Genomic DNA, 57,671 nt, shown 5'->3' on the forward strand with positions numbered 1-57,671 from the left:
GATCGAAAGTGAATTTCTTCGGAACTAAACCGTTAGCTGGGATAGAACCATTTTGTAGTACTGTGTCCACATAGCTTTGTTTATCAACAGACAATGCCAATGCTTTACGGATATTTTTATTTGCTAATGGTGTTTTCTTACCATTACGTTCTTGGTTAAATTTAATGTAGAATACAGAAGACTCTTCTTCTACAGCGTAGTCATCTTTATTTTTGTTTTGTACAGCATATTCAGCTGATAATAGCGCTTTGTCTAATTTATTCGTGTTGTATAAGTTAACACTAGTTCCAGGATCTTGAACTACTTGCACATTTATTTTATCAAGTTTTACTTTATCTTTGTCCCAATATTTATCGTTTGGTACGAACGCCCAAGTTTTCCCTGTTCCATTCCAATCTGTTAATTTGAATGGTCCGTTATAAAGGATACTATCGCTATCTAAAGCGTATTTGTCGCCTTTACTTTCAACAAACTTCTGGTTAAGTGGGAAGAATGTTGGGAAGGCTAATAATGAATCAAAGTAAGCTGCTGGTTGAACCAGTGTTACTTCTAATGTATTGTCGTCGACTGCTTTAATGCCCAATTCAGAAGGTTTTTTCTCACCTTTGATGATTTCAGAAGCATTTTGAACTAATCCATCAAATAAATAGGAATAAGTTGCTGCTGTTTTTGGATCAACGGCACGTTGCCATGAGTATACATAATCTTTTGCTGTTACTGGATCTCCGTTAGACCATTTTGCGTCATCACGTAGTTTGAATGTATAAACTTTTTTGTCGTCGCTTACTTTTGCTTTCTCAGTAGCGCCTGCAGGTTGTGCTACACCATCTTTATCAAGTGCGTACAGACCTTCATTCGTTTGGTTAATTACGTTTAATCCAACTGCATCATCTGCTTTTGTACTATCCGCTGATGGGATAAGAGCTGACTCCATCAAGTTTAATTCTTGCTTGGAATCACTTGAGCCTCCACTAGATTTGGAATCGCTTCCGCCTCCACATGCTGCCAGTACTAAGCTTAGTACTAATGTTAATCCTAAAACTAAAAACAATTTAGATTTTTTCATTAGTAAACCTCCCTTTTTTATTTTTCAGAAAAATCATTTCGATTACTATTATACTCTAAAAATTTCAGCTTTGTAAATTATTTTTTCGAAATATACGAAAACAAGGATGAAAGTTATAAGTTATTGCAAAATTTCCGCAAGATGACCCAATTAGCCTATTGTAGCACTTTTTTAGTGTGCAAATGGACAAACAAGATTATTTAGCTAAACTATCTTACAATTTACTTTTCCCTTTTATTAAGTTTTCTGAATAAATAAATCGATTGAAATAATATCCCCCAGAGCTTCACTGTTTCAGATACGATATGTACTTGAAAACAATCTTATTTTGAAAGTATAACGATTCGAAAAGCAATCCACTAATATTTAGTAGGATTATATTTATTTATATACTTTTTTTCGTCATCTGTCTACATAAATACACTAAAAAATAAATAAACTTTTAAAAAAACTTTACAAAGCCTTAATATATGCCATTTCTAACATTTTATTCAATGACAGAAAATTTCACTAGCTTTGTTAGATATTCGGGGTATTCAGGGTTTCATTTCCAGTTCTAATATAGAAGAAGCATAAAAACTAATATAACACATCCTACTTTCGTGATTAGGTCAGGCATATACTTCGGCTTTACGCAAAATCGAGCGAAAGCGCTTGTATTCTGCAGATTTGGTGGAACCCGGAAGCGGAGCGTACGATTTGTACGTGAGAACCGGAAGTCCAGCAAATCTGCGGAATACGAGCGCTTGTCGCCGATTTACATTGCTTATGAACTATTTAATATCGATCCATTGATAGGAGTATGGTGCGCCGAATAGATGCGTCACGAAGCCTGTCATTTTTGGATTTTGCAATGCTGCTACACCGTTTTGGTAAAGTGGTGCTACAGCTGTATCTTGCTCAATTAGAATCTTCTCTGCCTGAAGAAGTGTTTTCCAACGTTCTTCTGGTTTTGTTGCTAGCGTTGTTGCTGCTTCTTTTAGCAGTTTGTCGTACTCTGGGTTGGAGTAGCTAGAACGGTTATAGCTGCTTGTTGTTTCGAATACGCCTAGGAATGTGGATGGATCTTGATAATCTGGGCCCCAACGCGCTAGTTGTAATTCATATTGTTGTGTTTCATCCAATTTCAAACGTGATTTGTATGGGACGGTTTTGATATTGATTTTTAGTCCGTCTAGGTTGGTTTCTAGTTCATTTTGGATATATTCGGACATTTTCTTGCTGAACTCTTGATCATCGCCTAAGAATTCAAGTGTGATATTGTCTTGACCTAGTTCTTGTTTCGCTTTCTTCCAGTATTCTTGCGCTTTGGCTTTGTCGTATGTTAGCAAATCGCCATTTTCTTTTCGGAAATCTTCTTTTGTTACTGGATTAAATGTGAATTTCGATGGTACTAGTCCGTCGATTGGTTCGGAACCATTGGCAAGAACAGTGTCTACCATCGTTTCTTTGTTAATCACCGTTGCGATGGCTTTACGAGCATTTTCATTCGCAAAAATAGTTGATTTACCATCTAATTTCTGGTTGAATTTCAAGAAGTACACGAATGCATCTAGACTTGATGTAAAGTCTTTATCAGATTGTTTTTGTTTCGCATAGTCACCAGAAAGTGTTGCGCGGTCTAATTTTCCTGTTGTATATAAGTTAACGGCGCTTCCTGGATCTTTAATTACTTGTAAGTTGATTTTGTCGAGCTTGATATCGCCTTTGTTCCAATACTTGCTATTCTTCTCGTAAGACCATGATTTGCTCGTATTTGTCCAGCCTTTCATCGTGAATGGACCGTTGTAAATCATGTGATCGCTATCTTTTGCGTAGTCGGCACCTTGCTTCTCAACATATTCCTCGTTTTGTGGATAGAATGTTGGGAATGTTAGGAGCGAATGGAAATATGGAACGGGCTGTTCTAGCGTTACTTCAAGCGTTGTATCGTCAATTGCCTTCACGCCGAGTTCTTCCGGTTTCATTTCGCCAGCTGTTATTTTAGCTGCATTTTTTACTACACCGCTAAAAATGACAGCGTACTCTGCAGCCGTTTTTGGATCTACTATTTTTCTCCATGAATATACGAAATCATTGGCTGTCACAGGTGTGCCGTCTGACCATTTGGCATCATCGCGCAGTTTGATTGTGTAAACCGTTTGATCGTCATTGATTTGTGGATCCTCTTTTGCAACACCGGGTTGTACTTGATCGTCTTTATCCAAGTAGTACAAACCTTCGAAAACAGTGTTTTGAGCCGTAAAACTAACACCGTCCGTCCCTTTTTTAGAATCCATCGATGGAATTTCAGCCGATTCCATTAGATTAACCGTCTTCTTGCCTGACGTGCTGACACTGTCTTTCGTGCTATCGCCGCCTCCACACGCCACAAGTACTGCGGACATAATGGTTAGCATCAATAGTAATACCCAACTTTTCTTCAACTTCATAACTTAATCCTCTCCCTCTTTAGAGTGTAGAATCACTATATACTATTTTTTCAGAAAAATAAAGTATTTTTTATAAATTTGATTACTTTTATTTTTTTACATAAATGCAAATACCTTGCGCACGTTGACCTTTTGACGTATTAAAGCAATAGAAATTTTTATTACATAAGCCGATGCTAGATGGTATTTTGAGTGGATTTATGATAGAGTTAGGATAGAATTTTTGATAGGAAGGTGACATATTTGCTCAAGCGTGTAATCATTTTTACGGTTATTCAGGAGATTTTGATATTCTTTCTGATGCTCTCTTTTTACTGGAATATCTCGTTACTTTACTATATAAATGTTTCCTTTATCGTGGCAGCAATTGTATTTGTAGTGGGTCTAATACTTTATGTGATGCAGTCTGGTTTCTTTGATTTAATACATACTGGCATGCGCAAAATTACGAGGAAAATGCGTCGGGAAGAGGAAAGTGAATTTGCGGATGTGCCGTTATCTGAGCTGATGAATGTCGGTTATGTGAGTCTTTTACTTAGTTCGCTGACTGTGCTGGCAACAAGCTTTATTGCGCTCGCGATTTACTATAGTTAAAGCATTGACGCAGTGTTTATTCCTTGGTATTATTGAGTTATATAATTGAAATGTGTTAGCAAAGAGAAGAGTATGGCTGGGTAACGCTTTTTAGAGAGTCTGTGGTTGGTGTGAACAGATAACGACCTTGCTTGAATGGGTTCTTTGGCATCATTTGTGAATATGGAAGTAGCAAATGACGGGTTAGACCGTTAACTCTAGAGATGATTTTTCATTTCGCTAAGTGACTCTGTTTCGGAGTACTTAGGGTGGTACCGCGGATATAACGTTCGTCCCTATTTTTATGTGGGGATGGGCGTTTTTTTGTAGTTAATTGGAGGAGGAAATTAGGATGAAGCAAACAATTTTTTCAGGAATTCAGCCGAGTGGGGATTTAACTTTAGGGAACTATATCGGTGCTTTGAAGCAGTTTGGGCAGTTTCAGGAGGATTATAATTGTTTTTATTGTATCGTGGATGAGCATGCGATTACGGTTCCGCAAGATCGTTTGAAGTTACGCCAGAGCATTCGTAATCTTGCTGCGCTTTATTTGGCGGTTGGGCTTGATCCGGAGAAGTCGACGCTATTTATTCAATCGGAGGTTCCTGCACACGCGCAGGCGGCTTGGATTCTGCAGTGTAACGTGTATATCGGTGAATTGGAGCGGATGACACAGTTTAAGGATAAATCGACTGGTAAGGCTGGTGTGAGCGCTGGGCTATTGACGTACCCGCCTTTGATGGCTGCGGATATTTTGCTGTATCAAACGGATTTGGTGCCTGTTGGCGATGATCAGAAGCAGCATATTGAGCTGACGCGTGATTTGGCAGAGCGTTTTAATAAGAAAAATGAGGATGCGGACGTATTCGTTGTTCCGGATATTTATGTACCTGAGCAAGGTGCGCGCGTGATGGCGCTTCAAGATCCGACGCGTAAAATGAGTAAATCGGATGATAATAAGAAGAATGCGATTTTCTTGTTGGACCCACCAAATGTGATCACGAAAAAAATTAAGAGTGCCGTGACAGATTCTTCTGGTATTGTGCAGTTTGACAAGGAGAACAAGCCTGGAATTTCGAACTTATTGGCGATTTATTCTGCGATGACGGGTGAGTCAGTGAAGGCCCTTGAGGCAAAATATGAGGGCAAAGGTTACGGTGATTTCAAATCGGACCTTGCTGAGGTGGTTGTGAATGAACTTTCGCCGATTCAAGAGCGTTACGAGCATTTCTTGAAATCTCCTGAATTAGATGATATTTTAGACCAAGGTGCTGAAAAAGCGGCTCGCGTGGCTAATAAAACGTTGAAGAAAATGGAAAATGCGATTGGACTCGGTCGTAAACGAAGAAAATAAGTAAAAATCCTGCCATCCCTTTTAGAAAAGGGATGGCAGGATTTTTTGCGTATTAGATAATATTTAACTCTACTTCGATATTTCCACGTGTTGCTTTCGAGTAAGGGCAAACTTGGTGAGCCGTTTCTACTAATTTTTGCGCCGTTTCTGCATCAACGCCTTCGATATGGACAGCTAGGACAACGCCGATTTTGAAGCCGTTATCTTCGGGATCGCTGTATAACGATACGGTTCCTTCTACGGTGCTTGCTGCTTCGATTTTTTGTTTGGACATCACGAGCTCTAACGCACTATTGAAACATGCGGAGTAACCAGCTGCAAATAATTGTTCTGGATTGGAACCTGAACCGCCCTCGCCGCCTAGTTCTTTTGGTGATGCGATGTCTTGGAAGAAAATATTATCTGGAGAATGTACTTCCCCTTTGCGTCCACCGGTATTGATTACTGTTGTTTCATATAATTTTTTCATTTTTCGTTCCTCCATTATTTTCTTGAATTTTGGTCGTCAGTTCTTTTATTCCCTGTAACATCTGTTTATAATCTTGCTCGGTGAATGCGAGCTTGGAAATGCAGTCCGCCACACTTTCTAAAACGGCTGACTTCATTTGCCCTGCTTTTTCGGTGAGCTCGATGTATACTTTTCGTTCGTCTTCCTTGCTGCGTGATCGCTTGACTAGTCCCATACCTTCCATTCGCTTCAACATCGGCGTTAAGGTTCCGCTGTCGAGTGATAGGTGGCTTCCTAGCTCTTTCACTAATTGCTTCGGTTCTTCCCAAAGCGCCAAAAGGACTAAATATTGCGGATAAGTAAGTTGAAAAGGTTCCAATGCTTGCCGATAAAATTTCGTGAATTCGCGTGAGGCGGTATAAATCGAAAAACATAGTTGCTCGTCTAGGATTCGTTTTTGGCTTGCCATCGTTCTTCCTCCTAATTGATTTGTGCACAATTTAATTGTAAGCTACTTTTAAAAGAAATGCTAGTTTGTTGCTCAAAAAAAGAGAGACACCTCAAAATTTGGCATCTCTCTTGCATTTTTTATTGATATTTCTTGAATACTAATGTTGCGTTGTGTCCGCCAAAACCAAAGGAATTGGACATTGCTACGTCAACATTCATTTCACGAGCTACATTTGGAACGTAGTCTAAATCGCAGACTGGGTCTGGATTGTTCAAATGAATCGTTGGTGGCACGACACTATCGCGAATTGCTAGCACGCTGAAAATGGCTTCAATACCGCCGGACGCGCCTAGTGTGTGGCCTGTCATTGATTTCGTAGAGCTGATTGCGAGTTTTTTAGCATTGTCACCGAAAACGGTTTTGATTGCTTGTGTTTCGTAATCATCATTGTACGGTGTGCTCGTACCGTGAGCATTGATATAATCCACGCCATCCACACCGATTTCTGCGTCTTTTAATGCCATTTGCATCGAACGAGCGGCACCTTCTCCACCTGGAGCTGGCGCTGTGATATGGTAAGCATCGCCTGTCGCACCGTAACCAACCACTTCCGCATAAATTTTTGCACCGCGGGCTTTGGCATGTTCTAATTCTTCTAAAATGAAAATACCAGCGCCTTCTCCGATGATAAAACCGTCGCGATCCACGTCGAATGGACGACATGCTGTTTCAGGGTCTGGATTAAGTGATAGGGCTTTATTGGCAACGAAACCAGCCACAGACATTTTCGTGATTGGCGCCTCGGCACCACCTGTAATCATCACGTCTGCATCCCCACGTTGAATGACTTTGAACGCATCACCAATCGAGTTTGTCGCAGTCGCACAAGCCGTTACGGTCGCTGAGTTAATCCCTTTTGCGCCATGGCGAATCGATACTTGACCACTCGCCATATCGGGAATCATCATCGGTACGAAAAACGGGCTAACACGGCGATGTCCGCGATTTAAAAAGGTTTCGTATTGCGTTTCAAACGTTTCCATACCGCCAATTCCCGAACCAATCCAAACACCAACACGCGTTGCATTCGAGTCGTCAATCGTTAAGCCTGCGTCCGCAACCGCCATATCCGAACTTGCAATCGCGTAATGCGTGAAACGGTCCATTTTGCGCGCATCTTTCTTATCAAGGTACTTCTCAATATCAAAATCCTTCAATTCCGCAGCGATTTTAACTGGGAAATCATCCGGGTTAAGTCGTGTAAGTTCTCCAACACCGTTTACACCTTTTTTGGCATTCTCCCAGGCTGTATCGGCGTCATTACCTATTGGCGTAACGGCACCAACACCCGTTACTACCACACGTTTGTTCTCCATTTTTTCATCTCCTCTTCTACAATTATCACACAAAAAATAACTTCCGCTAATTTAGCAGTAGTTGGTCATACAAAAAATGCTATTACTAATAACAAAATATAAAAAGACACCTTCATTATATCATAAATAAAATACGATTTCTCAAAAAGACGTATTTCCTTCCTAATTTGAAAAATAGTCTGGGATTGAATCGTGCGTTATCCCAGACATTGTTGTGTTTTATTTGCCCCACTTAAGAATTAATGCGCCCCATGTTAAACCGCCGCCAAATCCAACTAATAGTAAATTATCGTCGTCTTTCACGCGACCTTCTTCTACAGCGTCAACTAACGCTAATACAATAGAAGATGCCGATGTATTGCCGTATTTGTGAACGGTTTTCATCAGTTTTTCTTCTGGTAAGTCTAAGCGTTCGCGTGATGCTTCCATGATACGGATGTTTGCTTGATGCGGGATAAGCAAGTCCAATTCTTCTTTTGCCATCCCTGCTTTTTCGAGGACGCGTAATGATGCTTCCCCCATTTGACGTACTGCAAAACGGAAAACTTCGCGGCCGTTCATGTACAATTTACGTTTTTCATTGAGGTTGAGGTATTTTCCACCTGATCCGTCTGAACCTAGATCAAAGGATAATAAGCCACGACCATCAGATACTGGTCCCATCACGATTGCACCTGCACCATCGCCGAAAAGAACTGCGGTACTACGATCATCCCAATCTGTAATTTTGGATAGTTTGTCAGCGCCGACAATGACGATATTTTTGTATGCGCCTGTTTGGATGAATTGTGCGGCTGTCACGGTTCCGAATGTGAAACCGGCACACGCTGCTCCTAAATCCATTGCTGCGGCGTTGTTTGCGCCTAAACGGTCTTGAATAATGTTACCCACGGATGGGAAATTGGATTCTTGCGTTACTGTTGCGACGATAATTAAATCGATGTCCGCTGGTGTTAATCCTGCGTTTTCGATCGCTGCTTTGGCTGCTTCATAAGCCATATCATGTACATATTCATCTTCACGCGCGATGTGGCGTTCTTCGATTCCTGTTCTTGAGCGAATCCACTCATCGGATGTATCCATCATTTTTTCTAAATCTGCGTTTGTAAGGACGCGTTCTGGTACATATTTACCTACACCTAAAATACCTGCATTCATTTCGTATTCCTCCAAGAAAAATTAGTTGTGAAGCGCCTTAACTCGCTTCGGGATATAACATATAAAAAAGTATAATTGCTGGTTTTTGCAAATGAGTCGGTGGTAATTTTGGGATTTCTGAGCCTCGCGCATTTTGTTTGGTGAATTGGCGAGGCTTTTGGTTTTGTAGCTGATTCCCAATCTAGCCTTACACGCCATCCCCTCGGAAATAGTGACAAACATAGCAAAAGCCTAAGTGATGGCTTTCACCATGCTTGTCACTATTTCTGTCGGGGATGAGCCGGCGTGTTCGGCTTTTTTTATTACCTGGTCCTAATTTTAACAGACAATCGACTATTTAACAATAGTAATTACCTGATTTAACTTTTACAGTAGCAGAAAATACAACTGAATAAGAAGAGAAGCTAATTCCAATTTTAGCACATTAGAATTAGCTCCTTGTTTCATTTTTATATTGACTAATCGCCAAAAGCGGCTTTCCAATCATTCCAACGTAATAGCTCCCAGCCTTTTTCATTGGATAACCAGCCTTCTACAATCAATTGTTTTCGCATGCCGCTTAAATACTCCCTAGTGCACCCTACGTATTGTGATAGTTCATATTGTGTAAATACATTTGGTAATTCACATATGTTTTCTGCAAGGAAGATATCACCTGCTTCATTCCCTACCTGAAATAACAGCGCCATAAAGCGATTTTTCATGGTCTCTGAACAAAGATCCACACGTGCTATCAGTGCATTTATAATCCTTTTTTGACTTTCCTGCACCGCTGCGATTTTATCAACGGATAGACTCAATGTCAAATCAACAAGCTGCACTTTTTCGCAGGCTTCGTAACGTATTGTCCCATCAAAAAAAGTAGAATCAGAAATAATCAAATCGTCCTCACTAATAAAATGAATCAACTGCTTTGACGTTTTACAAACGAGGCACCCAGACTTAACAAGATAAATTCCTTGACGCGATAAATATTCTCCCTTTTTTAATCGAATAGTAGTCGTACTCACTATTTTTCTCACCTCTCATATCATAGGTTTATAGCTTATCACAAAGCTACTCGTATTGATGTGTCTATTTTTAGAATTTTTTCTTGCTTTCCTAATCTATTTAAAAAGAGCTCTTAATGCCTGTATAAAGCCATTCTCCCAGTTTTATAATAATAAGTGCCCCCTTTCAAACGAACTTTTTCCACCTTTTTTTGTATATATTTGTTATTTATAAAATGATTTATGGTACCGAGTAACATTTCTTATATGGAATAAGATCTCTTAAAAAATAAGAATGATACGAATAACAGCTATATATGTTCCAAATATTATTTTCAAAACAAATAAATATTGGTCAACCTGGCAGTTTTGTGCTAAAATGAGTGCAGGAATCCTTGAACGGAGGTGTTGTGTCATGCGTTATATCATTACATTTTTCTGGGTGTTTATTTTAGCTCAAATGTCTGAGTACGTTGCGGCTTCAGTTATTGCAACAACTTACGATTTCACAATGGGAACAATTATGGCGGTCGCTATCTCCATCGCGATTTTCTTAATTCCTGTATTGATGCCAAAAGAAAGCGAAACCTACGATATCAAATAAAAAAAGTATGTTGACCAGAATTGGCCAACATACTTTTTTTATTTATTCACCTAAGTAGTACTTATTCGTCGGTTTCAAATCGTCATCCAATTCGTATACTAGTGGTACGCCAGTCGGAATTTCGAGTTCCATAATATCATCATCGCTAATGTCTTCAAGGAATTTCACCAAGGCGCGCAAGCTGTTACCGTGCGCTGCAATGACCACGCGTTTACCGCTTTTTATTTCAGGCGCAATCGTGTCCATCCAGTACGGGATTACACGTTCCAATGTTACTTTCAAGTTTTCACCAGTTGGAATTGCGCTCGTATCCAGCAACTGATAACGACGATCATTTTTTGCTTGGCGATCATCATTTTCTTCCAAAAGCGGTGGCAATGTATCGTAGCTGCGGCGCCATAATTGAACTTGATCTGCACCATATTTATCGGCGGTCTCTTGTTTATTCAAGCCTTGGAGCGCGCCGTAATGACGTTCATTTAAGCGCCATGATTTGTATACGGGAATCCATAATTGCTCGGATCCTTCTAACGCATAATCCAGCGTCCTAATCGCGCGGGTTAGGACGGATGTGAAGGCCACGTCAAATTGGAGGCCGGCTTCTTTGATTAGCTCCCCAGCTTTTTTCGCCTCTTCCACACCTTGTTCTGACAAATCAACATCATGCCAGCCAGTAAAAAGGTTCAGCTTATTCCACTCACTTTGTCCATGACGAATCAATACTAATTTCATTTCTTTCATCCTCTCCACGTTTCATTTTCGTATCCACTAAACGTTTTCCCTACTTCTCCAATTATAAAACGCTTGACCCAGATTGCAAGTCTGAGCCAAGCGCCGTTTTATTCCCCAACAATATCAAAATCAAATCGGCCGTCTTGTAGTGTAATCGCGACTTCAGAATGTGGCATGATTTTTCCTGCGACAATTTCACGGGCAAGTGGGGTTTCAATTTGTCTTGTAATATAGCGTTTCAATGGACGCGCGCCGTAGATTGGATCGTAGGCCTCTTCGGCGATAAAGCGTTTCGTGTCGTCAGTCATCGTAATCTTGATTTCCTGACCAGCAAGGCGAACTTGCAATTCGGCGACAACTTTCTCCACGATGCCTTTAATGTTATCCAGCGTCAACGGTTTAAACAGAATAATATCATCCACACGGTTCAAAAATTCAGGCTTAAACGAGGCTTGCAAAACTTCGAGGACATCTTCTTCCAGTTTCTCAGAAATTTCACCGTCTACCGTGCGTTCAAGTAGCATCGTCGAACCAATATTTGATGTCATAATAATCACCGTGTTTTTAAAATCAATCAGGCGTCCTTGGGAATCGGTAATCCGACCATCATCCAGTACTTGAAGTAAAATGTTAAACACATCAGGATGCGCTTTTTCAATTTCGTCTAGCAGAATAATCGAGTACGGATTGCGGCGAACGGCTTCGGTTAACTGACCGCCTTCTTCATAGCCGACATAGCCTGGTGGCGCGCCGACAAGCCTAGATACCGCGTGTTTCTCCATGTATTCCGACATGTCAATCCGAATCATATGATCTTCTGAATCGAAAAGATTGAAGGCCAGCGCTTTGGCAAGTTCGGTTTTTCCGACACCCGTTGGGCCTAGGAAAATAAACGAACCGATTGGGCGCCGCGGATCTTTAATTCCAGCCCGCGCTCGAATCACGGCGTCACTTACGAGTTGCACCGCGTTTTCCTGACCGATGACTTTTTCTTGGAGCGAATCCGCTAATTTCAGCAGTTTTTCACGTTCTCCTTCGACCAATTTCGCCACTGGAATCCCGGTCCATCTGCCAACAATATCCGCGATTTCATTCTCCGTAACCTCTTCTTGCAAAAGTCGATCCTCATTCGCTGTCTTCTCACGGTTCTCCTCTTCCAATCGCGCCAATTCCTTCTCAACCTCAGGAATGCGACCATGACGGAGTTCTGCGGCTTTATTCAAATCATAATTGTTCTCTGCTTCCTCTAATTCATGACGCAAATGATCGATCTGTTCGCGAACTTCACGGATTTGGCTAATTTCATGCTTCTCAGATTCCCATTTTGACTTCATCTTATGGGCTTCTTCTTTGTAATCCGCGAGCTCTTTCTGCAATATTTCCAAACGGCGTTCACTCGCTGGGTCCTTCTCTTCTTTTAGCGCTGCTTCTTCGATTTCCAGCTGCATCACTTTACGCGTCACTTCGTCGAGCTCACTTGGCATGGAGTCAATTTCCACGCGAATCGTAGCGCAGGCCTCATCGACCAAATCAATCGCCTTATCTGGCAAAAACCGATCCGTGATGTAGCGATTAGAAAGACTCGCCGCTGCAACAAGCGCGTTGTCATGAATATTAACCCCATGATGAATTTCAAAACGTTCTTTCAAACCACGCAAAATCGATACGGTATCTTCGACAGTTGGCTCTGGAACAAGGACCTTTTGGAATCGGCGTTCTAGGGCTGGATCTTTTTCGATGTATTGGCGGTATTCATCCAATGTTGTGGCGCCAATACAATGAAGTTCACCGCGGGCAAGCATTGGTTTTAGCATATTTCCGGCATCCATGGCGCCATCCGTTTTTCCAGCGCCGACAATCGTGTGGATTTCATCGATAAATAGCAAAATTTCGCCGTCGCTATCCTTCACTTCTTGTAAAACGGCTTTCAGACGCTCTTCAAATTCACCACGATATTTCGCGCCGGCAATCAAGGAACCGATATCAAGCGAGATAATCGTCTTATCTTTCAGTCCTTCTGGCACATCTTTGCGCACAATCCGCTGCGCCAAACCTTCCACAATCGCGGTTTTACCAACGCCAGGTTCCCCGATTAAGACTGGGTTATTCTTCGTTTTTCGCGATAAAATGCGGATGACATTGCGAATTTCGGCGTCACGACCGATGACTGGATCGATTTTTCCCGTGCGAACTTCGGCGACTAAATCGCGACCATATTTTAATAATGCTTCATATTGCTCTTCTGCATTTTGTGTTGTCACTCGTTTTCCTCCTCTGATTTGTAAAATTGCTTCGTTTAGTTGTTTTTTCGGAATCCCGATCGCTTCTGTGATTGGGCTTTTTTTCTGATCCATTACGGCTAGCAACAAATGCTCCGTGGATACGTAATCATCTTCTAATTTTTGACGTTCTTTTTCGGCGTCGGCAATCAGCTCATATAGCGAAGAACTCATCGCTTGGCCATATTGCACGTTACTTCCCGTCACGCTCGGTAATTTCTCTATTTCGCTTTGTATTGTTATTAATAATTGTTTCGCGTCTACTTCTGCGACTTCATACACTCGCTTCGCAAAATCGCTATGCTCTAAAAGTGCCGCGAATACGTGTAGCGTGTCGATTTGTTGTTGTTTACCTTCAATGGCTAATTGTTGGGCGGACGCGATCGTCTCCTGGACTTGTTGTGTGAATTTCTGCATTTCCATAAGTTTGACGCACCTCGTTTCAAGTAATTATAGTTTCTATTATAAGTGGTCATCTGCGAAAAATCCTCCGCTCTAAGAATGAGTTTTTTCTAATCTGACCTTTACTGACCATATAGTTATTATAGTCTTTTTTATCCTTTTTGTCCAAAGAAAACGGTCGGAATAGGAATACTTTTTATTTCTAATTTCTTTAGTATAATAGAGAATACAGGGGGCGATTTTTGTGGGTAGAAAAGATGATTACATGGTTCAGCTTGAAAACGTAACGTATTTAGCACCTAAGGAACATGCGGGGACAACGATTCTCTTTGTGATTCAGGGCGAGCTGTTGCTTTCACTTTCGGAGCATGATTTTTCGCTTGGTGAGAATGACCTAATTGTTCTGAATCATAATGAAACCTATACTGCGAGCGGGGCGGACGATACGATTGTGATTCGCTTACATATTACGAGCCCTTTCTTCACGTCTTATTACGCTGATTATTTTCAGCTGGCCTTCGATTGTGTGTCGAGCCAGATTGATACTGGGCGGGAAAAAATGATAACGTTATTGCGAAAGTATTTAGCGGAAATGGTGATTGCACAGTCGCATAAAGCGAAAGGTAGTAAATTGGAGACGCAGACCGCGCTTTTTCAGATTATGTTACTTCTGACACGCTTTTTCAAAAAAGAGTTGCCAACGCAGGATAGCCTTAACGTTCATGATACGCGGATTACACGCATTACGCAGCAATTGGAGCAACAATTTGATGAGCCGATTACATTACAGGATATCGCGGAGCAGGAATTTCTGTCTACCTCTTATTTATCTCGTTATTTCAAAAAGGTGACGGGCCTCGGTTTCCTTCAATATTTGACGCAGATTCGGTTGAAGCATAGTTTGGAGGATTTGCGTACGAGCTCGGCTAATATCTCACAAATTGCACAGAAAAACGGTTTTTCCTCGCCTAAAAATTTCACGACATCGTTTAAAGCTCACTACGGAAAAACGCCTGCTACATATCGACAGGAAGTTGTGGCTGGTGGTGTCGTTGAAAAGCCAGAAATTTTGACCACGCAAACGAAACGGGTGGTGCATTCGCCGAGTATTTTAGCGAAACTGGCATCGTACCGCCAAGCTGCGGAGCAAGTTCAGTTTGTAGACGCGGCGCCGTTTGAGAAGAAAACGATTTCGATTACTTCTAGTAAAGCGACTGCGATTCCGGATTCGATGCATATTCTGACAATTGGGGAGCTACGTGAAGTGCTGAAGGAGAATGTGCAGACCCAACTTACGATGGCGAAAGAAGAGCTTTCCGTGCGGTATGTTGGAATTCGACACCTGATTCAGGGTTCGACGCTTTTGCCTGACAAAGAGACGGATGAGAAAGTCCCGACTTCTTCTCCGTATGCGAATGCTGATTTGGCAATTGCTTATTTGAAAAAGCTTGATTTAGGATTGTTTATTCGGATGGAGTATCAGGAGATTTCAGTGGATGAGGAGGCTTTTTTTGAGAAATTGGAGCACTTTCTTCGCCATATGATGCACGTTTTCGGTCGACAATTTGTGAGTCGTTGGTATTTCATGTATTTTGAGCCACATTTGACGGCGGTTTCTAAGAAGGAATTGCAGCGTGTGTACTTGAGATTGCACAGCGTATTAAAGCGTTTTGATGTGCGGATTCAAGTTGGCAGTTATTTGCCATTTTCGGAACGACGCGAGGCACCTCTTTCTAACCATGAATGGATGGCGAAAACGGCGGATCAGATTGATTTTATCGCGTTTAATGCAAATCAGAATGAGGCGGTTGATTTCAGCAAGAGTGCACACTCAGAATTTATTGTGACGCAGGATTATGTGTTGTCGAAAACGCGGAAATTGAAGCAGTATTTGCGGTCGAATCACTTGGATAAGCCGCTTATACTCATTAATTGGAATACGTTGACGGGAAATACGCGTTATACGAATGGGACCTTTTTTCGAGGGGCTTTGATTTTTCAGACGGTGCTTGCTGTGAGTTCGGAAGTTGATGGGCTCGGATTTTGGATTAATACGGAGCTGCATGAGGATGAGTGGAAGGAACGGAATATTCGATTGGACGGCCTGGAGTTGTTTCATTTTTTCAACGGGAAGCGCCCTGCTTTTTATGCGCTAAAATTTAAGGAACGGTTGCGCGGGGAAATTGTCGCTTATGGGGCTGATTTTATTTTGACGGCATTTGAAGATGGGTATCAGTTGGTTTTGCTGAACTGTACGCAATTTAATCCGCTTTATTCGGTGGAGGATTCGCTTTTGCAGGATTATCGGAAGGAGTCGCATATTCGTTTGAAGGGACTTTTGCCGGGACATTATCAGTTGCGGACGTTCCAGTTTGATCGTGATAATGGTGCGCTTTACTCGAAGTATTGGGAGTTGAATAGCCGGCATGGACTGGATCAGGAAGTACTTGATTACGCGTCACAGGCCTCGGTTCCCAAGCTTTCGGTAAGCGATGAAGTGATGACGGATGATTGGTCCTTTTATGCGTATCTGGATGTAAATGCGATTCATTTTTATGAGTTTCGGAGGACGATTTAGAATTGGAAAGGTGCCGGCGAAAATAGGAAGCTCGCCGGCACGTTTTTATGCTTTTTGGGTGGTTTTCATATTTGGTATAAAGACGACGAATACACATGTGACTAACGCGGCTATAGCGATGGCCACGAAAACGGCTTGGTAATTGCCGAATGCGCCTACGAGCTGAGCCACGATCATCGGTGCAAAAACGCCGCCGAGTGTTGCGCCTGTATTGACAACGCCTGTCGCTGTGCCGACGATGGTTTCGTGCAGCCGTTTGAGTGGTAAAGTGAACATGGTTGAGAAAATCATGACGGAGCACATATAGCATAGGAATAACCAGAATGTAAGCACGGCGATGCTTTCGGATTGATACACGAGGAGCGCTGAGCCTGCCGTGATAAGTGCTAAGACAAAGATGACGCGTTTTTCGCGATGTTGGAAAAAGCGCCCAACAATGTAGGCTGTTCCAAAACTACCGAGTAAGCTACCGAGTCCGGCTATCGCTATGATGACTGAAATCATGCCGAGCGATACGCCGCGTTCATCTGCTAAATAAGTCGGTGTCCAGTTGGCGATGGTGTATAGGACGATATTGATGCTGCACATCGCGATGAATAGTAGGACAACGACGGGATTTGTGAGTACTTTCCAAAACGGCATCGCAGCTTTGACCTTTGGCTGGTTGCTCTGTTGTTTTTCTTTATGCGTATTTGGCAGTTTCCAGATGACTAGGATTAAGGCTAGTACGAATAGGAATGCGATGCAAAATACGGCGCCGCGCCAGCCGAATGCTCCAATGACAATAGGGATAAGTAATGGTCCAATGATGGATGCGATGCCTGATGTGGAGATTAGAATTGATTGCGCCCATGTTCTTTTTTCCATTGGATAGGTATCGGTTACGGTTCTGGCCGAGGATGTTGGATAACCTGCGTGACCGATTCCTGCGAAGAAACGGGCGGCTATTAGAGCTATAAGTGTTGATGCTGAGCCAAACACGATCGAAGCCACGGTAATAATCGACAACGAAATAATGAGCACAAATTTGGAACCCAACTTGTCATTTAAGTAGCCGAACGGGATTTGCATAATGGAGTAACCGATAAAAAAAGCTGAAAATATGTAACTCTTCTCGTCGATGCTGAGATTCAATTGTTCTGCGAGCGGGACAGCGATAACACCAATCACCAGTTTATCAATGTAAATCGCAATGTAACCTAGAAATAAAATGGGTAGTATACCTTTTCGTTGTTGCGTTTTCTCCATGTTTCTCTCCTCCGAATATAGCGCTTTCTTTTTATTATAGCACCTTAATTTATCGTAACAAGGAATTATCTAAACATTTGAAAAACAGTAAGAAATAGACGCCCCTTTTTGTTCGTCGTTCCTTTTATAATATGCACGAGGACAAAAATTAGCCGTTTTGATAGCAAAAATTCTCTTATATATTCGCCATGTTGTGTCTATAATGGACGGTGAGGGAACCTTTTTATATAGAAGGAGGAGAAATGATGAAGCAACAGTTATTGGAGAAATTATCAGAAAAACAGGATCGAATCATTGAGATACGACGATTTTTACATGCGCATCCTGAGCTTTCGTTCCAAGAGGAAAACACAGCGGCTTATATCGCGGATTTTTATAAAGGAAAGGATTGCGATGTGCGGACAAACGTTGGTGGACATGGTGTTGTCGTGACGATTGATAGTGGCAAGCCGGGCCCAACACTCGCCATTCGCGCTGATTTTGATGCCCTGCCAATTCAGGAGGAAACCGGCCTTCCCTTCGCCTCAGAGAACCCTGGCGTAATGCATGCTTGTGGGCACGACGGTCATACGGCGTACATGCTTATTTTAGCGGAAACCTTGATTGAAATGAAGGATCAGCTCCACGGCAAAATTGTTGTGTTGCATCAGCCTGCCGAAGAAACGCCTCCTGGTGGTGCGATTGCGATGATTCGAGACGGTTGTTTGGACGGTGTCGATGAGGTGCTCGGCATTCATGTCATGTCCACGATGCCAACTGGTGAAATCGCGTATCGAGAAGGTCCGATTCAAACGGGACGTGCCTCGTTTAAAGTGAAAATTACGGGACGCGGCGGACACGGTTCCTCCCCACATATGGCCAATGACGCGATTGTTGCGGCGAGTGAATTCGTCGTTGCCCTACAAACAATTATTAGTCGTCGGCTCAATCCTTTTGACGTTGGTTCCATCACGATTGGCTCTTTTGATGGGAAAGGTAGTTTTAACGTGATTAAGGACTCGGTGACGCTTGAAGGCGATGTACGTGCGATGACCGAGGCGACACGGACCTTGATTGAAAAGGAAATCCGCCGTATTTTAGATGGGCTAGCCACGATGTTTGGTGTTACGTACGATTTGAATTATGAAAACGATTACCCGGTACTTGTAAACGATATGGCCCTGACTGACTTCGTTGCGAAAACGTTGCAGGAAACAGCGATTGAGGAAGTAACCGAGATTACGCGATGCGAGCCACAGCCACCTTCTGAGGATTTTGCCTATTACGCTCAGGAACGCCCAAGTTGTTTCTTCTATGTAGGTGCAATGCCCGAAAATGGCGTTTTTTATCCCCACCACCATCCTAAATTTGATATCAACGAAGCATCACTACTCATTGCAGCCAAAGCGATGGGAGCGATTGTGGCAGATTATACAAACAAATAAGAAGGAGTGAATACGATGCGTGCAAAATTAATGCAAATGATTGATCAACGAAGTGAGGAAATGATTGAAATTAGGCGTCACCTTCATGCCCACCCAGAGTTATCGTTCCATGAGCAAGCGACAGCCGACTACGTAGCCAAATTTTATGAAGGAAAAGATGTTGCTATCGAACGTGAAGTTGGCAATGGGCACGGTATTATCGTCACGATTACTGGCGGTAAACCAGGGAAAACACTAGGATTGCGTGCGGACTTCGATGCGCTTCCCATCCAAGAAGAAACCGGCCTCCCCTTCGCTTCAGAAAATCCTGGCGTGATGCATGCGTGTGGACATGACGGCCATACCGCTTACTTACTAATCCTGGCCGATTGCCTGATTCAACTAAAAGACGAACTTCCTGGTACGATTAAAATTATTCACCAACATGCCGAAGAAACACCACCTGGAGGCGCTAAAAGCATGATGGAATCAGGGCTTTTAGATGATGTCGATAACATTTACGGTATTCATGTCTTCCCATTTTTCAATGCTGGGGAAATCGGATATCATAGCGGTTTTTCGATGGCTGGTCGTAGCTATTTCAAGCTTGGCATCCAAGGAACTGGCGGACACGGGTCCTCTCCGCACATGGCCAACGACGCGATTGTAGCCGCATCCTATTTCGTCACTGCCATTCAAACCATCGTCAGCCGTCGCCTCAATCCTTTTGACACAGGTGTCGTAACGGTCGGTTCCTTCGATGGAAAAGGCAGTTTTAACGTGATCAAGGACTATGTCAAGCTCGAGGGCGACGTTCGCTACATGACGAGTGAAACCCGCGAACTGATTGACAAAGAAATTCGTCGTATTGTTGCCGGTTTAGAAGCGATGTACGGCATCACCGCGACGCTCACCTACACTCATGATTATCCACCACTTTACAACGATCCCGAAGCAACGAGCGATGCCGTGAACTACTTGCAAAAAGGGCTTGGCGACTATCTCACCGCTGTGTCCGAAGCCGAAATGCTCTCCGGTTCCGAAGATTTCGCCTACTACCTTGAAAAAATCCCAGGCGCGTTCCTCTACGTTGGAGCGAAACCAAAAGGCGTCGAAAAGCCGTATTTCAACCACCATCCAAAATTCGATATTGATGAAGACTCACTGCCAGTTGCGGCGAAATCAGTTGCGGAGATTGTGTTGGGGTATTATGATTTAAGTTAAATAAAAATGGTCTACCACTAAATTTCATGTGGCAGACCATTTTTATTTAGCTACGTCCTGTAAACAACCGCAACAAGAACAAGAATAAATTCAAGAAATCCAAATACAAACTAAGCGCCAATACCGGCACATCTTGCATCGTCACATCACGCTTCATAATCTGGTTGAAATCAAACAGGATATATAGTGAGAACAACAATGTCCCTGCCCCTGCGAAAATCGTTGACATCAGTGAACTTAGCGGGAAAAAGATCGAAATCAGCGAAATAACTACGAAAATCAGTAACGCTGCGAACAACCCTTTTGCCATGAACGATAAATCTGTTTTCATTTTTGCTCCAACAAATCCGAGGACTGTGAAGGTAACCGTTGCCGTCGCGAACGCCATCAAGACTGCGTTCCCAGCTCCCGCATCTAAATAATATTGTAACGTTGGCGCCAATACTAATCCGGTCACAAACGCAAATGCCAATAATAAACCATATCCGATTTTAGATGCGCTCTTACTTTTACGTACGAAAATCATCGCGATTAGTAAAGCGAATTCCAGCACGACAAGCGGGATGTAAAACGCCATCGGAATGCCTCTCCCAATCACCGTTCCAAGTGTTGCCATCACTAAAGATATGACGAACCAGTTCAATACTTTTTGCATAATTTCAGCTTTCGTTGCGCCTGTAACCGCATGCTCGGCGCTTTGATACGTTTCATTCATTGCATTCTCTCCCATCAATCAATTCTTTTGTTAGTATACCATGTTGCATCCTATTTTGAAAATAAATGCCACACCAAATAGCACTCCTTCCAAACCGTTGAAACAGCGCTTCTTTTTTGCTTTCATTTTGATTAGATTAAGGTTGTGCTAAATCACTTCTATCATGCCAAAACCCATACCGCGCATCGAGCCGATACCGCCTTGGACAAAGTGATTCAATAAGTATGGCTGTCCAACGAGCTCGAATTTACCGAGCGAACAGGCCACGTGAAGATTATAACAAATAACGACAGTTTTCTTAATCGCAACTTTGCGAAACTCTAATGCGTCGATGTCTGATTTGACATATTCCCCGAATTTATCTCGTAGTTGAAAATACAAATTCCGCTTTAAAATGGCTTCAAAATCCTCTTCTTCCCACCAATAAAACCAGTCTTTCTTCGTTTCCTTGTTATGATCACGACATACGATTGGCGACAACGTTTTAAACGCCATACGCTCCGAGACGATTTGTTCTTCCTGTACAATCTGGATATTTTTCACTTTGATTTGGTTCATCTGCGAAAATGGAAGCAATTTATCTTTCACATTCACTAATGCATTATAATAATTAATACCAAGTTCGGCATCGGCCGTCGCAAAATTAATCACGATTTTTTTCTGTTCTAACTCAATGATTTCCCCATTAAACTTTGGTTTTGGAAGGTATACAGAGAACGTGAAATTTTTTTGTTTATTCCCACTGTACATTTCTTTGTATTTTGCCTCGTTCGATTTTGAGAGCCCTGCCTTCATCACGCTGACAACTTTGCGCCGGTAGTCTGCGGGAATCTTATTGGAACTAAGCTCGCAACTTATTTTTAGTCTCATCCCAATCCTCCTCTTGATTGTTTCCACCCGATACTAATATATCACTTTTTGCCATATACATCCAATGAAAACATTCCCTTTCTTTATCAAAGTTTCTTTAGTACAATAAAAACAGATGCTGTTTAAACAAATCAGCCAAATCGGAGGGAAAGACATGGGTAAAGCAGTGTATCATGATATCTATTTAGAATTGAAAAAAGAAATTGATGAGGATCACTACGCGTTCAAAGAAATGTTACCTACAGAACATGTTCTTGTCGAACGCTTTCATTGTAGTCGCAACACAGTTCGACGCGCGATTTCAGAACTTGTCAAAGATGGCTACGTCCAAAGTGTGCGCGGTAAAGGCGTCATGGTTATTCACCAACACGAGTCAATCGAGTTCATGTTTGGCGGTGTGGAAAGCATGAAAGAATCCCTTACTCGTAACCACAAAACTTTTCAGACAAAAGTCGTTCATTTTGAGGAATTAACGGTAGATGCGGTCTTATCGGAGAAAACAAGGCTGCCCATCGGAACCGACGTTTACTATATTAAGCGCCTGCGTTTGGTGGAGGACGAAGCGCTCATTCTTGATGTGAATTATTTTGACCGCGAAGTCGTACGTGATTTGACACCAGAAAAAGCCGCGCAGTCCATCTATGAATATATTGAAGAAGAGCTCCGCGTAAAGATCGTGACTTCCAAACGCTACATTGTCGTGGAAAAAGCGCTCACCGATGACAAAGAATATCTCGATTTAGCCGGCTATGATTGTTTAGCGGTCGTTAAAAACTACGCATACGACGCGGATGGAACGATGTTCGAATACACCGAATCACGCCATCGCCCCGACCGCTTCGTCTTCTTTGATTCTGCGCAACGTCTAAAATAAGCAGTTTTCCATGATTATCCGCCCAGCTCCACCGTAACTCCACTTTTGTACGCTATAATGAGGTGAGTCGTGTTTTCAAGGAGGTTTACATGAAGAAAATATTAGTTGTAGAAGACGATCCGAATATTCTAGAAGTCACCCGTGCATTCCTGATGGCAGAGGGATACGAGGTCCTTACATCAGAAAATGGGATGGAGGCTTTCGGAATTTTCGAATCGCAGACGTTTGACCTGATTATCATGGATATTATGATGCCAAAAATGGACGGCTACACGCTTTGTGAGCTCATTCGGACAAAATCGGACACCCCTATTTTAATGCTCACCGCGCTTGGCGAAGAAGATTCTGAGCTGAGAGGTTTCGAACTGGGTGCCGATGATTACATTCAAAAACCGTTTTCCTATAAAGTATTGCTAAAACGCGTGGGAGCCTTACTTCGCCGTACTTCTTTTAATCAAGCGGATGAAGATACACCTATTTTGAAGCTGGCTGAAATCGAGTTAAATACGGAGACATTCCAAGTCACATCCCATGATCAACTTATTGAATTAACCCGCAAAGAGTTCGATATTTTGCGATTGCTCATGAAAAATCCAGGCCGTGTCTTCACCCGCGAAATGTTGTTGGAACAGGCTTGGGATTACGAATACATTGTCGACACGAAAATCATCAACACCCACATCAAGAATCTGCGCAAAAAGCTCACCACCGACAAAATCCAAACAGTGAGGGGTGCTGGCTATAAAATGGATCACTAAAATTCGCGCGAAAATCAGTGCGAAAATTTTTTTCATCACATTGGCGCTCTTACTCGTATTTACTGCTTTGATTTACGCGATGTTGCTTTTATTCCTGCCAAATTTCTACCTTGACTATAAAAAACAGAAATTAGAAAATGGCGCGGATCTGGTCGTGTCGATATCTAAAACTGGCTCATTAGAAGATGTCGAATCCGCAATCGATGACTTTGCGTCCACTAATAACATGTCGCCGTTCTTATTAAATAATATGAATCAAATTATTTATATTCCTTTTACCGAAATCAGCACGACGGGGAGGGCGACAACTGCCATTACCACGGATATTCCTGTCGCTACTTATTCAGCTACGGGCGATACGAGTGTTGAGAAAAATTTGACTATCGATGGTGCGCCTTACACTTTACGCTATTTTATTAATATTCAGCCATTAACGGATATTTCTTCTGTTTTAATGCTTTTTGCCCCCTACTTCTTGGTTTTCGTGCTGATTCTTAGTTTTATATCAGCTTACTTTTTCTCAAAAAGGACGGTGAAGCCGCTCTTGCACATGAATGATGTAGCAAATAAAATGGCGCGACTTGATTTTTCTGAAAATTTACCGGTCAATTCAACAGATGAAATCGGCCAATTATCGCATCACCTCAATGACATGGCGCATGAGTTAGAAGGAACGCTGATTGATTTACAACGGGTCAACGTTCAACTCGAGGCTGAAATTGCGAAAGAACGCGCACAGGAGGAGACTCGAAAGCAGTTTATTACCGCTGTATCGCATGAACTGAAATCGCCCATTGCGTCCGTGATGGGACAACTTGAAGCAATGATTCACCGCGTTGGTCCATACAGCGATCGCGACACATACCTAAAACTTTCCTATGAAACAATGGAACAAATGTCCGCGCTCGTGCAAGACATGTTGGAAATATCGCGCGTGGATAGTGCTGATTTTGAAACGAGTAAAACAACGTTCAACCTCTCCACTTTTATCACCGATTGCATCCAGCAAGAACAGTGGCATCCTGAAGCCGCGAATCGTCGCCTTAGTACGCAAATCGCGCCAGATATACACATTCATGCCAACCAAAAACTCGTCGAAAAAGCGATAGCGAACGTCATTCACAACGCCTTTCAATACTCCCACAATGATGATACAGTTGCCATTACGCTAAACACGACAACAGACGGCTGGCTTTTTTCTATCTATAATGACGCACCAAAAATTCCTGACGAAGAACTTGCAAAACTTTTCGATGCTTTCTATCGCCTCGAGAAATCCGGCAATAAAACAACAGGAGGAAGTGGCATTGGTCTATTCATCACTGCAACATTCCTTGAAAAGTCAAAACTCGCCTATAAGATAGAAAATCAAGATCAAGGCGTCAAATTCCGTATTTGGGAAGCCAAATCCACTAAATCTACACATTAGGTCCACCATATCTCCATTTTCTTTCGGTAAAGTTAGTCTTATCAAAGAAATTGGAGGTTTTTTTATATGGATTTTATCAGAAGAGCATGCATCAGCATTTGGGCAAAGAAAGGGAAGTCGCTTCTTATGCTCATCCTACTATTTGTACTATGTAGCCTTGTATTCGCAGGTTTCGCGATTCAATCAGCTACCGAAAAAAGCGCAGACATCGCCCGCAAGAAACTTGGTGGTGACGTCACGCTAAACCTAAACATGGACAAGCTAATGAAAGATATGGAGTCTGGAAAACAACCCGGCGAAATACCCCCACTTAAACTCGAGAGCATTGAAAAAGTAAAAGACTTAGAACAAGTCGCCAGTTATCAATATCTCGTGGATGCCTCCGCTGCCAAAATCGACAAAGGCCCCGTCAAATCCGAGAAAAAAGATGACGCGGGTAGTGGCGGACATGGAATGACAGTAGCCGGTGGCGCAGATGGCCAAGCCAAAATGCCCGACTTCATGTTAAGCGGCACGAATAACACAGACGGCCTCTCCACTTTTAAAAATGGCAAAGAAAAAATCGTCTCTGGAAAAGGAATTACGAACAAAGATGAAGGCAATCTCGCTGTTATCGAAAAACGCTTTGCTGATCAGAATAAACTCAAAGTCGGCGATACATTCAAGCTAAAAGAAATGGCGACCGACAAGCCAATCGAATTTACCGTTCAAGGCATTTATACGAGCAATCAAGCTACCGGTTCCCAACAGTTTCCTGTAGATTTCATGGAACCCGCAAACAAAATATATATGCCAGTCGATGCCGCTATGCCATTTTCACATAACGGTTCCCTGACCTCTGCCACTTACACCATGACCGATCCACAGCTCATCAATGCCTTCAAAAAAGCAGCTTCTAAGGTAAGCGAGGTCGACAAAGACTTCTACAAATGGGATGCCAATGATGAGGCCTATAAAAAAATGATGACACCTATCCAGAATGTCGCTTCCTTCGCGAATATTATCGTTGTCATCACGGCGCTTGCAGGCGGACTTATTTTAGCCCTACTCGTTCTACTGTCCATTCGCGAACGACGCTTTGAAATGGGGGTCCTGCTATCCCTCGGCGAAAATAAAGCCAAACTTATCGGGCAATTCCTTGTCGAAGTTATCATTATCGGCATGATCGCCTTCTCCGTCGCCTGCTTCACGAGCCAACCAATCGGCCAAGCGGTGACGAACCAAATGCTCGCAAAAGAAGTCCAACAAGCCAAAGATGATGAAGCAAACGAACCACAATCAGGCGGAATGATCACATCATTCGGTGGTGCAGATGAAGCCAATAAACCAAAAGGAGAAGCCATCGATTCTGTTAACGTCGAAATCTCAAGACAAGATATGGTCGAAGTTGGTGGTATCGGCATGCTCGTTATTATCATCGCAACCTTACTCCCATGCCTATTCATCATCAGACTACAACCAAAAATGATCTTATCAAAAAACGATTAAAGGACAGGTGAACCACTATGGAAAACATTCTTAGTTTAAATAATATCTCATACAAATACCAATCTGGCGGCAAAAGCCAAACCATTTTACTAGACACATCCTACTCCTTTGATGCTGGAAAATTCTATACCATTCTAGGTCCCTCAGGCTCAGGAAAAACAACGATACTCTCCATCGCATCTGGTCTCGACATCCCAAGCGCCGGACAAGTTTTATTCCAAAAACAAAGCATCAACAAATCACTCAGCTTGCAAAAGTACCGCAAAAACCATTGTGCCATCATTTTTCAAGCGTACAATCTCATTCCCTACATGACCGCGCTGCAAAATGTCATCACAGCCATTGGTATCCAGCATCCTGGCATGAAAAATAAGCGTGCTCATGCCATCAAAGTCTTAACCGAAGTCGGACTCACCGAAGATCAAATCAAGCGCCCCGTCCTACAGCTCAGCGGTGGACAACAACAGCGCGTCACCATCGCCCGCGCCCTCTCAGGTAGCGCCCAAATCATCTTCGCCGACGAACCAACTGGAAATCTAGATGGCGAAACTGCAGAGAAAATCATCTACTTGTTCAAAGCGCTCGCACATCAAAAAGGCAAATGTATCGTCATGGTTACGCATGATAAATCGATTGCCAGACAATCTGATATCGCATTAACGCTGAAAGAAAAGCAATTAATTCAAACATCATAAGCCCGAAACCTCGCCTTGGCGGGGTTTCTTTAAATTTGTTTAAACAAATTTAAAGAAAAGGCTTGCATAAGTTGTTTAAACAACTTATAATAAATCTAATGAAATCGATTACATTCTATAGTTAGCTCAGAAAGAGGGGAATTTAAGATGGCAAAGGTTACAAAAAAGAATGTTGCAGCGATTATTGCGGCAATTGGTGGCGAAGATAATATCAATATGGCGACGCACTGTATCTCTCGTCTCCGTTTTCAGCTCAAAGACGAATCAATCGTGGATGAAGAAGCGCTAAAAGAAATCGATATTGTGCGCGGTAATTTCAGTTCCAACGGGCAGTATCAAGTCGTTATCGGCCAAGGAACCGTTGATAAAGCCTACGAAGAACTCGTTCGTCAGACAAATGTCAAAGAAGTCACAACCGCAGAATTGAAAGAAGAAAACGCAAAAAAATTGAATCCACTTCAAAAAATCGTGAAAATGCTTGCCGATGTTTTCATTCCAATTTTGCCAGCGATTGTTGCTAGTGGTCTTTTACTTGGTATTAATAATGTGCTCGTTGGTGTTGGAATTTTTGTCGAGGGTAAATCGCTTGTTGATATGTACCCGAACTTGGCTAGTATTGCTGGGATGATAAGTATGATTGCCGGGACTGCCTTTGCTTTCTTACCGGCGCTTGTTGGTTGGTCGGCGGTGAAATATTTCGGTGGAAACCCGCTGATGGGGATTGTGCTCGGTCTTGTGCTTGTTAACCCCGCGTTGATGAGTGCGTATGAGATCGGCGTGAAGGAACCGCACTACTGGAATTTCTTCGGGCTTGAAGTCGCGCAAATTGGCTATCAGGGTCAAGTATTGCCAGTTCTCGTGGCCGCTTGGGTATACGCTTCTATTGAAAAAGCGTTGCGTCGTGTGGTCGCCGATGCCTTTCAGTTGCTTGTTGTCGCTCCTGTGACGCTACTTGTGACGAGTGCCCTTTCACTGATTGCGATTGGTCCGATTACATTATGGATTTCCAACTGGATTACAGATGGGATTGTCAGTCTCTCTAACATTTCGCCGATGGTTACTGGGGTTCTATTCGGTGCCTGTTTCGCCCTACTCGTTATTACAGGGATGCATCACGCGTTCCTTGCCGTCAATTTGCAACTTATTTCAACGACCGGCAGAACGATGTTTTGGCCAATCCAAGCGCTTTCCGATACCGCACAAGGTTCGGCAGCTCTCGCCATGGCTTTCGTGACACAAGATAAAAAGAACCGTAGCATCGCGCTCACCTCTGCGCTTTCCGCCTATCTAGGTATTACAGAACCCGCCATGTTCGGGGTCAATTTACGCGCCAAGTACGCCTTCGTCTGTTCGATGATTGGCGCAGGGCTCGCAGGTGGATTCATCGCCTACAACGGCGTTATCTCCCAATCCATCGGTGTCAGCGGCTTATTCTCGATTCTATCGATTACACGAGCTGGTTGGGGCGCCTACGCAATTGGCATGCTGATCGCGATTGGCGTACCATTTGTACTTACATTTATTATCGGAATGGCAAGACGAAAACAAGGAAATGCAGGATTTTAGGAGGATTTTTACGATGAATAACGAATGGTGGCAAAAAGGAACGGTATACCAGATTTACCCGCGCAGTTTTAACGATACGAATGGTGATGGCATCGGGGATATCCGCGGTATTATTGAAAAATTAGATTACCTTGCAAAACTCGGCATCGATTTGCTCTGGTTAACGCCCATGTATGTCTCGCCACAACGCGATAACGGCTATGATATTGCGGATTATTTCGCGATTGATCCACAGTACGGAACGATGGCTGATTTTGAGGAACTTTTAGAAGAAGCACACCGTCGTGGGTTGAAAATTATGATGGATATGGTCGTCAATCACACGTCTTACCAGCATCGTTGGTTCCAGGAAGCGCTAAAAGGCAAAGATAATCCGTATCGTGATTACTATATTTGGAAAGATCCCGCGGCAGATGGCGGAGCTCCGAATAACTGGCTTTCGAAATTCAGTGGTTCGGCTTGGGAACTCGACGAAGCGTCTGGCCAGTATTACTTGCATCTTTATGAAGTTAGTATGCCTGATTTAAACTGGGAAAACCCAAAACTCCAAGAAGAAATCTATCAAATGATGGCTTGGTGGGGTGAAAAAGGCATCGACGGTTTCCGTTTAGACGTCATTAATAATATCTCGAAAAGCCCTGATTTCCCAAATGATTCGTTGGCAACCGCGCAGGAGGATGGCCGCAAATTCTATGTCGATGGGCCACATGTCCATGAGTATTTACATCAAATGAACCGTCGCATTTTTGATAAATATGATCTCGTGACGGTTGGCGAAATGTCCTCGACGACGCCAGAACAGTGCATCAAATATACGAATCCCAATCGTCAAGAACTTTCGATGGCCTTTAATTTCCATCATATGAAGGTGGACTATCCTGGCGGGAAAAAATGGGCTAGCGCAAAGTATCGTTTGACAGACTTGAAACGTGTCATGGCAGAATGGCAATTGAAAATCGCAGCAGGCGGTGGTTGGAACGCCCTATTCTGGACGAATCACGATCAACCGCGGGCGTTGGCGCGTTTTGCCGATGATCACGTGTACCGGGAACAGAGCGCGAAACTCTTAGCTATTATCCTGTTTGGCTTGCAAGGCACGACGTATATCTATCAAGGTGAGGAAATCGCGATGACCGATGCGAATTTCACAGATATTTCGCAGTATGATGACGCGGAGTCACGGAATGCGTACAAACAAATGCTGACAGATGGCGTCTCCGAAACCGATGCCTTACACATTTTGCGTGAAAAATCGCGTGAGAACGCACGGATTCCGATGCAGTGGAATGACGAGACACATCAGGGCTTCACAGACGGCACACCTTGGCTAGCGCCAATTCACGAAGATAACTGGACCGCGGAGAAAGCCCTCGCAAATCCTGACTCCATTTTTTACACGTATCAGCGTTTAATCGCCTTGCGTCGCGGTCATGCCATTTTTGCGAACGGTGATTTCACGTTACTAGATGCCGCTAGCGAAACCATTTACGACTACGAACGCCAATGGAACGGCGAAACGTTGCTCGTCGTCGGTAATTTTAGCGCGGAGGAACAAGTTTGGAATCTTCCAGAACGACATCACGATAAAAAATGCCAAATTCTCGAATCCAACTATCCACATGAAGCGATGACAAATAAGATTGTGTTGCAGCCATATGAAGCCTTGATGCTCCACATAAAAATCTAGAAAAACTGCTCGTTTATGATTTCACGAATTATATTAAAGACTACCAACTCACTTTGTTCCTTTGCATATTGAGGTTCTAATTCGCTTTGCTTCAAAGAACCACAACAAATAAACCTTTACATTCCACCTAACGCGTGGTAAGATTACTTCATGCGATGAGCCTACAAGCAGTGTGAAGATTCCACTGCCAACCTCTTAAACATCAATGCTTTGTGGAAGGCAGTTTAAGAGCGCTAGAAAAAACCAGATGAGTAATCATCTGGTTTTTTCATGTCTTCTTTTAAAGCAAACCACACAATCGCAGTCCTTTTTCAATCCCATCACTATTATTATCCGCCGTCACAAATTCCGCTTTTTCCTTAAGCGCCGGCACCGCATTCTCCATCGCAATCGCATGATCTACAGCGCAAAACATCTCCAAATCGTTCATGCCATCGCCAAACGCGTAGGTCGGAACATCCTCAAAACCCATCACTTCTAGCAACTTAGCAATACCCTCCGCTTTCGATCCACCCTTTGGCACCACATCATTACTAAACGGCGTATTCCTAACAAATTGGAAATAAGGAAAGCGTTCCGGGAAATAATCATCTCCCTTTTCCAATAATAACAGCAACATATAAATCGGTTCCTGCAAATAAAGCTCCGCATCCACATCCGGCGATTCCTCACCCAAATAACGATAGTGCTTCTCCATAACCTCATTTTGAGCCGTTCCACGAATTTTTGCCTCCGTATAAAAAGCCATTTCCACATTTTGCGACTGTGCACCTTGGTGAAGCGCCTTAATCTCCTCCACATCAATCGGATTCGTGTAAACCGCTTTCCCATCATACAAAACGTACTGCCCATTCATCGCAATCACAGACGTCATCTCCGTCACCGCGAGTACATGCTCAATCTCACATAACGTTCGCCCCGTCGCAATAATCGGCATAATATTTTTCGCCCGCAATGCCTCGAGCGCCCTCACCGAACTCTCCGCCACAACAGAATCACTCGTCAATAACGTCCCATCCAAATCAAAAAAACAAATCGCTGCTGGTTTCAACTCATCAAATCCCTTCTCCAAACAATGTATCCTCTCACAATACCATAAGTTTGATATTCATGCACAGATCCATTTTTTTCAATCAAAAAAAACCGATTCGCGTCCTATTTGGACACCAACCGGTTCTCACTTACAAATTACTATAATAGACATCGCCAATTTTTAGCATTGCGCTAATCGTATTGTACTTCTCGTCACCAATATGAATCTTATCTTCTTCCTCTTGATAATGAATTGGCATGGACAAGAGAGCTTCCTTATCCTGTTTAAAATAATGAGCATCCAAACCTAGTGTTTCCGTTATATTCACTATGTATTTATTGAATTTCGCATTACTTATGACCTTGCCATTCAAAATCGCTTCCGCCGTACTTTGAGAAAAATTAGTAGCCTTCGCAAAAGAGCGTTTCGTAAAGCCGTTCAATCTTATATATAAATTGACATTCTCTGCAATTCTTTTCTTTTCTAATCTATTCATTATTTTTTCCTCCCGTAGTGGGTTTGTCTATAATGCTAGTATGCCCGAAGAAAATGAGAATATGATTAAAACTAGATAGTATTATGATGACAATTTTGAAAGCGCTCTATTTCATTGCACCCCAAGCTTTTCTAAGTATCCCAAAACCGCTTCCATCCCGTCTTTTCCCTGCCGTACACATTCGGACAACTCGACACCGTCAAACGATGCACCACCAGCAAAAACACCCGGATAGGCTTTCCTGAATTCTTCAAAAATCGCTTCTTTTCGCTGCCCATGTCCCACCGTATATTGCGGTATACTATTCCGCCACCGCGTAACCATTGTATATTCCGGCGCCTGATTTAGCGTCATAATCCGGTTCAAATCACTCAAAACCGTCTCCTCAATCGCTTTATCCGCCAGCTCAACAATCGATTCCTCTTTCCTGCGACCAACAAACGCACGAAGCAAAATTTTATCATCAGGAACTGTATGCGGCCATTTCCGGTGAATCCAAGAACACGCCGTCATTGAAAAATCCTCATTTCGCGACACGACAAAACCGCTTCCCTTAATATCCTTTTTAATCGCATCTTTTGGAAAAATCATCCCGACCGTCGCCACACTTGCAGCCGGAATCTCACCAATTTCTTCAAAAATCGCATCATCTCGAAACATTGGCATAATCTCATGATACGGCAGCGCGATAAAAATACTATCTGCCTGAAGCTTCTCCTGATTTGTTACCGTCAACTCATAACCACGCGCCTGTTTCGAAATTTTATGCACACGTTTGCCTTTTTTAATAATTTTAGCAGAAAGCTCTTTTTCCAGCGCCTCAACAACTGTCGCCAAACCTTGACGCAGCGTCAAAAACGTCGATTCCGTACTCTGTTTCGCCGTCGTTTCATTATACATCGCGCGAATCCCTTTAATCAGACTCCCATGCTCCCGCTCCAATTTTAAAAATTTCTCACCGGTCGCCTCAGCACTCATCTCATCCAGGTCCCCCGCATAAATTCCCGACATCAGCGGCTCTAAAACATTGTCGACCATCTCGTCACCAACACGCGCACGCAAAAACGTCCCCAACGACATATCTGCGCCATCCACTTGCTGCTTTCCCAAAAATAAATCACCCATCACGCGCAGTTTTCCACTCGCAGATAGTAACCCAGTCTTGAAAAACGGACGGTATCGCGCTGGAATCCCCATAATTGAACCACGAGGAATCGCATGAAGCCCCTGTTTTGCGAGCACATAATTATCCCCCGTCGCGTTCTCCACCAACTCGTCCGCAAGTCCAAGATCCCGAACCAAATTCTGCATCTCCGGTTTCCGCCGCAAAAACGAATCAGGGCCACGCTCAATCACGTAGCCATCACGCCTCACCGTTTCAATCTTCCCCCCGACTCGCGTTCCAGCCTCCAACAAGACTAATTCATAATCTAAGCCTTGCTTTTCAAGCTCCCTTTTCAAGTAAAATGTACTGGATAATCCTGTAATACCTCCACCAATCACAACAATCTTTTTCTTAGCCACAGGAAACACGCACCTTTTTATTCAAATTTCTCTCTATTTACTCCAATTTTTCCAAACAACCGTCGCCAGTACATCTAGAAACTCTTTATCATCATTCGGCATCGGCGGGCGGTGATACGTCGCTCCAATTTCGTCCGTCACAACTTTACACTCATAATCATTATCGTACAGCACTTCCAAATGCTCCGCCACGAATCCAACCGGCGTATAAATGAAATGCTTATAACCATGCTCCTCAAACAACGCACGCGTCAAATCCTGCACATCAGGCCCAAGCCAAGGCGTTCCAGTCTTGCCCTCACTTTGCCATCCCAATGCGTAATGCGGCACATCCACTTGATCAAAAATAAGTTTCGCCGTCTCCGCCAATTGATCAGGATACGGATCGCCATGCTCTTTAATCTTCTCCGGTAAACTATGCGCCGAAACAACAAGCACCGTCTGATCCAGCTCCTCTTTCGGAATCGCCACATCATTAATCCGTTTCGCCCACATCTCAATAAATGTCGGCTCATCATACCAACTATCAATCGTCCGAATTGCCGGCCCACCAATTTCTTCCGTCTTCTTCAGCGCACGGCCATTATATTCCTTCACGCTAAAACTCGAATAATGCGGCGCCAAAATAATCGAAATTGCCTCTTCCACGCCATCATTTTTCATTTCCTGCACAGCATCCTCAATAAACGGCTCAATATGCTTCAAGCCAATATACGTTTTAAACTCAATATCCGATTGCATACCATTCAGCGTCTCCGCCAATCCAAAAGCTTGCGCCTGCGTAATTTTAGCGAGCGGTGAAAGCCCACCAATCGCATGGTAACGCGAACGAAGATCATCAATCAAATCCTGACTCGGCGTCCGACCATGCCGAATATCCGTGTAATAACGCTCAATATCCTCATCCTTATACGGCGTTCCATAAGCCATTACCAACAATCCAACTTTTTTACTCACTTGTCCCCACCCCTTAGTAAAATTTCACTTCGCGCGTGTACAAACGCCGTCAATTCCTTCAACATCGCAGGCGACACCTCTGGAAAAACACCATGTCCTAAATTAAAAATAAAACCCGGTTCCTGCGTTCCTTCTGCTAAAATAAGTTCCGCTTGCGTCAAACACTTCTCACGCGCCAAAAGTAGCGACGGATCCAAATTCCCCTGCAACGCCATGCCACCAGCCCGCGTTCTCGCATCCGCAATCGACATCCGCCAATCCACACCAACAACGTCAACGCCAAGGTCCTGCCATTCCGCCAGCAAATGCGTCGCGCCAACAGCTTGCATAATAACAGGCGTCGTCGGACTCGCTTTCTTCACGGTTGCCACGATTTGCATGATTGCCGGTTTAATATATGTACGGTAGTCCGCCGCACTAAGCGCTCCAACCCACGAATCGAAAATTTGGACAGCCTTAGCACCCGCTTTAATTTGCGCTAACAAATAATCCGCCGTCATGACCGCTAATTTTTGCATCAACATATGCCATTCCGCCTCGTGTGTATACATAAACGCCTTCGTTTGGTGATAGCTCTTCGATGGACCACCCTCAATCATGTAACTCGCAAGTGTAAACGGCGCACCAGCAAAGCCAATCAGCGGAACACTCAGTTGCTCCTCCGTCAATAAACGAATCGTATCCAGCACATACGGCACATGCTCGTCCGCTTGAAACAACGCCAACCGTTCGATATCCTTACCCGTTCGAATCGGATTCGCAATCACTGGCCCAATCCCACTCTTAATCTCCACATCCACACCCATTCCAGGCAGTGGCGTCATAATATCTTTATACAGAATTGCCGCATCGACACCATATTGCTCCACAGGAAGACGCGTCACATAAGCACATAGCTCCGGCTGATGCGTAATTTCAAATAATGAATACTTTTCCTTTAGTTTGCGATATTCTGGCTGTGAGCGCCCTGCTTGCCGCATATACCAAACCGGGATCCTGTCCACAGCTTCTTTTCTAGCGGCACGTAAAAATAAGTCATTCTCTAACTTCTTCATAACAAAACCCCTTCATTGTTCATTAAAGCACATAAGTTTCGAGCGCATTTTATAATTATTACAATCTACAGCATACCAAAAAATCGATTCAAAAACCAGATAAGTAGCTCCATAACGTTTTATTTTTGCAGAAAGAGGAATATAGTTGTACTATCTAGATATGGAATAATTTATCCCTATTTTTGCATAACATTTTAGAAAGAAGGCCATTATTATGAAATACGCGTATATCACAAGTGGAACCGAACATTATCTTCGTCAAATTCTTTCCGATAACCCGACCCGCAACATTACTCTATTACAAAATTTCGGCGACTCCATTTTGCTCGAAGAAACAACGGAATCAACTGTTTTCAGAGAAGGAGCAGCTTACCGGATCAACCACAGCTTTGGCGAAATAAAAGGCCACGGCACTGTAACATTCGAGTATTTATATTTACGTTCCGAAGAAATTCCTATCTTCCAAAAATTATACCAATCCGTCGCCCTAACACTCCATGAAGCACGCGGTTTACAATGCATGCAATTACTACAATCCAAAACAGAAAATAAGTATTTAATCATCACTTTCTGGAATAGCGGCGACGACTACCAACACTGGAAAACCGGTAGAGAGCACAATAAAATCATGGACCTCATTCGCAGCAATAGCTCCCAAAGCGGTTTCTCGCATGTAGATGTCTTCCACTTTCCCGAATACTTCCATGATGAGAAATAAAAATCATTTAAAAATACGTTGTTGAAGCAAGTTTTCAACAACGTATTTTTTTGTGACTCTAAAAGGTTGTCAGTCTCGCGCTACTCCACTAATCAAACAAGACGACGGTTTGAAAGGTCATTAGCATAAACGGGCTTCTCCAACTTTTCATGCATAAATCTTCTTCACCCGATACGGCACATATACAAACGTAAACACCGCAACAAACGCCAAGTTTATCCCCAATATAATCACGCCATCAATCGATCCATTTTGCGCAATCCCTACAATCCCAAACAACAACGCCTGAACAACGAGTAATATTCGCAAAAAGTGAATGAACGAACGACGTCTAAAATGATCGTCAATCGGATACAGTTTCAGCATTACTTGCCCATCAAAATGGCGTAACATCGGAATGAACTGGAACCCTGTCAAATAAATAAACAGCAACGAAAAGATAATATTGAGATAAAATCCTTGGACAAAGACGAGCAACAAGAACGCAATCACTGTTAAGCGTACATACAATCCCATAAATTCATTCGTTCTCACAAACGTACGGCTCCATAAATACGCAAAACTCTTCTCTTTCGCATATGGAATTGGCCGATACAAGAAATCCAAATACGCACGACGGCGCACCGTTCCTTTTAAATGTGGCACATCGGTAAATAAATTCGCCAGACGATAAAACCGATTCATCCGCGCTTCCTCTTTGTCAATCAAATACTCCCACTTGATCGTTAGACCTACCGTTTTACGCTTCATCCACACATAACTCGCAACTAGCACAACTAACGCGACCGGAATCGACCAAATCAAGTTGAAAGCCAGCACCAAATAAATCAGCGCCGCACTCATGATAATCCGCGTAAATAACCACGTCGTATCCGTATTTTCAAGCTTCATCGTCTCCCACTGGAAATACACATTCCACAGTTTGATCAAAAGCATCACAACCAATAACGGGAAAAATCGCGAAAAACTAAATCCAGTCACCGCAGCGTACATCGGCATACAAGCTGCTAAAACTAAAATAAAGATATAAATCTGCATCCAGAAACTAGCCATGTTCGCCTTTTTGAAATACTGATCCATCGCTTTTTCCTGCACGATTAAATAAACCGCATCCGGCCGTTTGAGCAACGTATTAATCGTTGTCACCGCAATCGCCGCCGTCAACAAAATCACCATCAAAGGAATAGCTGGAAAAACTGGCGTCAGCGTCTTTACCCAGCCAGAATACGAGTAAACGAACGCCCCGACACCGATAATCAGCACAAATAGCAAGTGGTCATTCAGCATATAGCGCATATATCGGCTGACTTCTTCCATATAACTACCAAAACGCTTCTTAAATAAATCTACCGCATCAAACTTCATCGGCCTGCTCTTCTTCCCTTGTTAATTGTACGTAAATCTCATCCAACGAGGCTCCTGGCATTTCAAAATCCGCCTGCAAATCAGCGAGTGTCCCCTGCGCGCGAATAATCCCGTCATGCAAAATAATGAAACTATCGCAATATTTCTCCGCCGTCGCCAATATATGCGTCGACATCAAAATACTTGCGCCCGTATCCTTCATCTCCTCAATCCACTGCAACAACGACTGAATGCCAAGCGGATCAAGCCCCACAAACGGCTCATCAATAATATACAAATTCGGCTCAATCAAAAACGCCGACATAATCATTACCTTCTGCTTCATTCCCTTTGAAAAATGCGCGGGAAACCAGTTCAGCTTTTTCTCCAACCGAAACTCTTTAAGTAGTGGCGCCATTCGCGACTTCATTTCCTCTTCCGTCAACCCATAAGCCATCGCCGTCAGCTCCAAATGCTCTTTAAGCGTTAATTCCTCATATAGCACCGGCGTTTCTGGAATATAGGCGAACTGCTTGCGATACTCCTCCGTATTTTCCGTCAGCGTATGACCATTAATCGTGATTGTACCTTTCTTCTGCTGCATCAAACCTGTAATATGTTTAATCGTTGTACTTTTACCAGCACCGTTCAAACCAATCAACCCGACGATTTGGCGCTCCTCAATCTCAAAGGAAATATCTTTTAAAACCGGGCGTTTCGTATAACCACCAGTTAAATTATGAACCTCCACTAAAGCCATGTTATCACTCCTATTATCCATCTTATTGTCCCTATAATAGCATAGTTGATACCGTTTTCGCTATAAATTCACTATTTTGATCTTGTTTTAGACATGCGTTTTGTGCGTTTTTATGGTACATTAGATACATAGAGAGTGAATTTATTCGGAGGTGTCTAATTCAATATGGATGATTGTATTTTCTGCAAAATAGTAAACGGCGAGATTCCTTCTGCTAAAGTTTACGAAGATGACCAAGTATACGCTTTTCTTGATTTAGGGCAAGTAACAGAAGGCCACACACTGGTCATTCCCAAACAACACGCGCGCAATATTTTTGATTTGCCGGAAGAAACGGCCGCAGAAATTTTCAGACGTGTTCCGAAAATCGCGGCGGGTCTCAAAAAAGCCTTACCATTAAAAGGACTCAACATTTTGAATAACAATGAAGAAATCGCGTCACAGAGCGTCTTTCATTATCATATCCATCTTATTCCCCGTTATACAAATAAAGACGATTTCGGCTTAAAATGGGCGGACAATGCCAACTGGTATTCAAAAGATGCCTTCCAAGAACTAGCCGACAAAATTGCCAAAGAAGTCTAAAGGAGTGTTAAATATGAATGCAAAATCCGTATTACTCGGCGTACTTATCGGTGGTATCACAAGCGCCGCAACAGCTATTATGTTAGCACCTAAATCAGGTCGCGAACTGCGCCAAGATATCGCCTCTAAATCAGGTGAAGCAAGCGTTATTTTGAAAGAACTAGCCTACAATGCGACGGACTTACTACAATCCGTTCAAGTTTTAGGCACAGAGGGCACGACTTTACTGAAAGATTTATCCACAGACATCAAAGAATCCGTTGCCAATTGGAACGAGGAAATGGAGCCCGAAAAAGCCCGCCTCAAAGACGAGATTAAAGATATGCAAAAAACGATCTCAGATTTAGAAAAAACACTAAAAAAAGACAAAAAAGAAAGTAATTAAATGAAAAGGCGCAAACCGTTCTCTCACAGGACATTTGCGCCTTTTCTCGTAGTAAAAAAAGCTACATTTGTCACAGTTTATTCACAGCCCATTATTTATTAATCGAAAAGGGGTTGAAAAAAAGCGCCGCAGGGACTACAATACTAAGGTGATCAGTGAGGCTAGATGGATTGGATAATGATTCTTACTGTGAGTCACATATTTTCTAAGTAGATGGAGGATTAGTTATCCATGCGTTGTTTAAAGACAATTAATGTGGAACGAAGAGATGAGTATAATCGCGTCTTTTTTAAATCCAGCTTAATTTCACTTCTCGTGATGTGCATCCTATTTTTAATTGAAAATCTGGTTTTTCCTGGCCAATTTGTGATGGTTTTTGAATTGCCGACATTTATTGCCTTACTTCTATTGTATCCGGTTCATAAAGGGCTCCATTTACTCGCCTTATTGCGTTATCGCGATGGCGTACAGATGCGCTTTAAACGACACTTTTATATCGTGCCGTGTTTACAAGTGAAAGTAAAGCGCGTTATTCCGAAATGGCGATACATTGCATCACTTGCCTTACCATTTGTCGTTATCTCGGCGCTAATAATCATCGTCATGATTGCGACACCTGTACTTCACTCGCCACTCTTTCTTATTTTGATTGCGATTCATGCAGGTATGTGCTATCCAGATTTCATTCATATTAGAAACATTATCGGAACACCAAAACATACTTTTGTTGAAGATGCTGATCGTGGCTTTTCGGTGCTTGTTTCAGAAGAGTAAGGAGGTATACAGTGTTACTTTACGTTTTATACGCCGTTTTTGGAGTCGTCGCTTTACTGGCTTTCAATTTGTTAGTCGAGCGCTACGCAACAAAGCAAGATTTCAACCCAAAACAATGTCAATTATTTTATCGAATTGTGAATATTGCAGTCCTGTTACTTCTGTTCTCAGCGACCCTAGAAGGGATCATGTTATCTTAAGGAAACGCCATGTGAGAGACGCAACAGATAAGATTAGAAATAGATTAGATTTTTGACATTTTACTTTATTACCACCCATTATGTGGTATGATGAGTATGTAGTTAAGCAGAACTTATTTAAAACTTTGAGGAGCGTGTATTATTTAATGAAGAAGAAATTAGTATTAGGTATGGTATCAATGATGGGTCTATTCAGCTTAGCAGCTTGCGGAAATTCAGCAAACGATGCTGTTGTTGAAACCAAAGCCGGAGACGTAACACAACAAGAACTTTACGATGCAATGAAAGCTAAAGTCGGCGATCAATATGTATCGCAAATAGCAATGACGAAAATTCTTGAAGATAAATACAAAGTAACAGACAAAGAAATCGATGCAGCATACAAGACTTTCGAAGATCAATATGGTGACCAACTTGCGAGCATGTTACAACAAAGTGGTTACACAGAGAAATCATTCAAGTCTGATTACCTGAAATTCGATCTATTAAGCACAAAAGCAGCAGAAGCTTCTGTTGATACTAGCGATAAAGCACTAGAAGCATATTACAAAACATGGCAACCAAACATCACAGTAGAACACATCTTAGTTGCTGACAAAGCGAAAGCAGATGACCTTCACAAGAAAGTAACATCTGGCGGTAACTTTGAAGAATTAGCAAAAGCTAACTCTACAGATACAGGTTCTGCTACACAAGGCGGTAAATTAGCTCCATTCGGTCCTGGTAAAATGTTACCTGAATTCGAAAAAGCAGCTTACGCATTGAAAAACAAAGGTGACATCAGCCCAGTTATTAAAACAGACGCTGGTTACCACATCATCAAAATGCTAGACCACCCAGCAAAAACTACTTTCGAGAAAGACAAAGCACAAGTGAAGAAAGACTACTTGGCAACGAAAGTAACAGCTGAATCAAAAACTGCAGCACTAGAAAAACTTTACAAAAAAGCTGACGTTAAGATTGATGATAAAGACTTGAAAGACGCATTCACGCAATATGATGGATCTGCTTCAAAAGCAGCTGACGAGTCAACTACTACTAAATAATAAGTAAATAAAGAGCCTAGAATCTGTGGATTCTAGGCTCTTTATTTGCTTATTTTTGAAGGATTGCAAAATAGTTGTTTTCAGGATCAGCGAAGTTGAAGACGCGACCCATGCCTGGTACATCTACAAGTGCACCAACTGTGACTCCTTTTGCTTTAAAATCTTCGTACATAGCATCTAGATTATCACCAAAAAGTAAGATAGACGGCGTACCCAAGTTCATTTCTGGTTGTGCTTTAGCTACTGCTACCTTGTCTTGCAGGACGAATGTCGTTACGGCGTCATTGTTTGGTGCGATTTCAATCCAACGTTCCGGTGCCCCAGCTGCGTTTTCAGATTTAATTACGAAACCTACTTTTTCTGTCCAGAATTTCGCTACTGCCTCTTGGTCGTTGACGTAAATCATTACTTGCCCGATTTTGTTAATCATGTGTTATTCCTCTTTTCTTTTCTTTTGTTTTTGATTGCTTGTTTGAGCGCATATTACGAATCTCGGAAAATATATCTCCATCTCAAGTGAATGAATAAAAGCTATCTTCCCGTCCTCCGCCTCTCGCACTCATATGGAGACACTATGCTGCTTTTTAGAATCTCCATATGAATGCGAGAAATGTGAGCATGTAACCCATCACCTGCGCCTCCGATCTAGCTTCAACGGCCAACTCCTCGAAAACTTCACGCCCTCCACAAAAAGCAAGAGCGGCTTTTTCTTGCGCCCGCTCCAGTTTTTTTCGGAGCTGAACGGGCCGTTTCAGCTTTTCATTTAAAATTCGGATTATAAAACGACCTATTATCCAATCCAAACACCCGCTCTGAAAATTCACCTGGTTTCGTATGGCGTAATGCCTTATCCATCATATTCATCGACGCGTCCATCAAATCAATCTGATGCAAAATCTCGGCTTCTCTCACAAGTGGTGGTTTAGGACTTCCCCACTCGCCTTTTCCATGATGACTCAAAAGAACGTGCTTCAATATCACAACTTCCTCGCCTTCAATTCCTAACTCATCCGCCATCTTGCTCACTTCTTCTACCACAATCGAAATATGACCAATCAAATTTCCTTCCAGTGTATATGTAGTAGAAATCGGCCCTGAAAGCTCAATCACTTTCCCCAGATCATGCAAAATCACACCAGCATACAATAAATCACGATTCACCGTCGGATACAAATCCGCAATCGATTTCGCCAAGCGTAACATCGATACCACGTGAAAACTAAGTCCCGAAACAAATTCATGGTGATGCCTTACAGCCGCCGGATAATCAAAGAAATCATCCTGATACTTCTTCAAAAGCGCGCGCGTAATCCGCTGTAAATTCGGATTTTGCATCTCAAAAATATACTTCGTTACTTCTTCACTCATCTCCGCCTTGTCAATTGGTGCCGTCTCCATAAACTGCCCAATACTAACACCATCAAGCCCCGATGACTGGCGAATTTGACGAATTTTCAACTGCTTTCTACCACGATAATTCTGCACTTCACCGACAATATTCACAATATTTTGGCTCGCATAATTCTCCTCATCACTGTCCGAGATATCCCACAGTTTCGCTTCCAATTCCCCCGATTTATCCTGTAAAACTAACGATAAAAAAGGCTTACCATTGCTCGCGATTCCCTTCGTACTCGATTTTATTAATAGAAACAAATCAAGTCCTTCTCCAACTTCATAATCCAATAATTTCTTATCCATCTTCAGATCGCCTACTTTCTCCGATTCCATTTTCGCCTCTACTTTACCCCTTTAGTATAGCATGTGTTGCTCTTCCTTGGAAAAATATTTGCTAAGCGGCTTGTGACACGTAAAAAATATCACCTGATTTTCCCGCCGTATCTCCTGCAATAATACCATAATTTCTTCCAAACGTTCCTCATCAAAATTCACAAAACTATCATCAATAATAATCGGCAATCGCAGTTCCCCATGTAACATCTGAATCACCGCAAAACGAATCGCCAAATAAAGCTGTTCCTTCGTCGCCTGGCTCAACTCCTCTGGGAAGAAACGCATCCCATCATACCGCTCCACCTGCAACCTATTCTCCGTGAACCGAACCAATTTATAGTTCCCCATCGAAAGCACATCAAAGAAATGCGTCGCACGCGTCAACACTTTCGGCAACTTCTCCTCCTGCAATTTACGCATAATCTGACCAACCATTTCTTTGGCCAACTTCACACGCATCCATTCCTCCGCCAAATCCCGAAAAGACTCCTGCTCCGAATAAAAATACTGCATTCGATCCGAGAAACTTTGCCCGTCCTCAAGCGTCTCACGCGCCAATTCCTTCTCCGCAATCACCTTACGATAACGATCCAAATCCGTATCCAGCACCCGTAACCGGTCCTTACGCTCCAACACCTGAGCACTAATCTCACTCTCCTGCTGTATTCCCGAAAAGCTCTCCAAATGCGAATCCGTAATCTGCGCCCGAAGCAACACGGCCCGTTCCTGCCATTTCCACTGCTGCTCCACCTGCAACCCCTTCTGCCGGAAAAATTCCTCATTCTTCACATTCGCTGCTTTCAACAATTCCGACTTATCAAGCGCTATCGAAGCCTTTTCCCGCTCCAAAATAGCAACCTGATTCCGTAACTGTTCCTCTTTCTCCTGCGACTTCGCAATCTCGGCTACAAACGATTTCCGAGCCTTCCGCTTCGTTTTCAGAAACATCACTTGTTCATCCACAGGCAACGATTCCAGATTCAATTGCTGCACCAATTCCTCTAGTTTTGACTCCCATTCCACCACTTTCCCGCGGAGTACCTGCACATCTTTCGCAGCCTTTCCCTTGTTCTCAATCCCTTGCTTAACCTCCCGCCACACAAACAAAATGCTCTCCAACCGCTTCCCAGAAAAATCACTAGGTAAGAAAAACAGCTCCCGATACGCCTGCCATTTAGCATCCAAATCCGCATCCACAACCCGCAATTCTCTCAAACGTCGCTCATTCTGCTCCACCTGTAGCGCCAAGTTATCCATCCCATCATAACATTTCTTAAGTGCCGCTCTCGCCTGCTTCTGCCCCATAAAAGCACCATATTCCGCTGGATCATAAGACGCTTTCCCATCTTGCTTCCGTATAAATCCAAGCCAAGAAAATACCATCCCAACAAAAAATAGCACCGCGACACCATATAAAATGACCCACTGCAACACACCCGCCAAAATCAAGCTCAGCAAAAACAACAAAGCAAAGCCAATCACTGGGACAGGTAACACCGTTCGCTTCCTCGTTTCGCGCCGTTCCAACTGTTGCTGAACCTGTTGAAATTTCGCCGAAGACCACAAATCCTGCTCCAAATCCTCACATTGCTTCTGAAGTTGCTCCAACTCATGTTGTTTCCATACCTGCTGCTGTTCTAATTCCGCAATCTGCACCCGATTCTGCTCGGACTCCTGCTGTAAACCAGCCAAATTATGCTCCACCGAAACATCCAAGCGCATCGCCAAAATATCCTCGTCCTCCGGAATCACCTTCACCGCATCCAACGAAGTAAATTGTTGCGCCTCCTTCTGATCCAAATAACGAATATCCTGCTCTAACTCGCCAGCACGCCTCTTCCATTCCTGAAAAAGCGGCCACGTCTCAAGCAAGCCATCCACTTTCTCCGCATCCGACTCACTCCACAAATCATTCGTCCGCTGCTGCTCCACAAGTTGCACCAATCGCTCCTGCCACTGAATAAGCTGCGCGTTCAACTCCTTCTCCCGCGCCTCCAAATGCTCCAATCGCACTATCCCATTCGCTGGAAAATCCAGATCGCCCAACTGCTCCATCTGCTTCCACAAAAAACGCCATTCCTCATAAACCGGCCAAACTTTGAGCAACGCTTCCTCCTGCTCCATCTCCATCCGCAAACCTTGCCGCTCTGTATACGTCCGCGAAACACCAGCCTGCGCCTCTTCCAGTTCCTCCACAATACGCAAATACTGTTGATTATTCCGCTTTCCGTCCTGGTATGTCGCAAACGCCTGCTTCACCTTCAACAGCTGCTGATTCAACTTCGGATTTTTCCCACTCGGCTTAAAAAGCTCATCCAAGCGCTTCTGCAAACGCTCCTCCGCTCGAATCAACACATCCGAACCAATCGTACCCGTTGCTAATAAATACCGCTCAAAATCCACTTCCTTCAAATTCTGCACATTTTGCAATCCGTGAATATCAAACGAAAAAATAGACTGATAACGTGTTCGATCCATTCCACCAAGCATCTGCTCCAAATAAACCTCAGTGCCTGTCGAACCATCCTCAAAATAAACAGTCACATCACCAGTCGCTTTCCCACGCAACCGCTCCACAGTCACCCGGCCAAATATCGTATCTTCCAGCACCAATTTCCCGCCATATGCCCCTTTACTCTTCGGTTCCATTCGCGGTAAACTCTGCTGTTTCGTCGGAAAACCAAATAAAATACTATGAATAAAAGCCATAATTGTCGACTTTCCAGCTTCATTCGCTCCGAAAAACAATTGAAAATCCTGCAATCCCTCTATTTTCTTACCTTCCCATTTACCATATCCGACAATTTCCAATGCACTAATCTTCATTTGATGTCACCCTTCAACTGTTCCAACATATTTTCAAGTAAACTTGCCGACTCTTCCACAAGCCTTTCCCGATCCGTTTCCCCAAAATCCTCCAAAAACCGATTCGTCGCCCCATTCGCAAATAAACTCTCCGTAGCCTGATAGAAGGCACTCTCCTGCTTCAAATCCTCTTTCGCAAACTCCCATTCATCCAAAAGCCCAGATGTAGCTAACCAGTCCGTATCCAGCTTCGCAACCTCATAGCTCACCCGCATCACCCAAACAAAATTAGGCTCATCCATCCAAAGCTCCTGCAACATATCCAGCCATTCACCACTGTCCATTCGTTGCTTCACATCGCTACTAAGTGCAACTTCCGATCTTACAACCAACGATAATAAAACTGCCTTATCCGATCTCGTAGCCTCTTTCACTGCTTGCATCAACAACTGAAAAAGCCCTGAAAAATCAACTTCCGTCTGAATCTCCAATGTCTTCTCTTCCCAAATAATCGGCGCCGTGTCAACAAACGTCAACTCCGCTCCCGTTTCACGCAACGAAACAAGCGTCACACCTTTCTCACCAGTTTCCTTACGATGTCTCCCCTGAATATTTCCCGGGAAATAAACCATCGGATCCTCCAATAAAACCTGCCGTATATGAATATGACCTAACGCCCAATAATCCATCTGTTTCATATCATTCACTCGAAACGGCGCATACACATCCTGCACTGGATTTCCCGTCATTTCCGAACCATGTAATAACCCAATATGGAAATCAGCATCACCTTCACGCTTATATTTCGCATAAACTGCTTCACGAATATGCCGCTCCCCGTAACTAAATCCATACAAATTCACCTTATATCCCTGCGTACTAAGAAATGTATGACATTCCAATTCCGTATCAAAGACCGTCACATTATCAGGCAATTGTAAACGATCCTGATATTTTGCGACATAATCATGATTTCCATGTATCATATAAACCGGAATCCCACTCTGCTTCAGACGCCCCATTTCCCGGTAAAATCGAGCCTGCGCCTTAATACTCTGATCTTCCTCATCATATATATCTCCAGCGATAATCACAAAATCAACCTTCTCTTCCATCGCCACATCTACAGCCTTAGTAAACGACACAAACGTACTATCCTTTAACTGCCTAAAAACCGTATCTGGCAACTGCTTCAAGCCTAAAAATGGGCTATCCAAATGTAAATCCGCCATATGTACAAATCGTATCTCTTTCATAATAGCCCTCCTAAATTACGAATATACGTTCTATTATACCTTGAAACCCCTTATCACACAATGAATTCCCACTCAAAATTTGATAATTTTTCTAAAAAACCTCCCATTTATAAAGAAAACATGCTATTCTAAACATAATAACATCACAGGAGGTAAGAACAATGGGCAACTGGCACCGAAGTTTTGGCGTATATGGCGTCGCAGAAGACAACGGCAAACTACTCATGATACAACGCGAAAAAGAACCCTACAAGCAAAAATGGGATTTACCTGGGGGCAAACTAAACGATGATGAAACACTGATGGATTGTCTCAAACGAAACATAGCCGAAATTGGTGGAAAACCTGATATAACGGCCAATCTTGGTGTCTACGATTTCCTTGTTGGCTATCCATTTCTTGATAAACGAATTTTGCAACACATTACAGCCCTTTTTTACATGAGCGTTGATTTTTCTGCGGAGAAAGCCGTGCCGCTCATTTTTCAATCCGAACCTACGAAAACGCTTAGTTATCAATGGGTGCCCATGGATTTACTCACAGACAAAAATGCGACACCAGCTGCCCTAAAAGCCGCTGAAATCTTGCAGAAATAAAAAAACGCCGTACAAAAGCCACTAATTGGCAGCTTTCGTACGGCGTTTTCCGCGTTCTTATTTTTCTTTTACATCATATAATTCTTGTAACGGAGTCATGATGATGCGGTTTAAGTCATTGATAATCAAACTCATCGCTTGCTCTTTTTCCATCAAGTTCGTGATTGCCGCGTTGCTTTGTACTTCTTCAGCAACTTCTTGCGCCAAATCAATCGTTTCATCATCGATTTCTTGACCACTCATTTGTTTCTCTTGAATCGTTACTTGCACTTCACGGAAACGGTCGAATTTCACTTTCGCCTCAGCGTCAGCATTCACATCCGCATACGCTTGCTTCAAGTTCGTAAATTGTTCTGTTTCACGAATACCACGTTCTAAGTCATTCGCAATGTCATAAATATTGATAGTCATTTTATGTTCCTCCATATATACGAAATTTTCTTCCTTCCCCACTATATCAAATTTCGCGGGCAAGGGCAAAGGTTAAAACCAAATAGCAATAATCCCTTGAAGTATCCCGATAAATCCTCCTAAAAAACCGCCTAAATAAGTAATCATTTTCAGCTCTTTTCCAGAAATATCAAGCACAATCTGTTCCATCTCACGTAACGAAAAAGCTTCAATCTGATGCTGCACCATCTTCCCAATTTCGAGACGCTGCAGTACCTCCGCACTATGCTCACTCGCAAACTGCAACACCGCATCCACCAAAAATGGCACCACTTTATCCAAAATATCCTGCTCATACGGACGAATCCAATCCTGAACCGGCGTATCCATCCACTTCTCTAGTTGCACCGTTCGCATAATCTCCGCAATCAACTGCTCGGAAAACTGCTCCTGCTTCTCAAGCGGCATCACATCCACCAAAGCACGCTCCGAAAACTGCTGCCATTCCGATACAATCAATGCCTCTAAAACAGCCTCCGTTTCCGGCTTACCGATAAATTTCACAACCTCTTTTTGCATCCGAGTCGCAAATGTATCGTTATTCAAGAAAAGTCCGACCATACCGCCAACTTTCCCACGTTCCGCCAAAATCCGCTCAATCATCGCCTTAATCTGGAGTTTCCCAGCATCACTCGCCGTAAATATCCCAATCTTCTTTAATGTTTGCGCCGAAATCGCCGGAATTTTTCGAGCCAGCTCCTCGTGCACCACATCCGGTAACACATTTTTCACCGCCAACTCATTACGCTTCACAAAAAACTGATCTAGCTGTCCTTTTAAAGCCGTCGCAATTTTGTCATGCGCCGTGTCTCCAATAGCCGTCATATCCCACTGCGCCAAAAGTTCCCTCGGCGTCGTCGCAATCGCCAACTTCTCACGAACCAGCGCGTTTGCCGTCACGATCAACTCCGCGCGCAGTTCTTCCTCAGAAAGCTTCGCCTGCACCGCCTCGTTCGTCAACAAATGTTCCGCGACAACCTCACCAATTTTCACAGCCAATTCTTCACGACGCTTCGGAATAACACCAGGTGTAAAAGGAATTCGCCACTTACCAATATATTTTGCCTCAAACGGCCTAAAAAGCATCCGAATCGCAATAAAGTTCGTTGCAGCACCAATAAATGCCCCAACAATCACCATAAATAAAATCGTCATCCAAGCACTCAAAATAGCATCACCCTCTAATTTCCATGTAGTGCTATTATCTTACGGCATTTTAGCCAGCGACACAATGGTTTCATACAAAGTTCAGCCTAAAGTATGATTATCCCTCTAAGTTCGTCATTTTAAGCGGGTCAATCCAAGCATCAAACTGCTCAGCCGTCACAAATCCTGACTGAATCGCCGCCTCTTTCAATGATACATCTTCCGCAAACGCCGCCTTCGCAATTTTCGCCGCTTTCTCATAACCAATATGCGGATTTAGCGCCGTCACAAGCATTAGCGACCGGTCAACCAACTCCTGCATCACCGCCTCATTCGCCTCTAATCCCTCCAAGCAATGCACTCTAAACGACCGCATCCCATCAGCAAGCAAACGCACTGACTGCAAGAAATTATAAATAATGACAGGCTTATACACATTCAACTCAAAATTCCCTTGACTCGCCGCCACATTAATCGTCGTATCATTGCCCATCACCTGCGCCGCAACCATCGTCAGCGCCTCACATTGCGTCGGATTCACTTTTCCAGGCATAATCGAACTTCCAGGCTCATTGGCCGGAATCGTCAACTCACCAATCCCACTACGCGGCCCACTCGCCAAAAACCGCACATCATTCGCAATTTTCATCAAGTCAGCAGCCAACGCCCGCACAGCCCCATGCACAAAACTAAGTTCACTGTGACTTGTCAACGCATAAAATTTATTCGACGCTGAGCGGAACGGATATCCCGTATCAGCCTCCAAATGTTGCGCGACCCGATCACCAAAATCCGCCGTCGCATTCAGCCCAGTACCAACCGCCGTGCCTCCAATCGCAAGCTCCAACAAATGGTCACTACTCTGCGAAATAAACGTTTCCGCGTGCGCAATCATACTCTCCCAACCACTTATCTCCTGGCCCAGCGTCAGTGGCGTCGCGTCCTGCAAATGCGTCCGTCCAATTTTGACCATCCGCCAATATTTCTCCTTCTTCTCCGTCAACACGCGCCGCGTCGCCTCAAGCTCCGGCATCAACTGCTCCATAACCGCCGTAAACGCTGCAATATGCATCGCTGTCGGGAACGTATCATTCGAACTCTGCGACATATTCACATCATCATTCGGATGCACCGAATCGCCCGCAACATACGCCACAACCTCATTCACATTCATATTCGACTGCGTCCCGCTCCCTGTCTGCCAAACCACCAACGGAAAATGCGCATCCAAATCCCCAGCCACAATCCTCTCACAAACCGTCGCAATCGCCTGCGCCTTATCCACACTCAGCTTCCCAAGATCCGCGTTACTCCAAGCCGCCGCCTTCTTCAACCGCGCAAAAGCCTTCACAACCTCATCCGGCATTTTCTCCTCACCAATCTTAAAATTCAACCGACTCCGCTCCGTTTGCGCCCCCCAGAACTTATCCCCAGCAACCGCAATCTCGCCAATCGTATCCCGCTCCATTCTCACCATCAAAAAATCCCCCTTCAAAACTATGTACTTCCCTATATCCTACCAACAAAAAAGACCCAAAGCAACAATCCACTTTGAGTCTCCCAAAATATTTAGTTTCCAAACGAATCAAGTATATTGTTGAATCCATCTGCAATCTGTCCACCAATTTCTTTCGCTTTATCAGCGCCTTTTTTGATGGTTTCGCCTGCACCTTTCGCAGAGTCCTTAATAGAACCCCAGAAATCGCCAGCTTGCTCCGTTACAGCATTCTCTTGATTCTTCTCTTCTGTCTTAGCCGATGCGCTCTTCGTTCCAAAGTCTACCGGTTTTTGATACTTCAATCCGCTCTTCATCACGTAATGCGCAAGCGATGCAACACCATCAGAACTCGTCGTTTTCAAATAGTGCGCTTCATCTGTTTTATCAAAACCAATCCAGACAGAGCCTACTAAGTTTGGTGTATAACCAACGAACCACTGATCTTTCGTGCCGTCTGTTGTGAATGGTACTTGCGTCGAACCAGTTTTACCAGCCATTTCGTAACCTGAAACGCCTGCATTTTCACCAGTACCACCATTATTAATAACATCAATCAGCATCGAAGTCATATCCGTCGAAACCTTCTTAGATATAATTTGTTTCGTCGATGCCTCATTCTCATACACTACTTTGCCTGTAGGATCGACAATTTTGCGGATGATGTGTGATTCTGGTTTTGCGCCATCGTTTGCAAATGTCGCATAAGCCGTTGCCAGCTCGACTGGTGAAACACCTTTATTCAAGCCACCTAGCGTTAAACCTAGATACTCATCTTCCTTCGTCAATTGAATCCCGAAGCGTTTCACAGAATCGATACCTTTTTGTAGGCCAATCTTATCCAATAACCATACTGCTGGTGCATTAATCGATTTCGCTACAGCTTTATACATTGGCACTTCGCCGCGATAAACACCACCAACATTGGTCGGCGTGTATTTACCGTACGTTGTCTTCTTATCCTGCAACATGTCATCTACTTTCCAACCTTCTTCAAGCGCTGGAACATAGGTCGCAAGTGGCTTCATAGTCGAACCCGGTTGAGCCTTCATTTGCGTCGCGCGGTTAAATCCACGGAAAACATGTTTCCCACGACCACCGACAAGCGCACGAACACCGCCACTCTCAGGATCCATCAGTACAGCGCCACCTTGAACAAGCGTACCATCCGCGGCATTAGATGGGAACAAACTGTCATTTTCGAACGTGCTCTCCAATGCTGCTTGGTAGTTTTGATCAAGCTCCGTGTAAATTTGATAGCCTTGCTTCATGATATCGTCTTGCGTCAGGTCCGTTTCTTTCAAAGCTTCATTGATAACAGCATCGGTATACCAAGGATAGTGATAGTTATCCGGGTCATTCGATTTATCGGTTAACACAAGCTTCGTCGCCTGATATTCCTTCATTTGTTCCTTCGTAATCTTACCATTTGTGTACATCGCACCAAGCACGATATTACGTCTATTTACTGCTTTATCTCCATGCGTATACGGATCATAGGCAGATGGAGCTTGCAAAAGACCAGCAATCGTCGCAGCTTGTGGAATCGTTAAATCAGAAGCACTCGTTCCGAAATATTTCTTCGCCGCATTCTCTACACCCCACTCATTATTTCCAAAGTAGGACGTATTCAAATACATCTCCAAAATTTCATCCTTCGTATACGTCTTCTCAATCTCACGCGCCATAAATAACTCTTTCGCTTTTCGCGTAAAAGTCTGATCCTGCGTTAAAAGTGCATTCTTCGCTACCTGTTGGGTAATGGTACTACCGCCACCCGTGATGTTTCCTGTTGAAGCAAGTCCCCAAACAGATCGGAAAATTCCCTTCAAATCGAAACCACCATGTTCATAAAACCGTTTATCTTCAATTGAAATAACAGCATTTTGTAGATTCGGAGAAATATCTTTAATGCTCACAAACGTAGCATCCGACGCGGAAAGTTCGCCCGCCTTGTCGTTATCCTTATCATAAATGACTGTCGTCGTTTCAAGTCCCTTTTTTAAAGCATCGATATCGGCTGATTTGGCCACAATGACCAGTGATACGATAAAAATCAGTATACACGTCAAACCGATAAGTGTTAAAAATTTCCCGATATGCTTATTCTTCCAAAAACGGCGGAATTTACTCCAACCGATCCCCAACCACTTCTTTAGAAAGAGAAAGAAGCTTTTTAAATAGGTCAAGATAGTTTTGTTCTCATTATTCACGCATATCTCCTAGCTTTCTACATTAGTTTGGTAAAGTTAAACTCAGCTGTATACACCCATTTTACGGCAAAAGCCCGATTTGCGCCACCAACTTTAGACCGATTTCTATGTTCACCTTGTAATTATACACAATTTCGTAACAATATTTACGCTTTTTTAATTTTATTTTGAAAATGAGGTTTTTGTCTTTTCAGACGGGGTATTTATCTAGTGTTAACGGGAAAGGCCAAATGAATGAATCGTATATACCTAGCATGTTGACAAATACTTAGTTTCTAGGCAAAAGCTAGTGACAGCGTGGAGCGTACTAAGATACGAGAGCACTGGAACGGAGCTTTTAACGAGGAAAATGATTATTTTGCCAACACGCTGAATCATCGCCGTTCTTCACACAGGCGTTATTACCTGCTTTCATTAGACTTGTATAGAATAACGCAAAACTCGCATTTTTTCAGTCTAAAGAGCAAGAAAGGATTTGGAGCATGAAGAAAAAACTTATTTATTTCCTATCACAAAGACACATTCGCAGTTCCATGGCGGAAGCTTGGGCCTCAAAACTCGCTATTAGCAACGCCCAATTTATTAGCGGTTCATGGTGTCATACACAGACATCACCATTTGTCGCCGATGCCCTTTTGGAATATGCCATGGAACCACCAGCAACAATGCCCGTAACTCCTAGTCAAAAATTATTAAGTGAGGCTGATTTAATCGTCACGATTTACGATTCTGCCTCCGAACTCGCCCCTGGATTTCCAGACGAGCTCCGCGACAAAATTGTATATTGGGATATCAAAGATCCCGAACAAAGTCCCGATGAACCTGTAAAATGGGCCTATTACCAAGAAGTTTGCGACAATATTGCCACATCCGTTAAAGGTTTAGAAAAAGCATTATTATAAATTTCTGATCTCTCTAGCAATCGTATTTCGATACGCCATGCTAGCGGGATTTTTATTATCTAACGTATAATGAGGGAAACGAGGTGAAGTCAGATGGAGAATTATGAAGATCTAAAAAGAGGAGAACGAGGCGCATGGCTCAGTATCATCGTCTACATTTTCCTAGCTACACTCAAAATTGTCATTGGTTCTATCGGCCATTCTGACGCACTGCAAGCCGATGGTTTAAATAATACAACTGATATTATCGCCTCAGTGGCCCTACTTGTTGGTCTGAAAATTTCGCGTATACCGCCAGACGAAGATCATCTCTACGGTCACAGGCGCACAGAAACCATCAGTTCCTTACTTGCCTCCTTCATCATGTTTCTCGTTGGTCTCCAAGTTATTTGGCAAGCGTTTCTGGCATTTATTCACCAAGAATTCGCAACACCTTCTGCACTTACCGCGATTGTCGCTCTATTTTCAGGCATTGTTATGTATATCGTCTACCTAATTAATAATAATCTCGCGAAAAAAGTCGATAGTTTAGCCGTCAAAGCCGCAGCTTACGATAATCGCTCCGATGCTTATGTCAGTTTCGGAACCTTCATCGGGATTACCGGCGCCATTATCGGCATTTCCTGGCTTGATAACGTCACCGCATTCCTCGTTGGTGTACTCATTATCTACACCGCCTGGAAAATCTTTTACGACGCTGCACACACACTCACTGATGGATTTGATATTGGTAAAATTGAGGATATCCATACCATCATCGCAGGCGTCCCCCAAGTCCATGAAATTCTAGATATCAAAGCCCGCATGAACGGTAACCGCATTTGGATTGACGCTACCATTTCCGTCAAAGCCGACCTCAGTGTCGCTGAAAGCCACGCCATCACAGAACAAATCGAAACAGCGATTCGCCAAACCTATCCAAACGCCTACACACTCGTCCACATCGAGCCCTATTTCGACACACAAACAACTAATTAAATAGGAACAAATTCATTTCACGATTCCTCGCCGAACCTCAGCGGGTTGTTGGAGTTCTTCGACATGAAATGAGTTAGTACTCCAATATGCAGAGAAATCTCATTTATCTGCTATCCTCATTTACTTAGTTTCTAGGCAAAAGCGAGTACAAGGGCGGAGCGTACTAGAGTATGTGAGCACTGGAACGGAGCTTTTAACGACGAAACTAAGCGTTTTTCAACCCGCTGAGACATTTTCTTGTTCACTTGTCTTATTCATGCGTTTGACTTATAATTTAGATTAAGTATATTCTATTCAAAATTGTTGGGAGGGAAAAACACAGTGGGGCAGACAAACTAAGAAACCATATAAAAAGAAACAATAAATATAAATCGTTGCTGTCTCGTGTTTCCTTGCCGAATGGATAACCCTTCCGGAACAGACACAAACACAGCATAAAAAACTTTAGAACCCATAGGAGGTGTTCGCCATTTCTGGTGCTTTATCAGGGATGGCCATTCATTGATACTAACCACTAAATTTTTAATTATCGTTTTACTAATTGCAATTTCCGCATTTTTCGTCGCGACCGAGTTCGCCATCGTAAAAATGCGTCCGAGCCGTTTGGACCAACTAATTTCAGAAGGTAACAAACGCGCGACATTAGCCAAACATATCTATGCACACATGAACGCATACCTTTCTGCCTGTCAGTTAGGTATCACAATCAGTTCCCTTGGACTTGGTTGGCTAGGAGAATCCACCGTCGAAGCAGCCCTTCATCCACTTTTTGTGATGTTTGAACTGCCAAGCTCGGTTACATCCGTTCTCTCCTTTACCATCGCGTTCATCCTCATCACGTTCTTGCACGTTGTTGTTGGGGAACTCGTGCCAAAAACACTTGCTATTGACAAAACGGAGGCTGTTGCACTTGCTGTTGCACGCCCATTGCATATTTTCTACAAAGTGATGTTCCCATTCATCTGGCTTTTAAACGAGTCAGCGGTTGTCATCGCGAAACTATTCGGCTTAGAAACAGCGAACGACCACGAAATTGCCCATACGGAAGAAGAATTGCGCATTATCGTTGGCGAAAGCTACAAAAGCGGTGAAATTAACCAATCCGAATTTAGCTATGTAAATAAGATTTTCGATTTTGACGAACGAATGGCAAAAGAAGTCATGATTCCGCGTACAGAAATCGTTACCGTGGATACAGGTGGCACGATTGCCGATCTATCCGATATCATGAAATATGAGCGTTACACTCGTTATCCCGTTATTGAAGGCGACAAAGATCACATCATCGGCGTGCTAAATCTGAAAGAAATCCTTTCCGCATACGTCGAAAATGGTTCCGATCCGCTCTTTAGCATCGATCCTTACGTAAAACCAATCATCCGCGTTATTGAAACGATTCCAATTAAAGAATTACTTATCCGGATGCAGCGCGAACGCTCGCATATCGCGATTCTGCTTGACGAATATGGTGGAACATCTGGACTTGTAACGGTTGAGGATATTGTCGAAGAAATTGTTGGTGACATTCGCGACGAATTTGATGCTGATGAAATCCCAGAAATCCGTAAAATTAAGGACGGCCACTTCATTATCGACGCTAAAGTCCTGATTGATCAAGTAAACAACATGCTTGGCACAGACATTGAAGAAGAAGAAGTCGATACAATCGGCGGCTGGTTCCTAACGCATAACTACGAAGTCGAAATTGGTGATGAGATTGAAAACAATGGCTACATTTTCCGCGTAAAAGAAGCCGAACCACATCACATTTCCTACATCGAAGTTTTCAAAAAAGAGAAGCACAAAGAAACACCAGAAGAATAAAAATATCCCGAAATCCATTTTTACCGGATTTCGGGATATTTTTTATTTTCTGGCGACTAATTCTACCTTCATTCTATCTGGTCCTTCCGCAAAAACCGCATAATAATTCGGGCCTCCCGCAAACGGATGGCGATCTTCATACAGAATAGGAATCCCCTGCTCACGAAAGCGCTCCGTCCAAGCATCCACATCCGCCCGTGTCGCCACATGAAACGCCAAATGATTTAATCCCGTATGCCCCCGGTGATATCCAGCATCAAGAAACCGCTCCTCCGTCTGCACAAATACCAAATACGTCTCTCCGTAAATCCAACTAACGCCCTTGTCCCACTCCGAATAAAGCGAATAATCAAGCCGCAGCAACAAGTCATCCCAGAACAATCGCGCCTCTTTCAAATTCGAAACATTAATCTCCACATGATGCAACAATTCGCTCTCCTCCTAAAAATGCTTCAATGCCTCTCTCCGACTTAGTGGAGCTAGATTATGCGACGCAACAAACGCAAGCACCGCATCCGCATCAAATTTTGCATATTGACGCAGCGCCCAGCCAATCGCCTTTTGAATAAAAAACTCATCCGAATCCAGCCATTTTTCACAATTCGCAAATAACAGCGCGGCATCCGTTTCGTCCTTATATTTCAGCTGAAACAAAATAGCCGTACGCGCCAGCCAAATATCGTCCCCTTCAATCCACTTCGCATTATACTTCCCAATCAATTCCGGATACAACGCAAAATGACCACCAACAAGCGTACTCGCCAATAAATCCACCGTATCCCACCAAGGTTCCGACCTAATCAACTGCTCATAAAAAGCCACGGCATCCACTGATTGCTTCTTCACATTTTTTGTCAAAATATCAATCGCCATATAATAAAATTCCCGTTCCGACTGCGTATAAAGCTCCTTCGCAATGGCAATAGCATCTTGCGGTTTTCCATGTTCCGCCACAAAATCCTGATAAATCACACGTCGCTTAGGGCTTCGCAACCC

52 protein-coding genes and 1 other annotated feature (2 of these 53 running past the window's edge) are annotated in these 57,671 nt (G+C 43.3%); of the genes, 23 read left to right on the forward strand and 29 right to left on the reverse strand.

Annotation, left to right across the window (positions count from 1 at the left end; translation table 11 throughout):
• Window positions 1-1,066, reverse strand: partial view of a peptide ABC transporter substrate-binding protein gene (locus HPK16_RS05820; protein WP_181676060.1) — the 5' portion only. 602 nt of this gene lie to the left of the window's left edge; only the first 1,066 of its 1,668 coding nucleotides appear in the window; its start codon is at window positions 1,064-1,066; its stop codon lies beyond the left edge, outside the window.
• A gap of 773 nt (window positions 1,067-1,839) precedes the next feature.
• Window positions 1,840-3,498 (reverse strand): peptide ABC transporter substrate-binding protein, encoded by a 1,659-nt coding sequence (locus tag HPK16_RS05825; RefSeq protein ID WP_181676061.1) that lies wholly within the window; start codon window positions 3,496-3,498, stop codon window positions 1,840-1,842.
• A 243-nt stretch (window positions 3,499-3,741) separates the two neighbouring features.
• On the opposite strand from HPK16_RS05825, the gene HPK16_RS05830 reads away from it, so the two are divergent.
• Complete coding sequence (locus HPK16_RS05830; protein ID WP_181676062.1) at window positions 3,742-4,092, forward strand: DUF3899 domain-containing protein; 351 nt, start codon at window positions 3,742-3,744, stop codon at window positions 4,090-4,092.
• 48 nt (window positions 4,093-4,140) lie between these two features.
• Window positions 4,141-4,372 (forward strand) — a binding site (T-box leader).
• A 51-nt stretch (window positions 4,373-4,423) separates the two neighbouring features.
• Complete coding sequence (gene trpS / locus HPK16_RS05835; RefSeq protein ID WP_181676063.1) at window positions 4,424-5,425, forward strand: tryptophan--tRNA ligase; 1,002 nt, start codon at window positions 4,424-4,426, stop codon at window positions 5,423-5,425.
• Between the two features lie 52 nt (window positions 5,426-5,477).
• Here trpS and HPK16_RS05840 read toward each other — a convergent pair whose 3' ends face one another.
• The 5 genes from HPK16_RS05840 to HPK16_RS05860 form a co-directional block, all read right to left on the reverse strand.
• Entirely contained in the window at window positions 5,478-5,894 is a 417-nt protein-coding gene (locus HPK16_RS05840) for an organic hydroperoxide resistance protein (protein ID WP_036130535.1), read from the reverse strand.
• Window positions 5,878-6,342: a MarR family winged helix-turn-helix transcriptional regulator gene (locus tag HPK16_RS05845; RefSeq protein ID WP_181676064.1), complete on the reverse strand. Its 465-nt coding sequence runs from the start codon at window positions 6,340-6,342 to the stop codon at window positions 5,878-5,880. The genes HPK16_RS05840 and HPK16_RS05845 overlap by 17 nt, the downstream gene beginning before the upstream one ends.
• Before the next feature lie 119 nt (window positions 6,343-6,461).
• Entirely contained in the window at window positions 6,462-7,700 is a 1,239-nt protein-coding gene (fabF, locus tag HPK16_RS05850) for a beta-ketoacyl-ACP synthase II (RefSeq protein WP_181676065.1), read from the reverse strand.
• 219 nt (window positions 7,701-7,919) lie between these two features.
• The gene (locus HPK16_RS05855; protein ID WP_181676066.1) at window positions 7,920-8,858 is read right to left on the reverse strand and encodes a beta-ketoacyl-ACP synthase III; all 939 of its coding nucleotides are present in this window, start codon (window positions 8,856-8,858) and stop codon (window positions 7,920-7,922) included.
• Window positions 8,859-9,316: 458 nt separating this feature from the next.
• Window positions 9,317-9,868: a Crp/Fnr family transcriptional regulator gene (locus HPK16_RS05860; RefSeq protein ID WP_181676067.1), complete on the reverse strand. Its 552-nt coding sequence runs from the start codon at window positions 9,866-9,868 to the stop codon at window positions 9,317-9,319.
• Between the two features lie 394 nt (window positions 9,869-10,262).
• Between HPK16_RS05860 and HPK16_RS05865 the strand changes: the two genes are divergently transcribed.
• On the forward strand, window positions 10,263-10,451 hold the full coding sequence (locus HPK16_RS05865; RefSeq protein WP_036066947.1) for a YjzD family protein: 189 nt from the start codon (window positions 10,263-10,265) through the stop codon (window positions 10,449-10,451).
• Window positions 10,452-10,493: 42 nt separating this feature from the next.
• Here HPK16_RS05865 and gpmA read toward each other — a convergent pair whose 3' ends face one another.
• Both gpmA and clpB read right to left on the reverse strand, forming a co-directional pair.
• A complete protein-coding gene (gpmA, locus tag HPK16_RS05870) occupies window positions 10,494-11,183 on the reverse strand; it encodes a 2,3-diphosphoglycerate-dependent phosphoglycerate mutase (protein ID WP_181676068.1) in 690 nt (229 codons plus the stop codon).
• A 107-nt stretch (window positions 11,184-11,290) separates the two neighbouring features.
• Window positions 11,291-13,885, reverse strand: coding sequence for an ATP-dependent chaperone ClpB (clpB, locus tag HPK16_RS05875; RefSeq protein WP_181676069.1), 2,595 nt, complete (start codon window positions 13,883-13,885; stop codon window positions 11,291-11,293).
• A 223-nt stretch (window positions 13,886-14,108) separates the two neighbouring features.
• On the opposite strand from clpB, the gene HPK16_RS05880 reads away from it, so the two are divergent.
• Window positions 14,109-16,442 carry a helix-turn-helix domain-containing protein gene (locus HPK16_RS05880; protein WP_425487923.1) on the forward strand — a complete coding sequence of 778 codons (2,334 nt, stop codon included), beginning with the start codon at window positions 14,109-14,111 and terminating at the stop codon, window positions 16,440-16,442.
• 45 nt (window positions 16,443-16,487) lie between these two features.
• Here the strand turns inward: HPK16_RS05880 and HPK16_RS05885 are convergent, their stop codons facing one another.
• Entirely contained in the window at window positions 16,488-17,690 is a 1,203-nt protein-coding gene (locus HPK16_RS05885) for an MFS transporter (RefSeq protein ID WP_181676070.1), read from the reverse strand.
• Window positions 17,691-17,935: 245 nt separating this feature from the next.
• Between HPK16_RS05885 and HPK16_RS05890 the strand changes: the two genes are divergently transcribed.
• Entirely contained in the window at window positions 17,936-19,114 is a 1,179-nt protein-coding gene (locus HPK16_RS05890; protein WP_181676071.1) for a M20 family metallopeptidase, read from the forward strand.
• A 15-nt stretch (window positions 19,115-19,129) separates the two neighbouring features.
• A complete protein-coding gene (locus tag HPK16_RS05895) occupies window positions 19,130-20,317 on the forward strand; it encodes an amidohydrolase (protein ID WP_181676072.1) in 1,188 nt (395 codons plus the stop codon).
• A 46-nt stretch (window positions 20,318-20,363) separates the two neighbouring features.
• On the opposite strand, the gene HPK16_RS05900 is transcribed toward HPK16_RS05895, so the two are convergent.
• Entirely contained in the window at window positions 20,364-21,032 is a 669-nt protein-coding gene (locus HPK16_RS05900; RefSeq protein WP_181676073.1) for a Bax inhibitor-1 family protein, read from the reverse strand.
• Between the two features lie 147 nt (window positions 21,033-21,179).
• Window positions 21,180-21,902, reverse strand: a complete 723-nt coding sequence (gene cas6 / locus HPK16_RS05905) for a CRISPR-associated endoribonuclease Cas6 (protein WP_036092391.1) — start codon at window positions 21,900-21,902, stop codon at window positions 21,180-21,182.
• Window positions 21,903-22,056: 154 nt separating this feature from the next.
• On the opposite strand from cas6, the gene treR reads away from it, so the two are divergent.
• From treR to HPK16_RS05940, 7 genes are all read left to right on the forward strand, one after another.
• A complete protein-coding gene (treR, locus tag HPK16_RS05910) occupies window positions 22,057-22,776 on the forward strand; it encodes a trehalose operon repressor (protein ID WP_181676074.1) in 720 nt (239 codons plus the stop codon).
• An 89-nt stretch (window positions 22,777-22,865) separates the two neighbouring features.
• Window positions 22,866-23,534: a response regulator transcription factor gene (locus HPK16_RS05915; protein ID WP_181676075.1), complete on the forward strand. Its 669-nt coding sequence runs from the start codon at window positions 22,866-22,868 to the stop codon at window positions 23,532-23,534.
• Window positions 23,509-24,963, forward strand: a complete 1,455-nt coding sequence (locus tag HPK16_RS05920; protein ID WP_181676076.1) for an ATP-binding protein — start codon at window positions 23,509-23,511, stop codon at window positions 24,961-24,963. Before HPK16_RS05915 ends, HPK16_RS05920 begins: the two co-directional genes overlap by 26 nt.
• A 66-nt stretch (window positions 24,964-25,029) precedes the next feature.
• The gene (locus HPK16_RS05925) at window positions 25,030-26,451 is read left to right on the forward strand and encodes an ABC transporter permease (protein ID WP_181676077.1); all 1,422 of its coding nucleotides are present in this window, start codon (window positions 25,030-25,032) and stop codon (window positions 26,449-26,451) included.
• A gap of 17 nt (window positions 26,452-26,468) precedes the next feature.
• Window positions 26,469-27,146, forward strand: a complete 678-nt coding sequence (locus HPK16_RS05930; RefSeq protein WP_181676078.1) for an ABC transporter ATP-binding protein — start codon at window positions 26,469-26,471, stop codon at window positions 27,144-27,146.
• Window positions 27,147-27,293: 147 nt separating this feature from the next.
• Window positions 27,294-28,712, forward strand: coding sequence for a PTS trehalose transporter subunit IIBC (gene treB, locus HPK16_RS05935; protein WP_181676079.1), 1,419 nt, complete (start codon window positions 27,294-27,296; stop codon window positions 28,710-28,712).
• 13 nt (window positions 28,713-28,725) lie between these two features.
• Window positions 28,726-30,399, forward strand: coding sequence for an alpha,alpha-phosphotrehalase (locus tag HPK16_RS05940; RefSeq protein ID WP_181676080.1), 1,674 nt, complete (start codon window positions 28,726-28,728; stop codon window positions 30,397-30,399).
• Window positions 30,400-30,679: 280 nt separating this feature from the next.
• Here HPK16_RS05940 and HPK16_RS05945 read toward each other — a convergent pair whose 3' ends face one another.
• From HPK16_RS05945 to hemE, 5 genes are all read right to left on the reverse strand, one after another.
• A complete protein-coding gene (locus HPK16_RS05945; RefSeq protein ID WP_181676132.1) occupies window positions 30,680-31,450 on the reverse strand; it encodes a Cof-type HAD-IIB family hydrolase in 771 nt (256 codons plus the stop codon).
• 130 nt (window positions 31,451-31,580) lie between these two features.
• A complete protein-coding gene (locus HPK16_RS05950) occupies window positions 31,581-31,928 on the reverse strand; it encodes a hypothetical protein (protein ID WP_181676081.1) in 348 nt (115 codons plus the stop codon).
• 111 nt (window positions 31,929-32,039) lie between these two features.
• Window positions 32,040-33,452 carry a protoporphyrinogen oxidase gene (hemY, locus tag HPK16_RS05955; protein ID WP_181676082.1) on the reverse strand — a complete coding sequence of 471 codons (1,413 nt, stop codon included), beginning with the start codon at window positions 33,450-33,452 and terminating at the stop codon, window positions 32,040-32,042.
• 33 nt (window positions 33,453-33,485) lie between these two features.
• Window positions 33,486-34,409: a ferrochelatase gene (hemH, locus tag HPK16_RS05960; protein ID WP_181676083.1), complete on the reverse strand. Its 924-nt coding sequence runs from the start codon at window positions 34,407-34,409 to the stop codon at window positions 33,486-33,488.
• The gene (hemE, locus tag HPK16_RS05965; protein WP_181676084.1) at window positions 34,406-35,464 is read right to left on the reverse strand and encodes a uroporphyrinogen decarboxylase; all 1,059 of its coding nucleotides are present in this window, start codon (window positions 35,462-35,464) and stop codon (window positions 34,406-34,408) included. The genes hemH and hemE overlap by 4 nt, the downstream gene beginning before the upstream one ends.
• 214 nt (window positions 35,465-35,678) lie before the next feature.
• On the opposite strand from hemE, the gene HPK16_RS05970 reads away from it, so the two are divergent.
• Window positions 35,679-36,182, forward strand: a complete 504-nt coding sequence (locus HPK16_RS05970; protein ID WP_181676085.1) for an antibiotic biosynthesis monooxygenase family protein — start codon at window positions 35,679-35,681, stop codon at window positions 36,180-36,182.
• Between the two features lie 147 nt (window positions 36,183-36,329).
• On the opposite strand, the gene HPK16_RS05975 is transcribed toward HPK16_RS05970, so the two are convergent.
• Entirely contained in the window at window positions 36,330-37,547 is a 1,218-nt protein-coding gene (locus tag HPK16_RS05975) for an ABC transporter permease (RefSeq protein WP_181676086.1), read from the reverse strand.
• Entirely contained in the window at window positions 37,537-38,286 is a 750-nt protein-coding gene (locus HPK16_RS05980; RefSeq protein WP_181676087.1) for an ABC transporter ATP-binding protein, read from the reverse strand. The genes HPK16_RS05975 and HPK16_RS05980 overlap by 11 nt, the downstream gene beginning before the upstream one ends.
• 165 nt (window positions 38,287-38,451) lie before the next feature.
• Here HPK16_RS05980 and HPK16_RS05985 point away from each other — a divergent pair, with 165 nt between their 5' ends.
• The 5 genes from HPK16_RS05985 (at window position 38,452) to HPK16_RS06005 (ending at window position 41,276) form a co-directional block, all read left to right on the forward strand.
• On the forward strand, window positions 38,452-38,871 hold the full coding sequence (locus HPK16_RS05985; RefSeq protein ID WP_181676088.1) for an HIT family protein: 420 nt from the start codon (window positions 38,452-38,454) through the stop codon (window positions 38,869-38,871).
• Window positions 38,872-38,884: 13 nt separating this feature from the next.
• Complete coding sequence (locus tag HPK16_RS05990; protein WP_181676089.1) at window positions 38,885-39,256, forward strand: YtxH domain-containing protein; 372 nt, start codon at window positions 38,885-38,887, stop codon at window positions 39,254-39,256.
• A gap of 231 nt (window positions 39,257-39,487) precedes the next feature.
• Entirely contained in the window at window positions 39,488-40,030 is a 543-nt protein-coding gene (locus HPK16_RS05995) for a DUF3267 domain-containing protein (protein ID WP_181676090.1), read from the forward strand.
• Between the two features lie 11 nt (window positions 40,031-40,041).
• Window positions 40,042-40,230: a hypothetical protein gene (locus tag HPK16_RS06000; RefSeq protein WP_181676091.1), complete on the forward strand. Its 189-nt coding sequence runs from the start codon at window positions 40,042-40,044 to the stop codon at window positions 40,228-40,230.
• A gap of 146 nt (window positions 40,231-40,376) precedes the next feature.
• On the forward strand, window positions 40,377-41,276 hold the full coding sequence (locus HPK16_RS06005) for a peptidylprolyl isomerase (protein ID WP_181676092.1): 900 nt from the start codon (window positions 40,377-40,379) through the stop codon (window positions 41,274-41,276).
• A gap of 49 nt (window positions 41,277-41,325) precedes the next feature.
• Here HPK16_RS06005 and HPK16_RS06010 read toward each other — a convergent pair whose 3' ends face one another.
• The 4 genes from HPK16_RS06010 to HPK16_RS06025 form a co-directional block, all read right to left on the reverse strand.
• Window positions 41,326-41,706: a VOC family protein gene (locus tag HPK16_RS06010; protein ID WP_181676093.1), complete on the reverse strand. Its 381-nt coding sequence runs from the start codon at window positions 41,704-41,706 to the stop codon at window positions 41,326-41,328.
• A 329-nt stretch (window positions 41,707-42,035) separates the two neighbouring features.
• Window positions 42,036-42,977 carry a 3'-5' exoribonuclease YhaM gene (gene yhaM, locus HPK16_RS06015; protein WP_181676094.1) on the reverse strand — a complete coding sequence of 314 codons (942 nt, stop codon included), beginning with the start codon at window positions 42,975-42,977 and terminating at the stop codon, window positions 42,036-42,038.
• Between the two features lie 51 nt (window positions 42,978-43,028).
• Window positions 43,029-45,836 carry an ATP-binding protein gene (locus HPK16_RS06020; protein ID WP_181676095.1) on the reverse strand — a complete coding sequence of 936 codons (2,808 nt, stop codon included), beginning with the start codon at window positions 45,834-45,836 and terminating at the stop codon, window positions 43,029-43,031.
• The gene (locus HPK16_RS06025) at window positions 45,833-47,071 is read right to left on the reverse strand and encodes a metallophosphoesterase family protein (RefSeq protein WP_181676096.1); all 1,239 of its coding nucleotides are present in this window, start codon (window positions 47,069-47,071) and stop codon (window positions 45,833-45,835) included. Before HPK16_RS06025 ends, HPK16_RS06020 begins: the two co-directional genes overlap by 4 nt.
• 161 nt (window positions 47,072-47,232) lie before the next feature.
• On the opposite strand from HPK16_RS06025, the gene HPK16_RS06030 reads away from it, so the two are divergent.
• Entirely contained in the window at window positions 47,233-47,667 is a 435-nt protein-coding gene (locus tag HPK16_RS06030; RefSeq protein ID WP_181676097.1) for an NUDIX domain-containing protein, read from the forward strand.
• Between the two features lie 57 nt (window positions 47,668-47,724).
• Here the strand turns inward: HPK16_RS06030 and HPK16_RS06035 are convergent, their stop codons facing one another.
• The 4 genes from HPK16_RS06035 to HPK16_RS06050 form a co-directional block, all read right to left on the reverse strand.
• A complete protein-coding gene (locus tag HPK16_RS06035) occupies window positions 47,725-48,078 on the reverse strand; it encodes a YlbF/YmcA family competence regulator (RefSeq protein WP_036070534.1) in 354 nt (117 codons plus the stop codon).
• Window positions 48,079-48,150: 72 nt separating this feature from the next.
• On the reverse strand, window positions 48,151-49,284 hold the full coding sequence (locus HPK16_RS06040; protein WP_181676098.1) for a DUF445 domain-containing protein: 1,134 nt from the start codon (window positions 49,282-49,284) through the stop codon (window positions 48,151-48,153).
• Window positions 49,285-49,381: 97 nt separating this feature from the next.
• Window positions 49,382-50,740 (reverse strand): class II fumarate hydratase, encoded by a 1,359-nt coding sequence (gene fumC / locus HPK16_RS06045; protein ID WP_181676099.1) that lies wholly within the window; start codon window positions 50,738-50,740, stop codon window positions 49,382-49,384.
• A 92-nt stretch (window positions 50,741-50,832) separates the two neighbouring features.
• Window positions 50,833-52,971 carry a PBP1A family penicillin-binding protein gene (locus tag HPK16_RS06050; protein ID WP_181676100.1) on the reverse strand — a complete coding sequence of 713 codons (2,139 nt, stop codon included), beginning with the start codon at window positions 52,969-52,971 and terminating at the stop codon, window positions 50,833-50,835.
• Window positions 52,972-53,453: 482 nt separating this feature from the next.
• Here HPK16_RS06050 and HPK16_RS06055 point away from each other — a divergent pair, with 482 nt between their 5' ends.
• The 3 genes from HPK16_RS06055 (at window position 53,454) to HPK16_RS06065 (ending at window position 56,675) form a co-directional block, all read left to right on the forward strand.
• Window positions 53,454-53,873, forward strand: a complete 420-nt coding sequence (locus HPK16_RS06055; protein ID WP_181676101.1) for a low molecular weight phosphatase family protein — start codon at window positions 53,454-53,456, stop codon at window positions 53,871-53,873.
• Between the two features lie 93 nt (window positions 53,874-53,966).
• Window positions 53,967-54,851 carry a cation diffusion facilitator family transporter gene (locus tag HPK16_RS06060; RefSeq protein ID WP_181676102.1) on the forward strand — a complete coding sequence of 295 codons (885 nt, stop codon included), beginning with the start codon at window positions 53,967-53,969 and terminating at the stop codon, window positions 54,849-54,851.
• Window positions 54,852-55,352: 501 nt separating this feature from the next.
• The gene (locus tag HPK16_RS06065; protein WP_181676103.1) at window positions 55,353-56,675 is read left to right on the forward strand and encodes a hemolysin family protein; all 1,323 of its coding nucleotides are present in this window, start codon (window positions 55,353-55,355) and stop codon (window positions 56,673-56,675) included.
• A gap of 42 nt (window positions 56,676-56,717) precedes the next feature.
• Here HPK16_RS06065 and HPK16_RS06070 read toward each other — a convergent pair whose 3' ends face one another.
• Window positions 56,718-57,104 (reverse strand): VOC family protein, encoded by a 387-nt coding sequence (locus tag HPK16_RS06070; RefSeq protein WP_181676104.1) that lies wholly within the window; start codon window positions 57,102-57,104, stop codon window positions 56,718-56,720.
• A 12-nt stretch (window positions 57,105-57,116) separates the two neighbouring features.
• A protein-coding gene (locus HPK16_RS06075; protein ID WP_181676133.1) for a DNA alkylation repair protein crosses the window boundary here: on the reverse strand, window positions 57,117-57,671 show its 3' portion. 72 nt of this gene lie beyond the right edge of the window; the window shows 555 of its 627 coding nt (coding positions 73-627); the start codon falls outside the window, past its right edge; the stop codon is at window positions 57,117-57,119.

It is taken from the genome of Paenilisteria rustica (genome assembly GCF_013820765.1).
Taxonomy (GTDB): Bacteria; Bacillota; Bacilli; order Lactobacillales; family Listeriaceae; genus Listeria_A; species Listeria_A rustica.

Excerpts from the sequence above, each read along its gene's own strand:
- HPK16_RS05825 (WP_181676061.1), bottom strand. The coding sequence starts at position 3,498 with ATGAAGTTGAAGAAAAGTTGGGTATTACTATTGATGCTAACCATTATG.
- trpS (WP_181676063.1), top strand. The coding sequence starts at position 4,424 with ATGAAGCAAACAATTTTTTCAGGAATTCAGCCGAGTGGGGATTTAACT.
- HPK16_RS05840 (WP_036130535.1), bottom strand. The coding sequence starts at position 5,894 with ATGAAAAAATTATATGAAACAACAGTAATCAATACCGGTGGACGCAAA.
- HPK16_RS05845 (WP_181676064.1), bottom strand. The coding sequence starts at position 6,342 with ATGGCAAGCCAAAAACGAATCCTAGACGAGCAACTATGTTTTTCGATT.
- fabF (WP_181676065.1), bottom strand. The coding sequence starts at position 7,700 with ATGGAGAACAAACGTGTGGTAGTAACGGGTGTTGGTGCCGTTACGCCA.
- HPK16_RS05855 (WP_181676066.1), bottom strand. The coding sequence starts at position 8,858 with ATGAATGCAGGTATTTTAGGTGTAGGTAAATATGTACCAGAACGCGTC.
- HPK16_RS05865 (WP_036066947.1), top strand. The coding sequence starts at position 10,263 with ATGCGTTATATCATTACATTTTTCTGGGTGTTTATTTTAGCTCAAATG.
- gpmA (WP_181676068.1), bottom strand. The coding sequence starts at position 11,183 with ATGAAATTAGTATTGATTCGTCATGGACAAAGTGAGTGGAATAAGCTG.
- clpB (WP_181676069.1), bottom strand. The coding sequence starts at position 13,885 with ATGGAAATGCAGAAATTCACACAACAAGTCCAGGAGACGATCGCGTCC.
- HPK16_RS05885 (WP_181676070.1), bottom strand. The coding sequence starts at position 17,690 with ATGGAGAAAACGCAACAACGAAAAGGTATACTACCCATTTTATTTCTA.
- HPK16_RS05890 (WP_181676071.1), top strand. The coding sequence starts at position 17,936 with ATGAAGCAACAGTTATTGGAGAAATTATCAGAAAAACAGGATCGAATC.
- HPK16_RS05895 (WP_181676072.1), top strand. The coding sequence starts at position 19,130 with ATGCGTGCAAAATTAATGCAAATGATTGATCAACGAAGTGAGGAAATG.
- HPK16_RS05900 (WP_181676073.1), bottom strand. The coding sequence starts at position 21,032 with ATGAATGAAACGTATCAAAGCGCCGAGCATGCGGTTACAGGCGCAACG.
- cas6 (WP_036092391.1), bottom strand. The coding sequence starts at position 21,902 with ATGAGACTAAAAATAAGTTGCGAGCTTAGTTCCAATAAGATTCCCGCA.
- treR (WP_181676074.1), top strand. The coding sequence starts at position 22,057 with ATGGGTAAAGCAGTGTATCATGATATCTATTTAGAATTGAAAAAAGAA.
- HPK16_RS05915 (WP_181676075.1), top strand. The coding sequence starts at position 22,866 with ATGAAGAAAATATTAGTTGTAGAAGACGATCCGAATATTCTAGAAGTC.
- HPK16_RS05925 (WP_181676077.1), top strand. The coding sequence starts at position 25,030 with ATGGATTTTATCAGAAGAGCATGCATCAGCATTTGGGCAAAGAAAGGG.
- HPK16_RS05930 (WP_181676078.1), top strand. The coding sequence starts at position 26,469 with ATGGAAAACATTCTTAGTTTAAATAATATCTCATACAAATACCAATCT.
- treB (WP_181676079.1), top strand. The coding sequence starts at position 27,294 with ATGGCAAAGGTTACAAAAAAGAATGTTGCAGCGATTATTGCGGCAATT.
- HPK16_RS05940 (WP_181676080.1), top strand. The coding sequence starts at position 28,726 with ATGAATAACGAATGGTGGCAAAAAGGAACGGTATACCAGATTTACCCG.
- HPK16_RS05950 (WP_181676081.1), bottom strand. The coding sequence starts at position 31,928 with ATGAATAGATTAGAAAAGAAAAGAATTGCAGAGAATGTCAATTTATAT.
- hemE (WP_181676084.1), bottom strand. The coding sequence starts at position 35,464 with ATGAAGAAGTTAGAGAATGACTTATTTTTACGTGCCGCTAGAAAAGAA.
- HPK16_RS05970 (WP_181676085.1), top strand. The coding sequence starts at position 35,679 with ATGAAATACGCGTATATCACAAGTGGAACCGAACATTATCTTCGTCAA.
- HPK16_RS05975 (WP_181676086.1), bottom strand. The coding sequence starts at position 37,547 with ATGAAGTTTGATGCGGTAGATTTATTTAAGAAGCGTTTTGGTAGTTAT.
- HPK16_RS05980 (WP_181676087.1), bottom strand. The coding sequence starts at position 38,286 with ATGGCTTTAGTGGAGGTTCATAATTTAACTGGTGGTTATACGAAACGC.
- HPK16_RS05985 (WP_181676088.1), top strand. The coding sequence starts at position 38,452 with ATGGATGATTGTATTTTCTGCAAAATAGTAAACGGCGAGATTCCTTCT.
- HPK16_RS05990 (WP_181676089.1), top strand. The coding sequence starts at position 38,885 with ATGAATGCAAAATCCGTATTACTCGGCGTACTTATCGGTGGTATCACA.
- HPK16_RS05995 (WP_181676090.1), top strand. The coding sequence starts at position 39,488 with ATGCGTTGTTTAAAGACAATTAATGTGGAACGAAGAGATGAGTATAAT.
- HPK16_RS06005 (WP_181676092.1), top strand. The coding sequence starts at position 40,377 with ATGAAGAAGAAATTAGTATTAGGTATGGTATCAATGATGGGTCTATTC.
- HPK16_RS06010 (WP_181676093.1), bottom strand. The coding sequence starts at position 41,706 with ATGATTAACAAAATCGGGCAAGTAATGATTTACGTCAACGACCAAGAG.
- yhaM (WP_181676094.1), bottom strand. The coding sequence starts at position 42,977 with ATGGATAAGAAATTATTGGATTATGAAGTTGGAGAAGGACTTGATTTG.
- HPK16_RS06020 (WP_181676095.1), bottom strand. The coding sequence starts at position 45,836 with ATGAAGATTAGTGCATTGGAAATTGTCGGATATGGTAAATGGGAAGGT.
- HPK16_RS06025 (WP_181676096.1), bottom strand. The coding sequence starts at position 47,071 with ATGAAAGAGATACGATTTGTACATATGGCGGATTTACATTTGGATAGC.
- HPK16_RS06030 (WP_181676097.1), top strand. The coding sequence starts at position 47,233 with ATGGGCAACTGGCACCGAAGTTTTGGCGTATATGGCGTCGCAGAAGAC.
- HPK16_RS06035 (WP_036070534.1), bottom strand. The coding sequence starts at position 48,078 with ATGACTATCAATATTTATGACATTGCGAATGACTTAGAACGTGGTATT.
- fumC (WP_181676099.1), bottom strand. The coding sequence starts at position 50,740 with ATGGTGAGAATGGAGCGGGATACGATTGGCGAGATTGCGGTTGCTGGG.
- HPK16_RS06055 (WP_181676101.1), top strand. The coding sequence starts at position 53,454 with ATGAAGAAAAAACTTATTTATTTCCTATCACAAAGACACATTCGCAGT.
- HPK16_RS06060 (WP_181676102.1), top strand. The coding sequence starts at position 53,967 with ATGGAGAATTATGAAGATCTAAAAAGAGGAGAACGAGGCGCATGGCTC.